The organism is Desulforhopalus sp. (assembly GCA_030247675.1).
In the GTDB taxonomy this organism is placed as follows: domain Bacteria; phylum Desulfobacterota; class Desulfobulbia; order Desulfobulbales; family Desulfocapsaceae; genus Desulforhopalus_A.
On record JAOTRX010000004.1, the window covers coordinates 403,377 to 444,241 of the forward strand.

General features: G+C 43.1%; 28 protein-coding genes (1 of these 28 only partly in view). 5 read left to right on the forward strand and 23 right to left on the reverse strand.

Going from position 1 to position 40,865, the window contains the following annotated elements; translation table 11 throughout:
• The 3 genes in view from OEL83_11370 to OEL83_11380 are tightly spaced (at most 43 nt apart) and all read left to right on the forward strand, a layout consistent with a single transcriptional unit that may run on beyond the window.
• Nucleotides 1-1,369 carry the 3' portion of a conjugal transfer protein TraH gene (locus tag OEL83_11370; protein MDK9707637.1) on the forward strand. The gene continues 74 nt to the left of window position 1, outside the view, so only the last 1,369 of its 1,443 coding nucleotides appear in the window; its start codon lies beyond the left edge, outside the window; its stop codon occupies nucleotides 1,367-1,369.
• 22 nt (nucleotides 1,370-1,391) lie between these two features.
• Nucleotides 1,392-1,997: a hypothetical protein gene (locus OEL83_11375; protein ID MDK9707638.1), complete on the forward strand. Its 606-nt coding sequence runs from the start codon at nucleotides 1,392-1,394 to the stop codon at nucleotides 1,995-1,997.
• Between the two features lie 43 nt (nucleotides 1,998-2,040).
• Complete coding sequence (locus OEL83_11380; GenBank protein MDK9707639.1) at nucleotides 2,041-5,019, forward strand: conjugal transfer protein TraG N-terminal domain-containing protein; 2,979 nt, start codon at nucleotides 2,041-2,043, stop codon at nucleotides 5,017-5,019.
• A 293-nt stretch (nucleotides 5,020-5,312) separates the two neighbouring features.
• Here OEL83_11380 and OEL83_11385 read toward each other — a convergent pair whose 3' ends face one another.
• From OEL83_11385 to OEL83_11450, 14 genes are all read right to left on the reverse strand, one after another.
• Nucleotides 5,313-5,639, reverse strand: a complete 327-nt coding sequence (locus tag OEL83_11385) for a type II toxin-antitoxin system RelE/ParE family toxin (GenBank protein ID MDK9707640.1) — start codon at nucleotides 5,637-5,639, stop codon at nucleotides 5,313-5,315.
• Nucleotides 5,639-5,914, reverse strand: a complete 276-nt coding sequence (locus OEL83_11390) for a type II toxin-antitoxin system Phd/YefM family antitoxin (protein MDK9707641.1) — start codon at nucleotides 5,912-5,914, stop codon at nucleotides 5,639-5,641. The genes OEL83_11385 and OEL83_11390 overlap by 1 nt, the downstream gene beginning before the upstream one ends.
• Nucleotides 5,915-6,074: 160 nt before the next feature.
• On the reverse strand, nucleotides 6,075-7,106 hold the full coding sequence (locus OEL83_11395; GenBank protein ID MDK9707642.1) for a hypothetical protein: 1,032 nt from the start codon (nucleotides 7,104-7,106) through the stop codon (nucleotides 6,075-6,077).
• A gap of 11 nt (nucleotides 7,107-7,117) precedes the next feature.
• Nucleotides 7,118-7,474, reverse strand: coding sequence for a helix-turn-helix domain-containing protein (locus OEL83_11400; protein MDK9707643.1), 357 nt, complete (start codon nucleotides 7,472-7,474; stop codon nucleotides 7,118-7,120).
• Nucleotides 7,475-7,881: 407 nt separating this feature from the next.
• A complete protein-coding gene (locus tag OEL83_11405; GenBank protein MDK9707644.1) occupies nucleotides 7,882-8,085 on the reverse strand; it encodes a hypothetical protein in 204 nt (67 codons plus the stop codon).
• 356 nt (nucleotides 8,086-8,441) lie between these two features.
• Entirely contained in the window at nucleotides 8,442-8,975 is a 534-nt protein-coding gene (locus OEL83_11410; protein MDK9707645.1) for a hypothetical protein, read from the reverse strand.
• A 48-nt stretch (nucleotides 8,976-9,023) separates the two neighbouring features.
• Nucleotides 9,024-11,063, reverse strand: a complete 2,040-nt coding sequence (brxL, locus tag OEL83_11415) for a protease Lon-related BREX system protein BrxL (GenBank protein ID MDK9707646.1) — start codon at nucleotides 11,061-11,063, stop codon at nucleotides 9,024-9,026.
• The gene (pglZ, locus tag OEL83_11420; GenBank protein ID MDK9707647.1) at nucleotides 11,063-13,672 is read right to left on the reverse strand and encodes a BREX-1 system phosphatase PglZ type A; all 2,610 of its coding nucleotides are present in this window, start codon (nucleotides 13,670-13,672) and stop codon (nucleotides 11,063-11,065) included. The genes brxL and pglZ overlap by 1 nt, the downstream gene beginning before the upstream one ends.
• Before the next feature lie 11 nt (nucleotides 13,673-13,683).
• Nucleotides 13,684-17,268 carry a BREX-1 system adenine-specific DNA-methyltransferase PglX gene (gene pglX / locus OEL83_11425; protein MDK9707648.1) on the reverse strand — a complete coding sequence of 1,195 codons (3,585 nt, stop codon included), beginning with the start codon at nucleotides 17,266-17,268 and terminating at the stop codon, nucleotides 13,684-13,686.
• Between the two features lie 18 nt (nucleotides 17,269-17,286).
• Nucleotides 17,287-20,847 (reverse strand): BREX system P-loop protein BrxC, encoded by a 3,561-nt coding sequence (gene brxC, locus OEL83_11430; protein MDK9707649.1) that lies wholly within the window; start codon nucleotides 20,845-20,847, stop codon nucleotides 17,287-17,289.
• A gap of 67 nt (nucleotides 20,848-20,914) precedes the next feature.
• Nucleotides 20,915-21,490 carry a DUF1788 domain-containing protein gene (locus OEL83_11435; GenBank protein MDK9707650.1) on the reverse strand — a complete coding sequence of 192 codons (576 nt, stop codon included), beginning with the start codon at nucleotides 21,488-21,490 and terminating at the stop codon, nucleotides 20,915-20,917.
• 10 nt (nucleotides 21,491-21,500) lie between these two features.
• Nucleotides 21,501-22,115: a DUF1819 family protein gene (locus OEL83_11440; GenBank protein MDK9707651.1), complete on the reverse strand. Its 615-nt coding sequence runs from the start codon at nucleotides 22,113-22,115 to the stop codon at nucleotides 21,501-21,503.
• Between the two features lie 234 nt (nucleotides 22,116-22,349).
• Nucleotides 22,350-26,246, reverse strand: coding sequence for an alpha/beta hydrolase (locus OEL83_11445; protein ID MDK9707652.1), 3,897 nt, complete (start codon nucleotides 26,244-26,246; stop codon nucleotides 22,350-22,352).
• 486 nt (nucleotides 26,247-26,732) lie between these two features.
• On the reverse strand, nucleotides 26,733-27,806 hold the full coding sequence (locus OEL83_11450; protein ID MDK9707653.1) for a site-specific integrase: 1,074 nt from the start codon (nucleotides 27,804-27,806) through the stop codon (nucleotides 26,733-26,735).
• Between the two features lie 181 nt (nucleotides 27,807-27,987).
• On the opposite strand from OEL83_11450, the gene OEL83_11455 reads away from it, so the two are divergent.
• Together OEL83_11455 and OEL83_11460 are read left to right on the forward strand one after the other, a co-directional pair.
• Nucleotides 27,988-28,272 (forward strand): integration host factor subunit beta, encoded by a 285-nt coding sequence (locus OEL83_11455; GenBank protein ID MDK9707654.1) that lies wholly within the window; start codon nucleotides 27,988-27,990, stop codon nucleotides 28,270-28,272.
• 12 nt (nucleotides 28,273-28,284) lie between these two features.
• Complete coding sequence (locus OEL83_11460) at nucleotides 28,285-29,103, forward strand: DUF3786 domain-containing protein (GenBank protein MDK9707655.1); 819 nt, start codon at nucleotides 28,285-28,287, stop codon at nucleotides 29,101-29,103.
• Nucleotides 29,104-29,730: 627 nt separating this feature from the next.
• Here the strand turns inward: OEL83_11460 and OEL83_11465 are convergent.
• The 9 genes from OEL83_11465 to OEL83_11505 all read right to left on the reverse strand — a co-directional run bounded on the left by OEL83_11465 (nucleotide 29,731) and on the right by OEL83_11505 (nucleotide 40,744).
• Nucleotides 29,731-31,395 carry an AAA family ATPase gene (locus tag OEL83_11465; protein ID MDK9707656.1) on the reverse strand — a complete coding sequence of 555 codons (1,665 nt, stop codon included), beginning with the start codon at nucleotides 31,393-31,395 and terminating at the stop codon, nucleotides 29,731-29,733.
• Nucleotides 31,396-31,498: 103 nt separating this feature from the next.
• Nucleotides 31,499-32,365, reverse strand: a complete 867-nt coding sequence (locus OEL83_11470; protein ID MDK9707657.1) for an OST-HTH/LOTUS domain-containing protein — start codon at nucleotides 32,363-32,365, stop codon at nucleotides 31,499-31,501.
• A 10-nt stretch (nucleotides 32,366-32,375) separates the two neighbouring features.
• Nucleotides 32,376-33,722, reverse strand: coding sequence for an SEC-C domain-containing protein (locus tag OEL83_11475; GenBank protein MDK9707658.1), 1,347 nt, complete (start codon nucleotides 33,720-33,722; stop codon nucleotides 32,376-32,378).
• Between the two features lie 1,056 nt (nucleotides 33,723-34,778).
• Nucleotides 34,779-36,218 (reverse strand): caspase family protein, encoded by a 1,440-nt coding sequence (locus OEL83_11480; GenBank protein MDK9707659.1) that lies wholly within the window; start codon nucleotides 36,216-36,218, stop codon nucleotides 34,779-34,781.
• Between the two features lie 163 nt (nucleotides 36,219-36,381).
• Entirely contained in the window at nucleotides 36,382-36,981 is a 600-nt protein-coding gene (locus OEL83_11485) for a hypothetical protein (protein MDK9707660.1), read from the reverse strand.
• Nucleotides 36,982-37,628: 647 nt separating this feature from the next.
• Nucleotides 37,629-38,963 (reverse strand): Y-family DNA polymerase, encoded by a 1,335-nt coding sequence (locus OEL83_11490; GenBank protein MDK9707661.1) that lies wholly within the window; start codon nucleotides 38,961-38,963, stop codon nucleotides 37,629-37,631.
• The gene (umuD, locus tag OEL83_11495; GenBank protein ID MDK9707662.1) at nucleotides 38,963-39,400 is read right to left on the reverse strand and encodes a translesion error-prone DNA polymerase V autoproteolytic subunit; all 438 of its coding nucleotides are present in this window, start codon (nucleotides 39,398-39,400) and stop codon (nucleotides 38,963-38,965) included. Before umuD ends, OEL83_11490 begins: the two co-directional genes overlap by 1 nt.
• Nucleotides 39,401-39,699: 299 nt before the next feature.
• The gene (locus tag OEL83_11500; protein ID MDK9707663.1) at nucleotides 39,700-39,984 is read right to left on the reverse strand and encodes a hypothetical protein; all 285 of its coding nucleotides are present in this window, start codon (nucleotides 39,982-39,984) and stop codon (nucleotides 39,700-39,702) included.
• A complete protein-coding gene (locus OEL83_11505) occupies nucleotides 39,974-40,744 on the reverse strand; it encodes a ParA family protein (GenBank protein MDK9707664.1) in 771 nt (256 codons plus the stop codon). Before OEL83_11505 ends, OEL83_11500 begins: the two co-directional genes overlap by 11 nt.
• Between the last annotated feature and the right edge of the window lie 121 nt (nucleotides 40,745-40,865).

The window sequence follows — 40,865 nt, forward strand, 5'->3', positions numbered from 1 at the left end:
TTGGGTGGATGATTGGTTGCAACAGAGCAACACAACTCAGTCCGGTTATTTTGAGGGGCAACAGCGGGGATATTATTCCGCCGGCAGTTTTTCCGGTCGCTGGAAAAGTACCGCCGATTATCCGGTTACTCTCGAAATGCCAAAAGTAAAGAGCGGCTGCGGTGGTATTGATGTGTTTATGGGCGGTTTCTCGTTTATGGATTCTGATTATCTGGGTGATAAGCTCCAGGCCATCTTGTCAAATGCCGCAGGGGTGGCCTTCGACCTGGCACTTAAAACTCTCTGTGAGCAATGCTCCAACACAATTAAAAACTTTGAGGCTCTATCTGACGCACTCAACCAGATGCAGATAGACGAATGTGCAGCAGCTAAATCATTGGTAGGAATTGTCGCCGACGAGAATGGTGTTCGTTCCGGTGAAGAAATGAAGGAAAGACTCGGTACTGCGGTCAAAGAAAATAAATTAGTCAGCGGTGTATCGGAAATGTGGACAGACCTGACAACAGCAGAACAAGCAAGCGGAGGTGCGGTCTCATCTGGTGATGTATCCGCTGTAACCTCGGGATGTAACGCAGATGTGCTGGATTTGTTTTTAAACGGTGATTCGATGCTCGCAAATGTTGGAGCCAAAATGTCTATACCCGGGCCTCATATTGATCTCATTCGTGGTCTGGTTGGTGATCTCAAATTGTCGGGTGCGGCTGAGGCATATAAAATTTCTTACATGCCGCCCTGTTCAGAAAATAACACTGATTCGATCAAATCCATTGCCAATGGTGATATTTACCTCAAAAGCTCAGCCGGCCAATGTTCGCAGGTTACTGATGGCAATAAGGATATGGGAGCGTATGTCAGAACTCAGTTGATGAGTTTAGCCGACAAATTACGCACCAAAGGCACATACACAGCGACGGAGATAGCTTTTATCGACTCTAATCCGTTGTCTCCATTGCCTATTCTCAAAAGTGCCGTTGGCACCAGGACGGAAGGTGCAACCATAAGCGGCTTGGCCGACATAACCGCTTCTGCTTACAGCCTGCAAATGATCTCGGATTTGTATATTCGGGCGGAAATGATTGCCAGAAAAGCCAGAGAAGTTTTGGAAAAAAAGGCTTCGGGGTCGTCTGGTAGCCCAGACACTTGTGCCGCTGTTATTTTTGCGGAAAATGCCAGCCAGGACCTTTCCCTCATGTTGGAGAAAATCCAACAGTTAAAAGAAGGGGCCAAAGCCAGTTATATCGCCTCGACATCAGAAATGAATGCCATTTTAAGCTATCTGGATCACATGCAAGACCTTGAAAGCCGGATGAACAAAGAAGTCACCCAGAGGTTTGGGAAGAATGTGCTCTCAAGGTTTCAATCGAATTGAACCCCGACAGGAGAATGGAAATATGAAAAAATCAATTTTTCTTTTTTTAATTTTAGCATCCACAGTTCCCATCCTTAGTTTTGGCGAAAATCCGAATTTTCAGAAAGGGCAAACGACAACCCCACAGATGCGGCAGTATTTTGAAGGTCGAAAGGCTGAATATAATCAATACCTGGCTGATTTAGCGGCATACAATCAAGCGATTGCCGATCAACGAGCATGGGACAGCCAAAAAAATCAAGAAGATCAGGCACAACAACAAAATCAGGCAAACCAGCAAGCTGCTATAAATCAAAAATCCCAGGAGTGCTCACAATCAGACCCCGCGGAGCAACAGGCATGTCAGCAAGCAGTGACTGACATGCAAAACCAGATGTTCGGACAGGCCGCAGAGTATGCCGAATACCGCCAAGACCGGGCAGGGACAAGGCCGGTTGTGGGCCAGCAACCAACTTTTCACGATAATACCGCCGAACTCGCCAAGGCGTACATTTTTGCTGAAAATCAGGTGTTGGAAGAGAAGGTTGATATCGTTGGTGCAAGAAATATGAAAGATGAAAAAGGAGGAGTAATTAGCAATGAGGAGGATGTCAGGGCCTACTATAACCGTAATTACGGTGCAAAATGACCACTCTTAGAAAAGTATCTGGCCATTACAATAGTTGAATCCAATGAAAGAAACTCCTGTCAAATTCCCTGCCATTTCGTGTCTGGTATCTCTGGCTGCAACCATATTCTATGTCACTCCGGCCTTTGCTATGGACATGGAATACTATACCTACGGCGGTTTTGGCCCGATTACCCAAGCCTTTACCCGACTGGCCCTGATCTTCAGTGATGCCGGATACATTGGTTTATTTGCAGTAGTGACGGTTATGGGCTTTCTTGCAGGGGCCATATCGTGGCTAGTCCAGGTGTCTAGTGGCGGGAAAGCCACCCCTTTAATCTGGACAGTACCTGTTTTCTTCGGGATAATTCTCTATTTTGGCCTGTTTGTTCCCAAGGGGAATATCACGGTTTATGACCCAACGCTCAATAGATTTCAGACCATTGGTGGAATCCCTGATGCTGTTGTCTTTACTGCCGGTGTACTGAACAAAATCGAAAGAGGGCTGGTTGAGATTATTGATACAGCCTCCGCTCCCGATTCAGAATATTCCAGAGGTGCTGGTGGCATAGGTTTCAAAACCTTGGAGTCGGTTAGAAACTCATACATCAAAGATAACCACCTCAGAACAAGTCTGATACGCTATACCAAGGATTGTGTGACTTTTGAACTGATGCGGCCTGGAACGACTTTATCTCTTGATACTCTCCGCAACGACACCACCGATTTCTTGACTGAACTTGGCAAGGCTGTACACCCTGCAATCTATACAGTTTATTATGATTCGACTGAACCAGCCGGTGTAACAAAAACCTGTACCGAAGCATGGAACCTTATCCGGCCAATTTTTCAAAATACCACTAATTATGCGGAAGCACTCAGGAAGACCTGCGGCAAGGCTTCTTTTGATTCGGGCAATGCTCTTGAATATACTACCTGTAAAGACCTCATTACCAGCACCTTGAGATTCACAACGGGGAATACTGTCGTACCGGAGAAGCTCATCCAGCAACGACAAATCTCAGAAATTCTTTATACTTTCTACTATCAGGATGATGTAGAAACTGCAATGCTCATGGAGGCAAACCGGAAGATCACCTCGCAAGGTGTTGGTATTGGTATTGCCATGAACGAATGGATACCGATTATCAAGGCGATCATGACTGCCATTGCCATTGGCATGATTCCGTTCCTGGCCTTATTCCTGCCGACACCCGTAGTCGGCAAGGCCCTTTCAGCCATGTTCGGCTTTTTCTGTTTCCTCACCATCTGGGGCATCACTGATGCAGTGGTTCATACTGCGGCAATGGATTACGCACAATACGCCTTTGAAGAGATGCGCCAGTCATCTTTAGGCGTTTATTCGATGGCTGCTTTTCCTTCATTATCTGAAAAGATGCTGAGCATGTTCGGCATTATCCGCTCGTCGGGTATCATGCTGGCAAGTCTCTTCACCATGATGCTGATTAAATTCGGTGGTCATGCCCTGGCAATGATGGCCGGGAGCTTGAGCGGTGCGGTAAGCGGTGCAGGTGGAGCCGCCGGAGCCTTGATGACTCCGGAAGGCACTTCAGCGGCCATGAGTCAGCAGCTTAAAGCGTCAGGGAATTTGGAAGGTATGCCACAGCATAGGTTTTCCAACATGGCCTCGGCAGAGGCTTTCAATAGTGTCCATAGTCCGGTTGGTGGGTACAATTCCTCTATGAACGCCAGGAGAGCATTAGAACAATCAGGGCAAATCCCACAAGGGACTTCGGATGCCGACTATGCAGAGATGAAGCATAGCTTTAACCAACAGGCAGGAACAGCAGCCGGTCAAGCATCGGTTTCTCTTGCCCCTGACGGACAAGCGACCCAGGGCAAAACGAATGCTGTCATGCCAAGTGGTTCTACAATGGCAGGTACAACCTTTGGGGCTGGTGGGGCAGGTGTACAGAATCTTAACGGCGCATGGGGTAAAGGGAGTTTTACTTCGGACGGTCATGGCGGCACCAATCTCACCTCAGCCAGTATAAATGGGATGTCTCCCATGGCTCTTGCAGAACAGAACGCACATATCAATACAGAAAAGGCCGCTCATGCCCTTGGTACAAATGAGAGTTGGGACAAGATGAGGAGCCAGCTGCAAACTGATGGTCATACCAGTGCCGAGTCCCGTGCCTATAGTGATAAACTGGCTAACGTTGCAGGTGCCGAATGGGGAAGGGTACTCAATGATAAATCCAGTTTCGTTAATAAACTGACTCAAGGCCAACAAGAGCAAATACAAACCTTTGGGAGTGGAGGCGCTGGATTAAATATCGGAATAAAAGCTGAATCAGGTGGTAGGTATACTATGACAGCGACTGGCGACGAAGGTAAAGTATTGTCTTTTTCAGTCGATGAATCGACAGCTAATTCAATAAAAGAGGCTGAAAGCACGATGCGTGAAAGAGCTATCACAGAAACCTTTGGTGATAGTAAGGGGCTTCAATTTGCAACAAATTTAGCAAGCAGGATTGGTGCGACCGAAGCAGCTTCATATATGAAAGAGGCCAGCAATATGACCCGTACAACCGAAACTACAGGGACCGATGCTACAACTGCCTTCGTTGGCTGGTATGCAAGTGATCGCTACGGTTCAAGTAGCCCTGAAAATATCGACAAAGCAGGTGCCGCCCTGAATCATATGGCTACAGGTGGAGCGGCTGGCCTGAATCAATTACAAGACCATCAACAAAGATTCCTAAATAGTGGAAATTATACGTGGGGTGACGGACAAGCTCAGGCAAATGCTACTATTAATGCAACCAGAAGTGAGGTCGGCGGAGGAATGGCCAATGTTCAAGGTCAGGTAGCGCCAGGGGCAACTGTCGCCGGTAGCCGAACGGATAGTATTAACTCAGGTAGTTTTAGTGGCCACCCTGGCGATAATCATGATCCTATAGTAACTCCACAAGAAGAAGGCAATGTAACTCTTAGAGACATGGAAGATCTTCGAGATTCACGTAATAAAGATTTTGAAGAATTCAGAATGCTGCCTAAAACAGGATCCGTTGAATAGTCTTTTTGAGAAAAAGAGAACGAAGTAGCCCGTAAGGATCGCCTAATCGTCATATGTTTTGTAATGGTAATTGAGATTACCTATTAAATCAGAGTAATTTATATCATAATTCCAGTCGGGATCAAAAACATAATGGGAATCATCTCGTTTAACTGGCTTTGTCCACTGAGGTATCCAAAGAGGTTTTTTCGATTGAGGATGACATGGAGGCTTTTTCAGTTTTAAAGAATACATCTTGTCATTAACCCATTTTCTAAAAAAACTATAGATAGTCATGCTGCCACCCTCACAATTTACGCCTGCAATAATCGCCGTTGTAAAAGCGCTTGCATATTACGACGACCATCAACGATCAGAAGCACAAAGACATTTTTCTCTATAATCCGGTAAATAATCCGGTACGGTTTAAAAAATATCTCACGATATTCCTTAATGCCGATTGATACCAGCTCGTTCGGGTACACTCCACGTCGAGGATTTTCGGATAGGCTGCTGAACACCTTCTCAATTTGTTCCAGAACATAATCAGCTTTACCAGGAACATCATGGTGGTCAATGCAGTCGTAAAGTTCTTCGAGATCACGAACGGCATCATCGGTCAAGAGCACGGAAAAGGACATCAGCGGAAGTCCGGGCGTTCACGCAACTTTTTAATCACCGCGGTTGCTGGCTGGGTTTTTCCTTCTTCTATTTGGCGACAACCCAGTGCTAAGATTTTTAGCAGAGCCATCGTCTCTTGTGTCTGCTCGTAACTCTCTATATCCTGGAGAACCAATTTGGCTTCGCCGTTCTGGGTAATAATCATAGGTTCACGCTCTTTTCCCATGTTACGAACGATTTCTGCTGCATGAGCTTTGAGGTAGCTGATTGGCTTTATACGGGTGGATAATTTCATGTTTGCCTCCGTTGAGTGTAGACTAAATATAGTCTTGAATTAGGTCTACTGTCAAGGGGTGGGTGTGTTTGAAGTCAGGTTGTCCCAGCATTTAACTGCTTGCTGCACTGCCAGTAACTTACTGAGACCAACTGACTATCATGCCTGAAAAAAGCTTGAGTTAAAAAATACCTTCTCTCACCTCATCTTTGGCTAAATTCTTACGAAGATCAATCATTTTATCGGTGATGACGGACTCGTTTTCCGGTAATGGATTATCGCCTTTCACTTTCCCCATTTCGACAACGCTTTTCATTCCGTTCAATTTTTCTGACCCGTTTAGAGGTTTAGCTTTGTCATCATAGTAATCAAACCAGGGAAGTCCTGCCCTTGCATACTCTTTTGAGGTGAACGGGATCGTGGGTGGTGTTTCTCCAGTGATTGACCGCCAAACCATTGAGTTTGCCAGATGGATGAAACTTCTGTTGCTGTTACCGGTATCCCAGTCTCTGAAATCAAAGGGATCTTTAAAAATTTCCTGTTTCATTCGCCCACCGGGGGCAAGTCCCATATCTGGTGAAGGTTCACACATTGAGAAGCATGGTGAATACATTGCGTTACGGTGAAGTTGTTCTAACTTTCTCTTTGGAAAGCGTTTCTTAAAAACAGATCTCTCCATGGGAAATACGGCGACTTGAAGCCCACCGTGCTCGGCAGAACCAGTAATTTGTTCTTCAGCCGAATAACCAGATCCAAGAGGCATGGCTACAAATTGTCGTATGATTCCCTTTTTGATGCAATACCCGTCAAGCCAGGGTTGTGTTGGAACCACAATGTAATCTTGGGGACCACGGTTGACGTTGTATTGCCATGTTTCACCGGTGACTGCATTGATTTTGCCTGTAGCGATTTTAACGGCGAATGGATAACTGGTCCTGTGTCGGTCAAGGTATTTTGAGTTGAAGTTGATCCAGAGAGCTTCTGATTGGTACATCGGGAACATGACTCCACCGTGTGTGATCCAGTTCTCAGGAATGGTCTTGGCGAAATCATCGACATGTCTCAAGGGAAAAGAGCCAAGGCCTGGGGGGAGTGGATAAGTGCGACCATCATCAGGGATTCGCAATGTTCGCTGAAATGTTATCCTGAGTTGCGCGTCCGGATGTACTTCGGGAAATGTGAAAACCAAATCATTTCTGCTGAGTTCGATCATTTCGTTCTCCTTTACCATTCACCATCCCGCACCTCACGTACTATACGTAATACTGCGTGATCGGGCATGTCTTTGAGTTCCCTGATGAGTTGAGAAAACAATTCCGGCCTCTTTTTAATGACTGCCTGCAAATCCGATGAGACTTTACCAGCCATAGCGAGTAACACGTCGGGGTTTTCGTTGAGTTCAATGGCCAGAGATTTTATTTTTTCTTCTGAGGGTGGAGGTTGATCTCCACGTTCTACCTTGCTGAGAAATGAAGGTTCAACACCAATACGGTTAGCAACCTGCCTGAGCGAGAAACTCGAGTCATCGATTCTTAATTTTTCTCGCCGTTCGCGAATGTAATTTCCAAATATCGTTTCCATTCATGTACTATGTAGTACACAGTATACTATGTCAAGAGAAAAAATTGTGGATGCGACGAAAAATGAAGCAGAGCAGTGTCAGAAATCGACATCATGATGTCACTTCCGAAACAGAAAACTCCCAATAATACAATAGATTTTATAAGGCATCTCGAAGATATCTTTCAAAATGTTTCGACGAGGTACACGTCGGGTTACTCCACTTAGCTTGAAGTCTGAGTGGATTTTTTTACCGCATGAAGGGCAAGCCATGAGCACTCCACCGATGTTCTTCGGGATCCGTAGTTGCTGGCCACATTTGGGGCAACGTTTTTCGATGTGATCACTCATGGTTTGGTCGGAATAATTGCAGTTTGCTTTATTTGGGATTCGAGGTAGATGTGTTGTTTTAAATGGCCATAATGGACTCAGGCTCCAGTCAGTTGACTTCCCTCTTGAGCAATCATTTTTCCAACTCCTCCGCAGACATCACATGAAATAGCGGGATCTGAGCTCTGATCAATAAGCTTCAATTTCCCCGTCAAGATGGCGTCCATTTGGCCCTTCTTACAGCTTGCACAAATCCAAATTTTCTTGTGGTCTTTGTTTGAAGTTTGGTATTTGAATTTCATGATCTCCCGCTGTTTATCGTTTCCAGAAATGATATTGAATCAGCATTAGTTATGTAATCTATAACCCGACTGAACCATATCACATCGCCAGATCGATTTAACCTCCTCCATTCCAAAAGCGGATCGATCCATTCCCGGTAAGGTCGGTAAATGAGACCGTATCCAATATCGAGATTGAAAATGATCCCCTTGAAACTTCCCAGTCGTTCCGATCTCTGAAAGAGATAATTCTGGTGTGATAGATAATTTGTCGGACCGGTCGTGGATGGATAGAATATCTTGTTAGAAACAGGACGTAATTAAAGTCGGTAACCTTCTACGTGATGAACTCTTTAAAAGTAGAGTTACAAATATTGTTAAACCCGATCTGGCCCGTAGACTTGGATGTAGTCATTAGGATCAGCCCAATCTTCCAAGTTGTATAGAGTGATGAGGAAGTTGCCAATAGCGTGCTGACCTGCGTAGCCTAATTCTGAATTTGAAAAAACAACTGACTCAACGACCGACCGGATGAACCTCGGGTAACTCAGCAATGTCACAAGTTCTTGGCTAAACCATTTAGCCCATTCGGTTTTGTAACGATCTAGCAGTGCTTCATCAAGGTGTAACAGGTTCATTTGTCCACCATCATCGTTATGATAACGATACGCAGCCGCAATAATGTCGTGAGCATCTTGCAGCACCCTGTGATCAAATCTGTTGATCTCTTTTACTTTTTCAGTGATGAGAAGATTTGCATCAAGAATGGCGTCGGCCTGAATAATTTTGGACTTTGCTACTGCGAACAACATGAAAACGTGGTTCCGGTACAGTTCATGCTGGGCATCTTTCAACAGTTCGTTGTTGTCGAATTTATAGGCTTTGCCAATGATCATTTTTTTAGCGCCCAATCATATAGATCACCAAGTATCGACTTTCGCAACTGATTGCTTATCAAATCACTCAACCCCCAAAGCCTTAAAAACGGCATCAATGGGGTCAGCATAGAAGCTCGTCTGAAATTTAGCAAACAGCTCACCCGGTATTGTGGCAATATCCCCTACACTGCTCATAGGCAGTAAAATTCGCTTTGCCCCAGAATCAAATGCAACCTGCAAAGTCCCCGCCAGGTTCTCCACTGGGGTAATACTCCCTCCCAAACTCATATCCCCCAGCACAACCAGTTGGCTTTGCAGAGCCTTGCCCAACAGGCCGGAACATAAGGTGACAAAACTCGCCAAGGTCATCGCGGATGCAGGCCCTGTGTTATGCAGCTCGACCATATGCAGGTGATAGTCATGGTCCCCGGCTTTGGTTGATACGCTCACCCTGGAGACATTTGCTTTGAAGTAATCAAATGCAATCTTGATTGCTTCTTTGGTTTTGGAATGTGCGCCAACCCCAGAGATAGTAAGTTTGCCATTGCCGCTAGTAACCTGCAGTTCTTGCCGATACAGACCCAGAAGACCTGTCCCTTGAGCAACAGCATGGAGTGTCCCTGGATTCAACGGACCCTCAGGGATCAGTTTATCGCCACCTTGCTCAAGCACACTGACAAACTTCTCTTCCCTGGATTCATTGTCTATGTAGCTGAAGTGGACATCATAGAACTCCATGCCACCAATCTTCTTGAGCTGCTCCTTGACCCTCCGGCGACCTTCCAGAGCATATTTCAAACATCGTTCAACAGCATCTTTGTCAAAGTCGCCATGGGGGAATATCAACTTCAGCAGACCTGAAATCGTTCGGCGCACCCCAATTACATCTCTCTGATTCAGGTTATTGCCCAGCTTGAAATACTTATCAATTGCATCGGCAAAGGTCCTTTTTCGCATCTCCCGCAGGAACTCGGCCAGATAGTCGACAATAAAACCATATTGGTTGGTAAAATATTCAGGCCGCATCTTGGGGATTTCCCATCCTGGCAGATAACAATGCATCCGATCAAAAAAGGCAGCGTCGATCATCTCCTCAGGAAAGGGCGCAAAGAGATGGCTGGTCTTCACCAGACTGTCTACGCTCTGGTTGATATTGCCGACAAAGACCATGGAGGCATTGGCACTGATCAAGTCGCGCCCTCTTGAAAAAGAGCCGGATGCCATGAAGTCCTTCATGATCTGGACACCGTCCCTATCCTTGAACCTGATACCGGCCACCTCATCAAAAGCAACTACATCCCACATGCCCACCAGGCCGACCTTGCTGGTGCTCATATTGTAGAAAAGATTGGCAACCGTGGTCTGCCCACCGGAGACCAAAATTGAATTGGGGCTTATCTCTTTATACACATGGCTCTTGCCGGTTCCCCTTGGGCCAAGCTCACAGATATTGTAGTTGTTCTCAACCAGTGGTATCAGACGGGCGACGAAATGCCATTTAACCCGCTCTTTAAACAGGGTCGGTTCAATGCCGGTTGATCTCAATAAGGCATCAATCCACTGTCCCTCGGTGAAATTCTTCCGCCCCTCGAAAACCGCATCCAGGTCAAGATTAGGCATCTGGATAGGTTTCAGATCCTTCAAGAGAAACGGCGAGATCTTCTGCCCTTCCTCATAATAATATTCCAGATCAATAATGGACCAGATGCCGCCGGCCAACAGCTTTTCATATCGCTTCACCGTCTCACTGGGAACAACAACACTTTTCACCCCCAGGTTTGACAGCACGGCCTCATACACGTCATCTTTCTCGTTGAGCTTGACCGTGACCTTATCAATGATCTTATAGTTACCCAGCTCTTTGATCTTGGACTTAACCTTCTCTGCCTCATCAGGGCGGACATAGTTTTCCGACAGGATGTTTTTCACGGTCTGCAGGCCGTCCTTTATAACCTCCTCATCATCGGAAGCACAGTACATACCCAGCAGGTATTCAAGAACATAGACGGGTACATTGGCGCCTTCCTTCACCAGCTTGGTCAAGTCCTTGCGAACCACTCGACCGGCAAAGTGCTGGTTCAACATCGCATCGAGGTTGTTGGTGCTTATTTCGTTTTCCATCAGAAGTCCCTTGAAAAAGCGAGATCAATGTGCACGGGAATCCGCTCATACTCGGTATCATCCTGCTGATCACGGAGCACGAGATAATATTCCTTTTTCCTGTCAAACTGCATACCCTTCAGAATAAGTTTCACCGATTTCTTTCGTTCGTCCATTGCGGCTGAAGAGCTGTCAAAGGTCACCACTTCCTCATTGCTGATCAACTCGTTACCGTCTCGGAGTGATACCGTCAAGACAAGCGGCTGCTTCCGATCCGACACCACGTCTGTCTGTATAAACTCAAAACGATGAAGGTTAGTGACAACCTTTCTTTGAGATCCGATTAGGGAGATACCAACCTTGCGAACCTCAGATTTAGCCTTGGCAGTCCCTGTCTGCTCAGTAACTGTGAGCAGGGGCACAACGACTTCCTGCAGCATTGCTCCACCATGGATAAAGCGGGAGCCACCACTGAAGTGAAACCTATTGGTTCCCCTGGGCAGCCAGAACTCCATATCGTCATTGGTGCCTGCAGTGTGCCTGGTATTTCCATGCCAGACTTTTTCAGAGTCTCCCAGTTCCCGGCCAAGGATATATCTCTTTTTGCTCTTTATCGCCTGCTTGGGTTTTACATCGAGCACACTCTTGTCCAAATGATCAGGCGCCTTGTCCTGATAGATAAATCCATGGTCCGCAGTTACAAACACTTGCCCGGCATTAAGGTTGTTGATGGAATAGCGGATGATGGAGTTGAGGTCGTCTATAGCCTTCCTGGCCGCCTCAAATGTCTTCAGTTCAGATGAGGCCGTGTCGCCAACCGCATCGATCCTATCATGGTAGATATAGACAATCTTAAAAGGTTTGATAAGTTCACGACCCTCTTCCTTGGACATACCCATCAAATCATCGGCCTTGACTGCCACACCCTTGCGTTTCTCCAGAATCTTACTCCGCTGTTCAAATCCCGCACAAGGCTGACCATCAACTAGAATTACATCACTCATCTCTTTAAAAGCGATTGTTTCATGAGGCAGCAGAGCAGCCATGCCCAAAGCAGTATAACTGGGCAGAACACCAAGCATGGCCGAAAGCTCCGCCTTTAAGCGATATTGGCTGTTGATCACTCCGGCTAACTCCTCAGCAATCTCATACCGCAAAGCATCACTCACGATTACAAAAGCGCGGCCCTTGTTTGTTCTTCTCAGGCGGGATTCAACTTCATTATAGAAATTATCCTGCCTTTTGATACCAGAGAGTGTCCACTTATTGAGTAGCCCACTGTTGCCGCTACTGTCCAAAAAACTATCCCAGGCAAGAGACAACTGATCCAGATACCAGCCGCTGTAACAATCTTCCACGGACACCTGCAGGGTTTTAAGGATGTCCCAGCCTGCCAGCTCAACCTTGCCCGCAGCTTCATGAAAATGCCGGTAATGCTGGTCAAACAGATACAACTCCCCGGTATAGGCAGAGAACATCTCTTCAGCTCCAGAGTAACTCAAACCATTGTCATATTTATTACGGAGCCGGAACAGGGCTATAGCCGATTCCAGGGCATCGTAGGTTGTCCTATAGAGGTTCTTCTGAGCGTCACCGGTAGTTACCCAGTAGCCATCTCGACGGCGTTGGATATGCTCCTCGATTGTGCTAAATTCTTCCTGCTTACCCTGAAGGACAAGATCTCGCAGGTCGCTGACAATCCTTTTCTCAACCACCTCAAAGGTCATGACATCGAGCAGAACAGAATGTTCGTAATTATTAACCAACTCAGCAATTTTCAGTTTCCTGCCATAATGGTCAGCTATAAGATTATAGGCATGAAGTTGACTGATATTGTTACGCCACTGGGAAAGGAAAACAGAAATGGTAAAGCCTTGGGAACCTGCTTGCAGAACAAAATGTTCAAGGCCAGCAGGTGGGGTAATTTTCAAGGTATTTACAAAGTCGGTTACCAGCAGTCTGATGAGTAAATCCGATAGGGATGGAGAATCAACAGCATAACCGAATGTCCTGGCAACAAGATCCCAAAACGGTTTTTCAAGATCCAGCTTGATGATTTCCAGCCAGATTTTCGGTTCATTGTCAGGTGAGTAACTCCCCTCTTCGCAAAAGGCTGTAAAGATTTTCATGAATACCACGAGGGCATCCGGCTGCTCAGCCCTGGTGATCACGGCCAACATTTTCAGATCCAGATCTTCTTCATGATCCTCAAGCTTCACCCATTTCTTCAGCTTGTCGGTCCGTTCCTTGCTGTTGAAAAAGGTTTTCCGGCTGTTGCAATACGCTCGCATGCTCTGCCGCGGCAGGCCTAGATCATTCAAGATGAGGGACGCTTTGTCAGCGTGGAAGACATGGCTGTACATTCGAATATCCAGGAGCCAGTCATCTTCGTGGGCAGGCTCGGGACCTGGGGAATACAGCAGATATCGGCTTTCCGTATCTCCCATCTCCAGCCTGATCTTCAGCTCGAGTGATGCGGTTTTGTCCAATCTGACAATGGAAATATCTGCAAGTTCAAGAGACGAGATCACCTCTTCGAACTCGCCTTCCGTGTCATACCAGAAGACAATCCGCTTGCTTTCTTCCTGATAGATTTTGTACAGGCTATCTGTTATTTGTTTTAAATTCATATAGATCAATTCTATCCAGTTACCGTTTTCTTCTCAGCCAACAGGTTACCGAACTTGCCATAGTTGACCTTCACGCCGTCGTCAAGATCAAGAGAGATCCGCTTGTCCGCATAATGCCGGAGTTCATCGTCAAAAGTGCTCAGTTCGGTCAGCTTCTTTTTCATATCGTCGATCTCTTTCTGGAACTTCTTCTTGGCTGATGCGGAGTCAGCAGCATTCCATTCATTTTTCAGATATTCCAGGCGCGCATTGAAGTTTCCGAATAACGGGGTCACATATGCACTTCGCACCCGTGACAGGGTGGATTCATTGTACCGGTGCAGATAGATCAGGCACTGGAAAGCTTTCTGCTTGCCACTTGAGAGAAGCCAGTAGATGGGTCGCTTCTTGTAGGTTTGCAAGTGGTCCTTGAAGAAGCTCTCACAGAGATAGCGGCGAATGGTGTCGCGGCTTAATTCATTCTTTTTAGGTGAGAGGTTGTCGGCAAGAAAAGTGAGGTTCTCTTCCAAGTGGGCCGCGTCCCAGGCAACTGAGATAAACTCGATGAGACGGAGAGCAGTATCGTCGTCAAACCAGTCGGTGTCCGTGAGCGGGAGGATGCCGTCGCCATCTGCTGAGAAAGTGGTGTAGCGACTGGGATCGAAGCTCACATTGCTGCTGTTGGCATAGATGAGGCCCGACGCGTCAAGGCTGTAACGGCCCATCATGCAGCCAATGGCGTAGGAGACCAACTCCTTCATGGTGTCCTGGCGGAAGCGGGTCCACAGTTCCTCTTCGGTGAGTTTTTTGCCATAGCGGTAAGCGGGGTTCACCGTGAGGGTGATCTGTTCAATGGGGACATCAGGGGTGAGTTCCTCCGCTAGCCTGTAAGCATCGATGAAGAGCCGGTTGTTTTCCTCTTCAAGACGCTGCGCCTCAGTGATGGTTTCTCGATTATGGGTGACCCAGTCGGTGTAATTGGTCTCGATAGTTATTTGGGGGCCTGAAGGCGCAGTCAGGAGAGGGAACGATTGAAAATCCCATGAGCATTCGTAAGCGTTCCAGTCAATACGGCTGCAATTAATCAGCCAATCAACGATCGAATCCACTGTGTGGTTCGAAAGTTTATCAGGCCAAGGAAGCTTATCGAAATATCCTATATGAAACTGGAGAGTCGGACTAAGAATAGAAGATACTTCGGCGCAGAACTTGTTGTTGCAGAACGAAATGAGACGGTTCCTATCGTGAGGGTTGTTACAGAACGCTGAATGTCCTGTATCACCGTAAATAAAACCGGGCGGATAATATCTGAACGCACTATCAGACGAGGTTACATTCGACCAACTCACACTTTGTTGAAAGAATTTTCCTTGATCTTTGATTACATAGTTAATATTTCCCTTTAGGTAAGGATATTGATGAGTCACATGCTCCTTTATTTCCTTTCCATCCTCCAGCCAATTCACAATGAACTCATGATTTCCATACCAACGCCGAAACGTTCCTCCTTTGTTCAACGGAAACCAACGCAGTTTGCTAAGTTCGGCTTCTTGGCTAGACACCAGACCAAAACCTACCGATTTTATGGAAACCTCATGCCAACGTCTGAGAAATCTATCGTTATCGGCAGTTGCCAGACCCTGCTTAGAATCTACATGCGCGCCAACAGGTTCAGACTCAGCAAAAATCTCACGCGTTCTGTCGTTAACCCAATAGGCGACAGGGCTCCCAGGGATTTTCACGAATTCGTCGGGCTTGGATCGATACAGCCAGCCGCAATTGGGATTGGCAATCGCTTCCAGTGTCTTCTGTGGTTGAACATCAGCGCCATAAAAGTCCGAAAGCTTGATGAAAGAAGCTGCATAACCTGACGTGTGGCAACTCTGAACTACAAAGGTACAGACAGGTACAAAAGCCGAGTCAAAGAAGGCGTGATATTCAGGTTGAATTAAAGAACGGAGTGTCTTGGTTTCGAGAAGGAGCCCCCGAAGTGACTCGTAAGACTTTAGGAACATCCATGTAAACGGTGTCATCAAACCGATGAAACCTGTAGGCTTCGTGAATTCCAAAAAACGTTCTGTTGAGACCGCGAAGAGGTCGGATTTCGATCTCGGGAAGCTCTCCGAGGCAAACTTCTTCATTAGGACGTTCATATATTTGCCACCCATGTACGGCGGATTTGCGACTGCACAATCATACGTACTTCCCAGAGTCATAGCCTGTTGGACCAGCGGCTCCAAGCACTTGATCGCCTCCGATACAAAGAGGTCCTGACTGGTCATTTCGCTCAATTGCTTCAGCGCCAGGAGCTTCTTCTCCAGCTCCTTTGGTACCTGAATCAGCGAGCCAAAGGTCGTGGCGTGTTCGAAGAGCCGCTTCAACTCCGTGAGGTCCCCCGGTTGAAGCCCATAGTTTGTCAGTTTCACACTCTTTTCGAGATGCTCGGCATCGAAGCCCGTGCTGTCCACAAGCACCATCACATTGAGCTTTACACCCCGGTCAAAAAGTCGACGGTCATCCATTCGTCCCTTCATCATCAAAGCAAAGCCAGTCAGTTGCGCTGCCCGTCCATCGATGTCAAGGCCAAAGAGGTTCTTCTCGAGGATCAGCTGCGCCACATCACGCTGGCGGTAACCGCGCTCCAGGTAAATGGCCTTGAAGAGCTTATATGCCTCCACCAGAATATGCCCGGAGCCACTGGCCGGATCTATGAGCGTCAGCTCCTCGGGGTTGAGCGTGCTGGGTGTAATAGCTGCAAGCTGTGCCTTGACCTCGTCGGTCTGCTCGGCGGGCTCGATATAATATTCCATCTGCGCTTTGAGCGGTGAGTTCGGATAGGTCGCCAACCACTGTGCCCCGAGCGAGTTCTGGACCATATATTTTACGATCCAGTTGGGGGTAAAGAGCTGGGTCGCCGCCGGAATGTCAACCGAGGCAACCACCTTGCCGATGACCTCATCCTTCTTCTCGGAGATATAGAACTGGTAAATCCAACCAATTATTTCGATCTGCTGCCAATCCTCTTCTGGAATGTCATTGACCAAGTTGCGAACTGGTGAATTAGAATGGAGGAGGTTGTCCGGCATAAGAAGTTCAGCATAACCGCCAATCCTTTCAAACAGAAATGGCATGGCCCGACTCAGAGCGTTGCATTGGGCGACGATAAGGAGCTGGTAGAGTTCATTATCCTTGTTCCCGGCTAAACGGAGACGAACAACCTCTTCCTTATTCAGACCTGGCAGCTCAAGATCCGTTGCATGCTCCAGTATCTCCGGGATTTCCGAACCTGTTCGATTACTCAAGACCCGATAACCATGATCAAGGTAGTCATGTAGTTCCATATACCGGATAGCAACAAAACGGTTGAACCAGGTATAGGCCATTTTCCGCATGGTCAACTCAAAACCGTCCTGCCTGATACGGTTTTCCAGGTCCTGTCGTATTGTTCCCACTTCCTTCGGATAAGGTCGTCCGGCGATGATAGCGACATCGCCCTTGATTTCAACCGGCTCGATTTGATTCTCAGACAATCCTAGCAGGTGAGCTTTTTCGATCACCGCCTGGATGAAATCCCGCCGTGCCTTGGGAGCATATGATTTGATATTGGCTGTATTCATTGTCTTTTCTCGGCAGGGCTATTGAATTTTGACTCGTTTGTTATCTCGAATCGCTTTGATAATGGTTTCCTTCATGATATGCACGAACCCATCCACATCCTCTTCGGTTTCAAGGTAGGTTTTTGTAGACAGGATGGCAGGTCGGATAGTCTTGACTTCTTTCAGGGTTGATTTGGGATTAATTGGGTCTTTCGCATTTTCAATAAGTTCAACAGCTGTTTCGTATATTTCTTCAACTTCACCAGTCGTATATACAATGCTTGGAATACTTGCATCGTTTTGCAGCCGCTTTTTGGGCTCCTGTAGACCAAACAATGCCTTATTTCTTAAATCCGCAGAAGCACTGGCAGCATCCAACAACTTACCTACTTGAGCGATTTTTTTATCGATACTCGATATGGCCTTATCCCGAGCATCTTGAACCAGTGTGTCATTAACAGTCTTCACTGTAGTTACAAGACCGTTGACCTCATGAAGCATTCCGTATGGACTTGGAGCAACAAGAATTTCCTCAAGCCTCACAAGGGCCTCGGCTGCACTTCTGTCCTTTGCAAGAGCCGCCTTGTTGGGTTTATATTCTCCAATTGCCTTCCGGAGTGATTCCCATGTCTTGATCTGGTTTGTGTAAAAACCTGTCAGGTCGTTGAGATCTTCTGCTACATCGAGCAGGTCAGCGTGTTTGGCATTGAAGGATTTGATAAATTCAAAGGTGTCGCCTATTGCCAGGAGTGCGCGGATGCAGGCAAGACACGCATCAATTTCCTTTTTGCCCGGATAGTTTCCGGTATCAGCCAGGGTTTTGTGTTTCTCCAAATCATTTTGCCACCCTGTCAGTTCTTTACGAAGGAAGGTTGAAAGTTTGTCTGCACCTTCGGAACAGATGGTACCAAATAAATCCTTACCCAAGTCCCTGGCTTTTTTTAATGCCTCTGGGTTAGGGGTCTTTCGCTTGATTATTTGGACATTTTTCCACAGGGATGATTTGGAAAGAGTTCCGAAGGCATCTTTTGCCTGGGTCTTCACCTTGTCAATCATCAGGTGGACAAGGCCCCCGGTGAATATCTTTGCCACCAGTAGTACGATCTCCCATTCCGGCCAACCATAGGGACGACGGGCAAAATGATTGATCAGTTCATTCAATTGGACTGGTTGATTTTTGGCGATCTTCAGCTCGACGTAGGTCCTAATTTCTCTGATGTCTGTCGTTTCTCCCTGAGCAAACTCAAGTTCCAACTGCCTCCGCCCCAGTTCGTCGGCCAAGAGTATGGCCTTTAATTCTTTTAGCGGTTCATCGTGGAGCAGTTGAAGGTAACTGAATTTTCTAAACACGTTCTGAACCAAGTAATTCAACCCTTCATCAACGGCGGCTGTGCTCTTTGCAGCTTTGATATCGAGCGCCTTGCCCAGAACGTAATAATCAGCCTTTTGCACGAGATCATCAAGCAGGGAAAAGAACCTGGTCTTTCGTTGGCGGTTCTCTGCAGCCCGGTCACTCAATATTTTCTTTTGGGTATCAGAGGCGGCGGCGTCGCTTTTGAGCTTGATAAACTTATCTGTCTGCAGATACATCCGCAGCTCAGTTTCCATTTCCTTACTGTCTGGCAATTTGATCAACAGGCAACCTTCTCGCTCTGCACTGTGGAGAATGCATTTGGGCTCTCCGAACATTGAATATTGATCATGAAATGGGGTGACAAACTCAATAGACACATCCTCGCTGCCGCTACCACCAAACATATGCTCGTCACAGATTCGGTTCAGTGGGTAGTCTCTACGAAAGTCAGAATACTTGTGTTTGGTTTTGGCCTTCAGGATATCATCAAAAAGAATGTCACCGAGCAGTTTGGTTTCTTCTGCTGCCGAGATATCGACATTTTTTATTTCTCTGGATATCTCCCGCTCCTCGTTGGTAAGGAAGAAGAAGAGATCTCCACTGCGGTTTATGAGGTTTTCACGCTCCAGACGTTGCAGGGCTGCTTCTATATTCCGCTTGAGGTTTATGCGGTCTGCATCCACCTGGTCAATACAGAGGGTTACCAGGTTTTCGATATTCGGCTTAATGCTGTCCACATAGCGAATGAGGAAGAGGGTCTGTAGAAGTTGAATGTCAAAAGGATGCTGCAGTCCGGTATTGTCCTTGGCCTGGTCAATGGATAGTTTGACCGCTGTATCGAGAAAGCTCTCGATGCATGGAAAAAACTCATACAGAGGTACCAGAACCCCGATCTCCTTACTTGATACTTTTTGCGCCGCCGACTGGAAGGCATCGAGCATTGACCGTTCCCCTCGGGCCAAGTGTAGACCGGTTGCTCCTGCCTTGCGGATCGATTCAAATATTTTCTGGACCAGCGGGAAGTGATAAGGCACAAAAGGGTAGTTTGCGGCAAAGTCTTTGCCATTAACATAATTTCTCTGTGTGGCACTATCGCTTGTAAAGCTCAGCTGGTTTTTTAGAATATCGCCCTTGGACTTGAAAAGTGTTTCCAGCTTGTGCTCGGCAATCTCGACTTTTTCAAGCAGCCTGGCTCTGATTACTTCTGCAACATCGGAACTGGAAAGGGAGAGCCTGGTATAGAACCGGCCCTGGATCTTGGAGAAGTCATTGGCTTTGGCCCCTTTAATATCTCCAAGTACGGCATCGATATCCTCCTGTGAAGTGACGATCACCCAGGCCCTGCCGTTGCAAAGTCGGCCTAAATCCTCTACGACGGTTTGAAGATTGAGCATAAGATGGGTGTCTTTGCCGATGAACTGCCCCATCTCATCCACCAGAAAGATGAGCTGGCTCTTCGGTCCTTTAGTGTCCAGATATTCCCGGACCCGTTTGGCAAAACCTTCGACGGTAAGACTTGTTTCGTCCTCGGCCTTATCAAGCCATTTCTCCGCTGCCTGCTGGCTCATGCCCAGGGAATCATTGAGAGCCTTACTGATTTCATCGTAGTGGAAGTGGTAGGAGTCCCGTTGATTTGCCCAAGCATCTCCTCCTGAGGCATTCTTGAAGGAATCACAAAAGGTCTCATACTTACCTTTTTGCATCAGATGCCGCTCAAGTTCGGCGATATGTGGATGTTGGCTGCATAATCCCTGCAGCTCGTTGAAAACCCTCCAGAGCACAAGAAGGATGGCCGCCCGGCCTTCGGAGGCATCTGCCCGACTGTCGATATTGAAAAGAACAACATCGGTACTGTCTTGGGCAACCCGCTTGAAATCGCCCAGCAGCATGGGATCTTTTATCTTATCTGCAAAAAAGTCGATCGCTCTCTTTGAGGTACCGGTGTTTGGATCTTGAACGCTTCTATTTTCAAGCAGGTAGGAAAGTATTTTTACAAAATGAGACTTACCCGAACCAAAAAAGCCAGATATCCAGACGCCCATCCGGCTGGTGACGTTCGGATCGGTTGCATTGTCTATTGCTGAGAGATAGGACTGGAAGAGCTTTCTGAAGTGTTGGTCCAGTTCCCTGGTAACGACATATTCTTCCAGTTCTTGCCAGACAATCTCATCGTCCTGCTGCTCCGCTTTGACTACCCCGTTAATTGGTCTGGCAATGTTCTTTGAAAAAATATCCTGTATCGGCATACTACTCCTCTCCTTGTTCACACTGGAAACTTCATAGAGTAACTTTAATCAAAGGACAGCAAGACTATCATGGTACAAGCTGGAACGCCCTGTAGTAATTGCTTTCTTTCATATGTCCGAAGAGCTTCATTCCCGCTCCGGTATATACCCCGGGAAAGAACATGACTACTGGAGTACTTCCCATCACCGGGTGCAAATTATTGAGTAGATTGTGGCTCCTCAGCATGGGCCAGGCACTGCCGACACCTGATATCAGGATAAGATCGTGATTGTCGGGATCTGCTTTATCGGTGAAAACCTTGGCAATTTTCTTTGAATCAAGCGGACCCTTGAGAGCCTTTGCCAGTGCCTGGTTGCCTTTGTTCTTCTGCATGGCAATTGCCTTATCAAGGAACTTCGCCTCTTTGAGATAATCAATGATCAAGGCAAAAAGATTGATATGCTTGACTCTAATTCCAGCCTTTTTTTTGCCGATATGCTTGAGGACAACCTGGAGGTAGTCTCGGACCTCAAGCTCATGTTCCGGAGGATAATCAAAGATGTAAAAGCCGATCTCATTGCCCAGGCCCTGATTGTTGAGGAGCTCGTCAGAAGTCAGGCGGGGAATAATTTTGTTGAGCCGATCTTGAAGATTGCCAATCATAAAAACTCTCTCATTTTGTACATTCCATGCATCGCAGGATATTCTCCTCTGAATGTTTTACCAGATACTCCCGCACCTCCGGGACAATCGAGACCGGTTGAAGGTTCAGCTTCCTGGTTGATTCAATATATCCGGCCTCTGCGAGCATTTTAAATATCACTTGTCTGAGCTTTGTGGTTGTTTTTGTCGTCCACGCACCAACCGCTGGATCAACCAGGGAGCAAGTGTCCAAAAACTCCTGCCAGTCTTTATATGAAAGCGTTTTATTGAAAGTAAGCCAATGCTGCCGACAAACATTGGCCATAAAGTCGCTTAATAGGCGGCTATGCTTTATTGCTGAAGCAAGTAATGCCTGAGTGGCAACCTCTGCATTGCCATCTTTGACCAAGGCCCAATGCTCTGGAGTCATGAGGTTCAGTCGATTTCTGATCAGTATAGCCTGCCGCTTTGCAGAAGAAGGGTTTCTTTTTTGTAAGATGTTGCTGATTACAATGGACTGGTGCCATTCTTCTTTTGATGCTTTTTTAAGAAGGAGCTTGGCAATTTCCCTGCTTTCTGGAATCAGCAAAGAACCGGCGACGATCTCGCCGTTATATTGTTTTTGTTTGATCTCTTTAATTGTCATATTTTTACAAAATACTTTGCAACATGAGCTGTTGAAAAGGTTGATACTTCTCAAATGATTATTCACAAAAAGATAGGAGATATCTTGACTTATGAAGGAATGTCAATAAGTCAAGCATGACCCCGTGTTGTGGTGGTTCTTGCGGGGGGTGCATGCGAGGAATTGTTACTTAAACATAATAGCAATACGAACACGACGATCACTGTTTATCCATCAAAATATCTATGTTCATTATTAATAGCGACCCATTTTTTCTTCTTCATCTCTCTTAGATTCATAAAGGATCTGTCTATCAATAAGGGAAACTCTCTCCTTTACCCAGCTTCTAACATTTCTGTTATCATGTTCTAGTAGTGGAAGAAGTGCTTCCTTGTCTGCCTCCAGATATGGAACTAAAGAACCTGACCATGATCTTGTGCCCATATTTGCCCCAAGTGCACTTGCTACACGTTCATTATCACCATATTGTATTAGTAGTTCTAAAAACAAAGCAGATGGTTCTAATTTATCAGAGACCATATCAAAAATATTCACACAGTCAGAAACAAAAACCGGACCAATATCAGGTCGCTGCCCGCACCATAACATAACACTACCAACTGACAACACTGACAACACGCTAGGATTTTCTTTTGAGAATCTATCTATACTATTGAGTAATGATTGAAGATGATATCTTTCCAACCTCTCTGAATTGACAACAGCATCACCAAATATGGGCCACAATATATCACCATAATCTCTCATCAATTCAAATAGTATCGGTTTGACATAATGAGACATTGTACTGAATCCTATCCCTTTTTTGCTTTCCTCAATAATCTTATTTAATAGCGCTATTGAAAATTGTTCATCATGTTCTTTCAGCAATTTTTGAACTAAATCTTTCCATTGATGTGCGTCGGTTGATGTTCGGTGTTGTGTTTCGTCCAAAGGTACACTTGCTAAAAATTTTTTTAACTGCTCTTTTAAAATTTCTACGCTACCTTTATTCCCATAGCAATACATGTAAATAATATGCAACGCATACCAAATTGCTCCATCATTAAGTTCCGCTAAAGAAAAGCAAAAGTCCATCATGTGCGCTGCATCAATACCCTCAGTAACTCGACCATAACTTAAGATATTAGCTCTGCTCGGAGCAACATTGCCATCTCTCACCAATTTAAACAGCTCATCTAAATGGCTTTTCGTCACCACACCAGTACAAATAAAATCTGGATAGAGAAAAACAAGTTCTTTGTTAGCCAATATAGAATCTATGTTCTCTTGCCATTTCTGAGGAGATTTATCGTACAACCCACGAAATATACCTAAAATAAAATTAGGGTTTTTACGTTCAATAAGCAGTAATTGTTGAAATGATTTTTCAATAAGTTCTTTTACACACTCCAATGATTGACTTAGCTGATAACCAAATGCATACGCTTGTTTTTGATCACCTTCTAATATCAAACACAAATGAGGCATTAGTGCTTCAAGCTCTAAGACCACTTCGACTGCCAACGATTTTGCATTTTGAGCAGCAACATCTATAAACTCATCATCTCCCTGACGATGTTCCCATGGGGGGTTAACTACCAATATTTTTAGCTTCTCGGCTAAATCATTTTCATTTGGTTTAAGCAATTCCAGCCAAATGTTTAACGCATCAATTGCATCCTGCTTCAACCCTTCTGAATCATATTCAATAGTGCACTTAATACTATCTAAAGCTGCAGGCCAATATCGCCCATTGACTGATATGATATTCCTAATTGCTGAATCCAACATTTCAACACGACCGTAACCAATAAAGCCTCTAATGGACCCTCCAACTTCAGCGAGAATTTTTTCTTTCTGAATTTCCCCCCTATCAATTATGCGAAGTAACAGATTAAAAGCCCCTTGCCAGTAATCGAAAATATCTTGCCAAAGCACAGGCCGCCATTCTTCCAAAGGGGCTTTTGTCCCTTGATATTCTGCGCCAATTGTTCGTGTTCCACCGTAAGTATCGATTGCATGGCCTAGAGCTTCAAGAACAACCATGTCGATAATCTCTTGTTTTAAATCAAGAGCTTTTTGCAAAAGATCAAATCTGAGAGTTGGGCCAGCTTCAGTTCCAGATAAATGAACTCTGAATAATTGAGCAAACAACCCTGTAGAATTATTACTCCATGTCTCATTTTCAGCTGATGCCAGTAGCAACATGCACCAAGCCGACTTCTCAAAAACACTTGCGCGGAAACACAATTTTTCAAGCCCCCACACTAAATTTCTTCTCGTATCTCCAGAAATTTCCACCAACTCATTATGCGTCAATCCATTTAGACAATTATAAAGTGCAGAACTAGTCGTTTCAGGGTTCACCTCAACAAATGCGCGGAAGAGTCTTGAACCCCTCTCTGTAAGCAACTCTTCCGCTAAGACAAAAGGGCTTTCGCCACCAAATAATCTTTCAGAAAATCTTTGAACATCTGGCTGAGAATCTAAGTAGGCTGCCTGAATACAAAAACTCTGCATCAAGGTATCAGGCAAATCATCAATTAGCTTTTTTTGCCGATCACACGAAGTCTCTTGCCACCATATAGAGGCTAGTGTAATTGCCAAAGGTTTGGGAACAACTCTTGCGTACCTACCAGCTCGATTAATGACCTGTCGCTTATGGAAGTTTACCAGGACACGATCAAAAGTTTTCAATGAAGATCCAGCTACATTTTCAGCAATAAATTTCGCTTCTTCCCTGGCTGTTCCTTCAGTGGTACCAAAGACATCAAATAGTGAACATGCAGACAAAACCTCCTTTTCCTCGCTTGACACTCCTTCATCACCTTCAATCAATTTCCTGACAACTGAATTATTTGATATTAATCCCAGCAACCTACCTTCTTTTTGATATTGCTCTGCAATTAGGGTAGCCATCAATGGATAACCTTGGGCAAAACGAGCTACGCGATCCACATCGCTATGAGCGAGACCCACTAAAATTGGGGATAAAACGTTTATAATAGCATCATCAGACAATGGAGACAGTTTTATATGAATAGAGTCGTCAACTTGATCATGAGAGTAAGCTACTGTGACAACCTTCAATAAATTATCCATTTTATGAATTTCTTTCGCTAAATCATTATGGAGATCCACACTGCAATTCTCAATTACAGCCAAGCCGTGAACATTACTTTCTACGCAACTACGTACACTTTCCCTGATATCTTTTTCATATCCTGGTGCATCAAAAACTAGGACACAAGATTCATCAATTAAAGTTGATCTCTCAATGGCCTCAAGAAGAAGGCGAGTTTTGCCTAAACCTGAAGCACCAGAAAGCCTTACTATACACTTGTCTAAACCAAGTGATTCAATTAGAGATTCGAGGTCGTTGTCTCTGTGTTCGTCACTAACGAATTCAAAATTATGATTTCTTTCGATTCTTTTCCAATCATTTAGGTCCCTAGAAGCATTATTTTTGAAGCGGTTAATTGTGCTTCTCTCTAAAATAAATCTTTTAAACACAACATAAACCGGGGATTCAGGGCTATCTGGTTTAACAATGGTTTTATGATTTACCCTGTTTATTGTTTCTACCCGATGATATCTAAAGATACTTTTAGAACTTGATGAAGAAACTATGTCATCATTTGCGGCAATAATGCTTATGATATCAAAAGCATTATCAAGACCACTATCAACCCATCGATCATTTAGCTCATCCAATTCACTTGAATCACGACACAGACTCTTTAGGTGCCGATTCCTAAAGGCAATATACTGACCCACGTTCGCGTAGCCTGATCCATCATGGGGAACATCAAAGAAGCACACTTTTTTGATGTTATGTTTAATTTGTTTATCTTTCATACGTAACAAGAGCTTTTTAACAATCAGACCACCTAAACTATGTCCTGCTAGTATTATTTCATCATTCTCTAGATCACACTGAGTCTTTAGATCAGTAAACAGGCCATCAGCAATATTAAGAATGCTCGGAGCACGTTTTAAGACCTGAGTGATCAAATTCGGCGAATCATATCCATATGAGATAATAGTCGAGTCAATATCTTGATCTAATTTAAGAAAATCAGGAAACCTGCCCCAAGTTCTCTCAGAGGTCCCTCCTAATCCGTGAACCAGTATGATTTTCTTTCCCATGACTATTCCTATAAATTCATTGCTTGCAGGCTAATACATCATGTTTCGTTTTCCTTTTGATATTTAAGTTGCTCAACTACTGCAATCTATATAAAAAGAACACAGCAGACTGTAATTATAAATTTTATACAACATCGTGGTGTCACTGATTCAAAATAATGCAGTATGGATTTTGGGTAATGATAGTAATATCACCCATGATGTTTTTGCATACGAAAATACTCATTGAAATCGAAACATGAAAAAACACATTAACTGTAAGGAATCGAGTCTTAGACGCATAAAATCCAGCTACTTGGTAAATGACTGGCCTTTATTCGATAAGTGGTCTGGGTTGTAGAATCCTACCGTGTCCTGCTCCCAAGGTAGCCCCGCTTTCAATTAGAGTGCATTCTGTTAGGTTAAATTTTCTAGACTACTAACCTTATGAGCCTGAATCCTCGACACAGTACTTCAGTTACGTATAATTCCAAAGTAGTACAACTCTCATCGGTCATTAATCACCTGATCTAATTCAGCAGCGGTGATTCGAGAATATTGCATGGAATAAACCGGATTTTTGTGTCCCAATTGTCTCTGTACCGCTGCCACATTACCCGTTTTCTCAATAATGTGTCGTCCCATAGCATGTCGAGCGCTATGAGGTGTTTTCCCTTTCACACCGGCCTTTTCACAAATCTGGTTCCAGACCTCGTTTACCGCTTTTGACTGTAAACGACCATCACCATGAGCAGTAGTCCGAGCAGATAGGAACAATGCAGGATTCTGCCATTTCTCAGAATCTCCTTCCCTTTCACGTTCAAGGTAGTCTCGGATTGCCTGTAACCCCTCACGACTGATCTTATAGGAATGAGTGATCCCGCCTTTCTCCAACACTTTTAAGGATCGGTTCTCAAAATCCACATCATCCAGATTCAATTTCACCACAGCGGTTCGACGCATGCCCGTTTCAATCAAGGAATAAACAATAGCACGATTCCTAAATGCCCGGTACCCTTTTCGTTTTTCACGAATCGAATCGTTTTTATAGAGCCTTCTGTTTCTGGACAAACCACCAGAAACAACCAATAAATCTGCAGCGTCCAGCAGATCCCTCCGTTCACTCTTGGTCAAAGCCTTTTCAATATCCAATAACGAAGCAACTGGAACCATCCGGATCTTTGCCATAGGCTCACCCAACTCGAAAGATCGCCATTTATGAACCCATCTTGCAAAAGATTTCAAATGAGCCAAAGTCCGGTTGATAACTCTATCACCCCATCGCCGTTTACCACTATCAGCATTCAGTTCAGCCTGCATGTACCGAATAAAATCAGCAGACAAACGCGGAGTCCAGGAACTGCGGAAAGTATTGCCAACTTCACCATCCATATACTGCAGAAAAATATTCAGATCTCTTCGCTGCTCTTTCTGTGACCTTTCGCTGGTAGTCACCTCATAACGGAAATAGACCTCCACCCAGAAGGAGAGAAGATCCGGAAAGTCCTTTGCAACCACCTCAATGCTATGAATATTGTTTGGTCCGGTGATTTGGTTGGTTTTCTTTGGCTGGTTTTGCATGATTCACCTCCTGTTTTACCTATATTACCACACCAAAGGGTCCTTTTGTCCGGTAAATTACGTATGATTATCACTTTATTTTTGCTCCAACTTGTTTTCGGGAAAAATTTCTGGTGAATTTCTATCTGTAAGATATGATATGGATAATTTCTAAACGGTAACCTCTATTAATGGGAACTCTATGAACAAATCAGATCTGATAGATGCTCTTGCACAGGACCAGAAGCTACCCGTAAAAACCGCTGAATCTATTATTACTACTGTCTTGGATTCGATTACAGAGACACTGGTTCACGGCGACAACGTCGAAATCAGAGGGTTTGGTAGTTTTACTGTGAGGGAGTACAAATCCTATGACGGCAGGAACCCTAAGAGTGGCAAAGTAATTGTAGTTCAACCGAAAAAGCTGCCTTTCTTTAAGGTGGGCAAAGAACTTCGTGAAGCTGTTGATCAATTAAAACCCTGAGTGGAGAAACAAATGGCGCTTTCCGTTATCGATTTATATCGAGACGTGCTGGCCAAAACCAACTGTCGCGATTGTGGTTTTCCAACCTGTCTTGCCTTTGCCGGAAAGGTTGTATCAGAAAAGCATCCTCTTCGGAACTGTCCCCATATCGCCCCTGACCTCTTGGCTCGCTGTGAGATCGAACTGGCCGAACAGTATGCGCAGGGGAAATGGTTACGACGAGATATGGCTGAAGATGCCTTGCAATGGGCGAAGAGTCGAGCTGCATCACTCGCTATCGAGGACCTTCCTGCTCGAATTGGCGGTGAACTTATTCAGATTGGAACAGAAACAGCACTCAGACTTCCATATTTTAACGGGTATCTTCACATTCTTGCAACTTCAATAACCAGGCCTGATGGCGAAGAATTGACCAGATACGAACAAGTATTCATCCTCAACCATCTGGCCCAAGGCGGTAGCAGGCAACCGAGCGGTAAATGGAAGGGTTTTATCGAGTTTCCAAACACCGTCTCAAAAGTGGTCACAATGAAGAAGGTAGTGGAAGATCCGCTGATTGAGAGATTCTCTGGCAAAAAGGAAGAACTACGCGAGCGAGCTCTGACTCTTGGCGCTTTACCAATGTCAGCAAATGAAGGCTCGGCTGATGTTGCAGTTGTTTTTACCCCTCTCCCAAGAATTCCAGTAGCCCTGTTGTTTTGGGATGCAATTCCCAGTGATGACTTTCAGTCTCAGGCGAAGCTGATGTTTGATGAGACGGTGCTCGAACATCTTGATATCGAGTCAATCGTCTTTCTGAGTGAACGGCTGAAACAATTGCTGTGCGAGTAATACTTGACTATTAAATTGTAGAAATCCACACCCGATCTGACACATTTCGTTTTCAAGTCTAAACCTATTCGGATAGTTGTATACTAAAGATTCATGGACAAGGTTAAATCTGAAGTTTTCTTTTTGTTGTTAGGTTTTTTAGGATTTTTTTCCCGATACAGAGAAGTATAAGTATAGCAAAAGTACTTGGTTGTTTAAATTTGGTATGGCTGGATCAATCTTCCTTCCTTTAATAAACGGGCATTCAAGCCCCCTTCCTTTTTTTGTCAAGGCAGGAGGTTTGAAAATTGGAGGCAGGGGTCCTGGAATTTGTAACTGACTATAATTAAATATAAAATATGACCTCCAATCTTTCCCTCAAAATCGACACCCTTCTCCCAAGGCGTGTGACCCTAAAAACAGGGGTTGTCGCAAATTACCGTTATTAAATGAAATTAACTAGTTACCTAAAACAGCGATTTCGTCTTACCCCTACCTAATTCGTTTAAAACGTCTAATAATGGTCTAATCGAGAACAGTGAAATCATTTGATGAATTACAATCACACAAACGAGATAGAAACCGAATAAACTTATTCGGTTTGCAGTGCGTTAGAATTCAACCAGATTAACATATGATATTTACAAATTAGCATTTTAATGCATCAATTGCTAATGATGCATTCACATGCAAACCATACAAGAAAGCATTCTTCAAAACTTCTTGCCTAGAGAGTTTTCTCTTTTTTGACTGCAACCGAAGCTCCATGATATCATTTTTACACCTAGTTGTTACCATTTCCAAAGCAGTAATTACATCATCTACATTTGGAACTTGGTTCCAATTTGGTTTATTAACACAATAGAAAGATAAATCTATACCTGATTTGGTGGATTCGGCAGGTGAGCCTCCAGTTTTAAAGATTTGAAACAGCTCTTCGTCATTAAACAACAAATATCCTGGTTCTCCAGCTAACAACTGATGTTCTTGTACAATCAATAACCCCTTCCTCTTTAGTGCTGAATGTATAAATCCCAAACATGTCACGATATCTTTGACGTCTATTTCATGTAAGACATTGGACATCAATACAATATCAAATTTTCTATCTTTTATGTTTTCGACATTATCCGTTACATACAATCTTTTTTGTTTCGTCTCTTTGGCCAATTTTTCGAGTTTTGCGAAATTTTCTTTCTCAGGTTCATATGCCACATATTCTAATTTCTTAAAGTGATGCCCCAGAGACTCAAAAATGGCAAACATGTTCCTTCCAACACCTGCTCCATAATCTAAAATCCTCAGCTTCTTGCCAATTTTGGATGCTAAACAAGAGGTGATTTGCAATCTTTGTGAATCTCCTTTGGGCGCTTCCCCCTGAACGGTGTAGTCGTCTAAGCACTCCTTCAAAAATCTTGAAAACTGAGGATCATTTTGAGTTTCTAGCAAATCGATAGTGATCGATTTTAATAAGTTATCACCGACCAGGTCTAAGTACGATAATCTTCGATTAGAAGGATTTTTTCCTAGATATTGATTACCTCCTCTGTATTTACTTATTCTATAAATTTCATAATCATCTAGAATAGACAAAAGAATCGGAGAATGTGTGGCACATATGAACTGCCCAGGCGGCCCATAGTCTGGAAAAACTATCCTTTGCAATCTTTGTATATATTTTTCTAGTAACGAAGGGTGTAAGTGAGTTTCTGGCGAGTCAACAATAAGATTTATAGTTGCATGGGGATATACTTCTCTGTAGACCTCTAACCGTGCCAACATATAGGCATATTTTTTATTCCCTTCAGACAAATCTTTTTCAAAAAATGCTTTTTTACCATAACCAAATCGAAGTATATCAGACGATGAATCGCTTATTATGTTAATATCGATTAACTCTGATAATTTCTGGATAATTTTATCATCATATTTTCTTTTCAATTCGGGAATTGCTACCGAACTAGGCTCTAATCTTACATTATTATAACCAACAGAAAACCATTTGATATTTTTGTGATCACCTTGCTTATAGTAAGTGTACTTTTCACCGAGATTAAAACTTTTCCCATCTGTAAAAGAACATTGTATTGATACATTGTATTTTTTGTGCACCTCCTCAGAGTAGGCTTGTCGTCCGGCGAATATCAACCCACCTGTAGAGGGTGGAATACCAAATATAAGCCCTATAGCATTTAGGATAGAAGACTTACCAGCGCCATTTTCCCCTACGAATAGACATTTACTAGACATATCATTAAGTTCTACTTCTCTGGCCCCTTTATAATTTCTAATCTTCAAGGAATCTATTATCATCTGAAATCCTAATGAATTTGATTTGCTACACCTTCACTTGATTGTTTCTTTCTAAATGACTAAACACGACAACAATAACGCGGTTTCTCATCGAATGAAATTTTCATTTTGGCCCTTCAAGTAAGTTATTACTACTCGACAACTCCCACCCTTCTTGCAACCTATAAAGAACACGAGCACCACCCTTTTTAGTTGGTTCTTCCATGAAATCAAACAATTCAGCAGCAAGTATTATTTCTTTTAGCGATTTATACCCATACTTCTTTTTGATATTCGCCAATTCCTCAGGTTGTTGAGTTTGTAGCACTTGACCAGCAGTATTCAAATAGGCCCACCCATCACTCCTTGCTGCTTTTTCTGCAATCTGTCCCAACCAAACAACTAGCCGGGTTTGTCGTAATTCAGTCAGTTTCACCTCACCCAACCAGGTATCTGACGTCAGATATTTAACTACCCGCTTACGCAGTTCATCAAAGGATTTTAATGTCGATTTGATATGTTCAATTTCTCTGGTTAGCTTTTCATGTTGGTTATCAAGATATATTTCTATCTCATGGCAACTCTCAATTGAGGCAAGACTAAAACGTGGCAAAAGGTGGTGAATGAGATCATTGCGTTCAGCTACTATTGCTGCGAGTTCCTTCTTCCTTTTATCGTAATACACCTCATCACAATCAACCTTGAACTGAAATGACATATGTACCTTACTCTCATCTGGGGCTTCAGTTTCGATCATTTCTCCATGAGCATTTTCCATGAAGTCACCAACCAGTTGCCCCATCGTTTTCCTGCTCACGCTATCTTTACGACACTTCAGGTTCTTTTCCAGTGTATTTACATCTCCATGAATGTGGCCATGGGCTATCATGTACTTTAGTATTTGCTCCATGTGTTGAAACATGAGCATGTTACGACCAATTTTACGATGGACCTCGTCTTTGGCGCTTTGGTGAGATTTTTCTAAGGACATGCAGCAATGTTCACTTGTCGGTTGTTAAATCATTGATAAATGCATCAACTTTTTCTTTAGTTCTATCATCTAACGATTCATACTTCTTAGCAAATTTATTGGTTTTCTTTGAAAATCCGGTGATCTTTGAAACAACCAAATCACCTTCAGTTGTATTCAAAATTATACTTTTATAGTTATTCATAGTATCACTTACAAAATCTAAGCTATAGTCGACTAATGTCATTTCATCTGAGATAAAATTGAACCTCTTTGACTCAATGATATCCAAGAATTTTAGCTGTATAAACATACCATTATCAAACAGGATCTCAATCAGCTTCATACATTCATTCAACGCAAGTAATATTGTGGCTTGGACAGAGGTTGCGATATCTGTTTGATCAAACTCATACAACCCATCTTGCAAAGGAAAGAGTTGAGATGTCGGATGCACATATTTACATAAATATCTATAGTAGCCTTGTAAATTTGTAACCGATTTTGCCAAGTCAATATTTTCCTCACTCAAATATTTACGTTGCTCTTCAGGAAGTGTCGCGAAATTCTCTGCCACAAATTTTGTAATATTAAATTGCTGATATGCTGTTGGACTGAAGTCTTTAATATTCGAATATTTCTCTTCAAGGATAGTATATTTTTCACTTAATATTTTGGATAACGTTTTAATAGCTTTTTGGGGCCAGACTGAGATGGATAAGGCAAAATTATGTAACTCTTTACAGGAAACATAACTATCCACACTGAACTTCTTAAACTCTTTACGAATAATATTATGTGCGGAGGTAATTACCCACTGGTTTGATATTGCATTTATTGTTATTTCAACCACTTGACGCGCTACACAACATGCGGTAGAAATATCGTTGTAATTATTCATCAAACTTCTATATCTATCAGATAACAAATTGAATGTGTTGCATATATATGAATATATATATTGGTCAACTTCGTTCCAAAGTATAGAATTTGCAAGCAGAGTTGTTTTTTTGGCCAACACCTCTTCTAGAAAATAATTATCATCTACATGTACTACCAAAAAAGGATTACAACTCTTACTACATTTATCAATCAACTTTGAAGAGAAACTATTTTTCTTTTCGTTATCCCATCCTAGAACAGAAGCAACTTTCTCTTCTTGTAATATTCTATTAATAATTTTCGAATAAGTTGCTTTAAGTTTACTATCAAATACTAAAGAGTAAGACTTAGGGACCAACTTAAGCTCAAGGAGAGTTTTCGGGTTATCAACTTTTTTTATAGACGGAATTTCAACATTTCCAATTAACCCGTGGCATCTTTTGAACTTCTTCCCAGACCCACATGGACACTGTGCGTTTCTCGGTATTTTTTTCATTATTTTCAAATAATTAAGAGGGAAGGCCAAGCCTCAACAAACTTTAATTCAGCAGTTATTCAATCGTCATTTTCCGAATCAGTATAGTTCTTTTACCATACAATATCATTAACGTTTTGATTTTGTACACAAAAAGAGATTTCAGTCAAAGCTCCCACTAGATCATTTATTTCTTGCATCAGTCATTTTCACACCACACATACAGATATAATCCAATAAGCAACATTCACAGCACACTCATTTCGTCAGAAATGCCGAGGGTGCCTACGAATCTTGCTCTAGCTCAGTGCAGTCGTTAGTACTGCCATCAGCTTCAACCCCATAGAAGCAGATGAGATCAAAAAAATAAAATCTACTCAGGAATTATCCTCAGCACCGTTCCCATCGAGTGCTGTTGCCTGAGAGATGCCTAACCAGTAGGCTGCAAAGTTGCTGGTGAGAGTGGCTGAGATCGAGCTTTGGAACCGTATCTGTTCATTGAAAAGTGGTTAATCGGAGAAAATGCATACTGGCAGATATTGAACGGCCAATCGTATGCTATGTCTAGCCTCCTAGACATTTTCAAATGATATTGTGGGTATAATCATTTATAAGTGTGCATTTTTCATTGAAGAACGGTGACATACGCTAAATAGCTGGAGCAAGAAACCGAGGGAAGACTCATATAAATACCCACTGTGGGTTAAATGCCATGGGGAGCAAGATGTTTCTATGAGTTGGCTGCGTCCTGCAAGAGCACACTGACAGGTTCAAATTAACGGTTCCAATACTTGATCTTAGAGATAGATCAATATGAGTTTAAAATTCACCATGAACGTGCAGTATACCCGGATGCGAGAAAATTGCCTGTCCGGAAGTAACCGGGGACTTGTTTCGGTGACGAATACATTTTATCCGGGGTGGTTAACGAAACGAGTCTCTGGTGAAACCGTTTGGGAAGTTTTACTAGAGCTTGTGAGATGAAAAATTGCTCCTCCTACCTGTGTGGTGGGAGGAGCATTTTACTATAAAATTAAACAATGAAGATTTGCCTATGCACTGATTGAAATTGTATTTTTAAAATATGGTATCTAGAGGCTCTTCAAAACATAGATTATCTATAGGAATGTTTGAATTTAGGTTTACCAGTTCTTCTGGAGCCACTAAGAACTCAATCATTGTCTTTTTTAGGTAAGATAAATTTCCTCCACACCCGTGAATCTTATTTATCGTTTGAGTGATATCTCTATCAAAAACATGGATAGAATCAATTGTCTGACACTCTTTCTCAACTCCAGAAAAATCAGTCCTTGTACTGTTTCTGGCTAAAACATCTACGTCAATTGTAGAATCAGCTTTTCCAGGAACATAATATATTTCACTTCTATATGGAGCTAAAGCCTTATCTATAAATTTGAACGACTGTTCAAAATTACTTCGATGTCTTAAAGCAAACACCTTATCTATACAATTTGTTTTAAATTTTCCTTTTCGAAAGTCACCATTATTATCAAAATATATTTCGTACAAAATTCCATTCAAAACATGATTTTCATCGTCATTATTGTACTTAGCCAGCCTGCTATCTAAATTATCCATAAAGTCAGTAGCATTGTAAGCATAACCTGAAGCTTGCAAAATATTGCGACCAATAATAAATTGTTGATTTTTATTTAACAACTGTGGAGCAATCAACTTGAATCTTGACATTGCAGGATTTTGCTTATCCCAATTACATGATCTCAAATCTGATATTATTTGATCAATATCAGTGCCTTTCGACACAAACATTCTGTCTTTAACTACAGATTCATCGTAAGGTATGGAAACTGAATATATCATTTGACCTGTGTTAAAATAGAAATCTCCAACCAACGACGTATGTTCCCAACTAGTCTGAGTTCCATCCGAAAGATTATATACAGTCCTTCGAGTTTTTTTAAATAGCTCTTCTACCGAAAGAAATTCTCTTCCTATATATTTTAGAAGTACTCCAGTATATAAGCTGTGGCCTTCTATTCCTGAATCTTTTGCGCCTTCCCCAGGAGATGTTGAAAAAGCAATGATTGTTCCTTCAGGAGCATTAACTTGGGTAAATGAACTAGCTACTCCTCTTGAAAAACTTCTTCTACAAGCGTCAATAATAATTATATTTATTTTAGTCGTCGCTTTTCTTATTATTTCAGTTAGCTCAGCTAACCTGATACAAGTTCTTTCACATGAATGTTTAGTTGGATGTTCGATAGGACACTCAATAGATGCCAAATAATTTTCTCCATCAAACTGAAATCCATGACCGGCAAAATAAAAAATAGACGCATCAAAATTTGGCAATTGTGATTCAAATTCTGTCAACAAATCTCCATAGTCACTTGAAACACAATTTTCTTTATAAATGACCTTATAGTGTAATTTTCTAAAAGTCTCAGAGATTTCAAATGCATCGTTTACTGCATTATTTAGTTTGGACCTACCTGGATAATTGTTGTTACCTATTACTAATGCTAATGTTTTCATTGATCTCAAGCTATTTTAACATTTATACAGATATCGACTACATTCGCTGATATCCTGCAAACCATTCCTATCTCAAGGTGATGACATTGATTTAAACAAAACTCATCCATTCAGTATTGTATCCTTTCTTCAGCGACTTTATGTCAATAAAAAAACGAACGATTTAATAAACTTGTTTTCGAGGCCTTATTTGCTTACTATCACTGCTCATCCATTCATTGTTTGATGCCTCTCGTATTTTTCTTAGATGAATACCACGATACTTTTTACTTGAATTGTTTTTAATATAATCAACCAAATCTTTAATCGGTAGCCGCTGAGTGTCTATTTTTGTTGGATTCTCATAAGGAATATCTGGGTATTTTTTGCTTTGCAGTAAACTCGAGATATCTATCAATTTTACTTGGTCTGATGTTTCAATTTGTGGTTGATATGTCTCTCTTTTGTTACCTATATAAGTCGTTAATTTTTTGAATGATTCATCATTCCAAGCATGTTGCTTTTCTGATGGCCATTTAAAATGATCAGACATAGCATCCTCCCAAGCCTCATCGGACCAAGATGTGAACCTAGGACGACCTACAAAAGTAAACGAGTCGTTTTTAGGTTTTATTTTGTTTCGATCCCAAGTGGCCTTACCAGCAACTTTAAAAATCAGGTCACAATAAATGGCATTACTTGTTGAAAGTCCGTCTTCAATACGCTTAGCTGTCAGAAAGAAAAAGTAGTCACCGATATCTACTGGATTAGCTTTGCCATTCAAGTTCTTTGTTTTGCAAAAAGAATATATCATTGGGTTAGACCAGATATACGGTCATTGGTTTCCAGAAAATGAATCATGGTAAACAATATCTTTACCGTCATGAAATTGCGTAGAAAGACGGAATTTGTGTACAATAAAATAACCTCTCACAGCCTACCCCTTCACCTGCTCAACCATACAAGTTTATTGACAAATAACGAACCTTATTATCTACAGCCAATAAAATAGGTTCGACTTTAGGACAACCCGCCTAGCTTAACAAAAAAACGGCCGTTTTTTGCTACAACGTGTCCATACAAAACTCCATGACCTTTTCTTTGAAAGATTAAATACATAAAAGCAATCAGAGACTTTTATGTCAATCAGTAAATATCGAGGAGGCTTTGGGTCCTCTAGTGGTTGGGTATGGTAGCGTAAGCATATCTCGGCACAAGGTTGGAGCTCAGGTTAGCATTGCCAATGACAAATGGCTGATAAACTATTCAGACCAAAATTTCTTACTGGGTAACTCAGATCTGTCAGTGAGAAATGATTAGAAATGGAGCAACCGCAAACCAGAGATATCCAAAGATAATCTACAGTGGAGGTGTAAGATAATATTCAAACATGATAATAAAAAATGTCAGATCTAATCTCGATTTCTACAATTAAATGTTCGAACCTGTGAATCTTTTTTTCGGGTCAGGCATTGAGACCGCTGCCTTCACAACCGGCAACTCCTGCCAATTTGTTGTATAAGCTGGTGACTTCCGAGTCTGTTGCATTGACCACGGTTTATCCGTGTCCTCGGTCATTCCATATTGAATAGTACTCCGCCCCCATTTGTCGTTAATCTTATCCAATGCCGCCATGAGGGGCTTGTCTTCTTTCACTGGAATAGCCGGCGAAAATAAATCCTGCTGCTTATATCCCTGTTTGACGATACCGGCAAGCATGATACCCGCTTTTCGATAACGATAACTAGGTCGGTATATAGATTTGAGACATCGTAACGCCGCTTCGATGAGATCCGGCGTGGATGACGTTGGTCTTCGTAGACTGATTGTCAGATTGTTCGAATAGTTCGATTGCTCGTCAAAGGGTCCGGTGGTGATATACAAATTAATTGTATCTGCTTCGACTGCTTGTTTTCGGAGTTTCTCGGCTGCCATTGAGACAAAACTGATGACCGCTTCTCGAAGATTCTCGATATCCGCAATCGGATGTCCAAAGCTTCGAGATGTGATAATTGACTTGGGACATGGCGGGGCCTTCTCAAGTGAGATGCAGGGGATCTCGTTCAGTTCCATCACAGTTCGGGCACCGACAACGGTCAACTGCTTCCTTATCCACGATTCATCGGCACTTTTAAGATCAAGTGCGGTGTAAATACCTCGTCCTATCAGCTTTTCAGCATGCTTTCGACCAATTCCCCAAATATCACCGACTTCCGTCTCCTGTAAAACCTGGTCGATTTGACTGTTCTCAACGAGGTCAAAGACACCTTGATACTGTGGATGCTTCTTCGCGATCCTATTAGCGATCTTTGCCAGCGTTTTTGTCGTGGCAATACCGATGGAAACTGGAATACCAACGAGTTTTCTCACTCTCTCTCGAAGTTCGGCAACATATTCAAGCCGGTTCCAGATTTTATTCATCGGGAGCGTCAGGAACGCCTCATCTATCGAATACACCTCCACATTACATTCCATCTGTCGAATCACATCCATGACTCGGTGCGAAAGATCTCCATATAATGCGTAGTTCGATGAAAAAACATGCACACCATGCTTTGCGATCAAGTGTTTCATTTTGAATAATGGAGCACCCATGGAAATTCCGAGAGCCTTTGCCTCATTGGAACGAGCGACTATACATCCATCATTATTCGAAAGGATTACAACGGGCTTTCCAATCAGGTCCGGCCGGAACAACCTTTCGCAGGAAGCGTAAAAGTTATTACAGTCAATAAGAGCGAAAACTCTCTTTATCTTGGGAGGCATTAAAATTGATGGATGACGCTGGTGACGACACCCCAGATGCTGAAATCGGTTTCTTCAGTGATCACGACAGGAGAGTAGTCGGGATTTGCCGGAACCAGTTTACAGGAGGTTGGATTTCGTTCAAGCCTTTTTACGGTTAGTTCGCCATTAACGATGGCAATAACAATTTTACCGCTCGTCGCTTCAAGAGACCTGTCTACCACCAGGATATCGTCATGATTGATACCTGCATCTTTCATGGAATCGCCGGCAACCCTCACAAAAAACGTGGCTACCGGATGTTGAATGAGCAATTCGTTCAAATCAAGTTTTCGATCAATATGATCTTCGGCTGGGGAAGGAAAACCAGCTGAAACACCGCTTGTGAAAAGCGGACGAACGTCCATGGTTTTTTGATCGACTTCTAAAACGGTGGCAGATGAGGCGTCTGTTTTCATGTCGGGAACATTATCATAAAACCCTGAAAAGATATTGTGAGAAATCTTCTCGTTGCCATTAATCTGTCAGTTCACCGGTCATTTTGCTCTAGCCGGTATCGTCCTCCCACTCCCTTCTTCGCCCACCTCGACACGTCATTTCCCTACTTTTCAGAGAGATATTATCACTAAAGATGCCCATGACCAGGGCATGGCCACCAACCCGCTGAATCACTAAGCATCACGCATCTATCCCCCGTGGATCCGGATACTTTTTGATTTTTGTATATATATTTGTATAGCATAATATACATACAAACCTATATCGTTTCCCGTAATGCTTTCAAAAGCTTTTCTCCCGTTGTACTCGTCCCCAACACTATCAAGGCACGAATTGCAGCAGTTTCACTGATGTGCCGGTGACTCTCCTTGTTCATAGTCGCGGTAATCTCTTTAAGCCTGGCAATGTCATCATCATAAAGTCGGTATGCCTTCAACGATGGTTTTTTTCTTAAAGGCACCAAATCGAGACGTTCTGTGGAATCAATTTTTGACTCAGTTGCTTGAGCCAGCTTGGATTGTCCTGTGATTTTTTTAGTTGCCATATCTCAGAATCTCCTCGGTAAGTTCTTTGAAATCTTCGGCACCGCAAGATCTTGGGTCAAAAACCATCACAGGTTCATTGTTCATTTGCGCTTGGTTAATGGCTTCATTTCTACGGATCACGGTTTTTAAAAGATTCTTCCTGTATGGTTCCAATTGTTCTTCGACAAATACATTGGAGAGCTTGTTGCGGGCGTCACGGGCATTTCTCAAAATCATATATTTAAAGTCGCTCGATTCTTTCACATCCTCGATCGACTTGAAAAGGTCGGCAATACCATCCAAGGAATAACGTCCGTAAATAGTCGGGATTAAAATCATGTCGGAGGTATAGATGGCATTGATCGTGAGTACGTTAACCGTTGGTGGACAGTCGATGATGATGAAATCGAGATCCTTTTCGATTTTTTTCAAATGATTATGGAGAAGCTTTTCCCTGTGGATTTTCATTGTGATCTGTTCGGCGGTAATGGCCAGATGGATATTGGAAGGGATAATAAAAAGATTTTCAACTGGCTCTTCATTTTCACCGATCACCGCTTGACGAATGACATTGTCAATTTTACACGATTTGCTCGACAGCAGCTCACCCACTGTTTGATTTCTGGGAATGTCGGTGCAGAAGATCACAGAGCTGTGCGCCTGGGGATCCATATCGATGAGAAGGGTCTTCTTTCCTGATATCGCCAGACAATATGCCATGTTTGTGGAAATCGTTGATTTCCCGGCACCACCTTTCTGGTTGAGTATTATTATTTTCATCGTGTTTTCCTGTAGTAAAGAACAAGATGTATATATTTTTCGTGATCTATTTATACAACTAAATAGTTATATAATAAAGTAAATAAATATTCATACCTTTGTATAGCACAAAAGATATAAT

What these genes read in the sequence shown, in the direction of transcription:
- OEL83_11375 (MDK9707638.1), top strand. Translation starts at nt 1,392, where the DNA reads ATGAAAAAATCAATTTTTCTTTTTTTAATTTTAGCATCCACAGTTCCC.
- OEL83_11380 (MDK9707639.1), top strand. Translation starts at nt 2,041, where the DNA reads ATGAAAGAAACTCCTGTCAAATTCCCTGCCATTTCGTGTCTGGTATCT.
- OEL83_11385 (MDK9707640.1), bottom strand. Translation starts at nt 5,639, where the DNA reads ATGTCCTTTTCCGTGCTCTTGACCGATGATGCCGTTCGTGATCTCGAA.
- OEL83_11390 (MDK9707641.1), bottom strand. Translation starts at nt 5,914, where the DNA reads ATGAAATTATCCACCCGTATAAAGCCAATCAGCTACCTCAAAGCTCAT.
- OEL83_11395 (MDK9707642.1), bottom strand. Translation starts at nt 7,106, where the DNA reads ATGATCGAACTCAGCAGAAATGATTTGGTTTTCACATTTCCCGAAGTA.
- OEL83_11400 (MDK9707643.1), bottom strand. Translation starts at nt 7,474, where the DNA reads ATGGAAACGATATTTGGAAATTACATTCGCGAACGGCGAGAAAAATTA.
- OEL83_11405 (MDK9707644.1), bottom strand. Translation starts at nt 8,085, where the DNA reads ATGAAATTCAAATACCAAACTTCAAACAAAGACCACAAGAAAATTTGG.
- brxL (MDK9707646.1), bottom strand. Translation starts at nt 11,063, where the DNA reads ATGGAAAACGAAATAAGCACCAACAACCTCGATGCGATGTTGAACCAG.
- pglZ (MDK9707647.1), bottom strand. Translation starts at nt 13,672, where the DNA reads ATGAATTTAAAACAAATAACAGATAGCCTGTACAAAATCTATCAGGAA.
- pglX (MDK9707648.1), bottom strand. Translation starts at nt 17,268, where the DNA reads ATGAATACAGCCAATATCAAATCATATGCTCCCAAGGCACGGCGGGAT.
- brxC (MDK9707649.1), bottom strand. Translation starts at nt 20,847, where the DNA reads ATGCCGATACAGGATATTTTTTCAAAGAACATTGCCAGACCAATTAAC.
- OEL83_11435 (MDK9707650.1), bottom strand. Translation starts at nt 21,490, where the DNA reads ATGATTGGCAATCTTCAAGATCGGCTCAACAAAATTATTCCCCGCCTG.
- OEL83_11440 (MDK9707651.1), bottom strand. Translation starts at nt 22,115, where the DNA reads ATGACAATTAAAGAGATCAAACAAAAACAATATAACGGCGAGATCGTC.
- OEL83_11445 (MDK9707652.1), bottom strand. Translation starts at nt 26,246, where the DNA reads ATGGGAAAGAAAATCATACTGGTTCACGGATTAGGAGGGACCTCTGAG.
- OEL83_11450 (MDK9707653.1), bottom strand. Translation starts at nt 27,806, where the DNA reads ATGCAAAACCAGCCAAAGAAAACCAACCAAATCACCGGACCAAACAAT.
- OEL83_11455 (MDK9707654.1), top strand. Translation starts at nt 27,988, where the DNA reads ATGAACAAATCAGATCTGATAGATGCTCTTGCACAGGACCAGAAGCTA.
- OEL83_11460 (MDK9707655.1), top strand. Translation starts at nt 28,285, where the DNA reads ATGGCGCTTTCCGTTATCGATTTATATCGAGACGTGCTGGCCAAAACC.
- OEL83_11465 (MDK9707656.1), bottom strand. Translation starts at nt 31,395, where the DNA reads ATGATAATAGATTCCTTGAAGATTAGAAATTATAAAGGGGCCAGAGAA.
- OEL83_11470 (MDK9707657.1), bottom strand. Translation starts at nt 32,365, where the DNA reads ATGTCCTTAGAAAAATCTCACCAAAGCGCCAAAGACGAGGTCCATCGT.
- OEL83_11475 (MDK9707658.1), bottom strand. Translation starts at nt 33,722, where the DNA reads ATGAAAAAAATACCGAGAAACGCACAGTGTCCATGTGGGTCTGGGAAG.
- OEL83_11480 (MDK9707659.1), bottom strand. Translation starts at nt 36,218, where the DNA reads ATGAAAACATTAGCATTAGTAATAGGTAACAACAATTATCCAGGTAGG.
- OEL83_11490 (MDK9707661.1), bottom strand. Translation starts at nt 38,963, where the DNA reads ATGCCTCCCAAGATAAAGAGAGTTTTCGCTCTTATTGACTGTAATAAC.
- umuD (MDK9707662.1), bottom strand. Translation starts at nt 39,400, where the DNA reads ATGAAAACAGACGCCTCATCTGCCACCGTTTTAGAAGTCGATCAAAAA.
- OEL83_11500 (MDK9707663.1), bottom strand. Translation starts at nt 39,984, where the DNA reads ATGGCAACTAAAAAAATCACAGGACAATCCAAGCTGGCTCAAGCAACT.
- OEL83_11505 (MDK9707664.1), bottom strand. Translation starts at nt 40,744, where the DNA reads ATGAAAATAATAATACTCAACCAGAAAGGTGGTGCCGGGAAATCAACG.